The organism is Mitsuokella jalaludinii DSM 13811 (assembly GCF_000702905.1).
In the GTDB taxonomy this organism is placed as follows: Bacteria; Bacillota; Negativicutes; order Selenomonadales; family Selenomonadaceae; genus Mitsuokella; species Mitsuokella jalaludinii.
In genome coordinates, this window is the sequence record NZ_JNKR01000002.1 from 57,672 (window position 1) to 115,342 (window position 57,671).

Sequence of the window (57,671 nt, forward strand, 5' to 3'; positions counted from 1 at the left end):
ATGCTCTATTTCTGCTACTTCTTCCGCAACCCGAAGCGCCACATCGAGCAGGACTCGTCTGTCGTGCTCTCGCCGGCTGACGGGACAGTCACGGACATCGTGCCGCTCGAGACGGATGAGGACGGCTTCATCAAGGAGCCGTGCAACAAGATTGTCATCTTCATGTCGGTCTTCAACGTGCACGTCAACCGCAGCCCGATCGAGGGTGAGATCAAGCTGCAGAAGTACTACTGCGGCCGCTTCCGTCCCGCCTACAAGGACACGGTCGGCTTCGAGAACGAACACCACCTGCTCGGCATCGAGAACGGCCGCCTGCGCATCACGGTCAAGCAGATCGCAGGCATCCTGGCCCGCCGTATCGTCTCTTACGTCACGCTCGACGACAAGCTCGAGCAGGGAGAGCTCTACGGCATGATCAAGTTCGGCTCGTGCCTCGAGGTCGTCATGCCGCAGGACGTCGCTGTGACGGTCAAGAAGGGGCAGAAGGTCACGGGTGGCAAAACCATTATCGGGAGGATGAAAGACTGATGGACTATCGCAGGTTAATACCGAATATGTGTACCTCATCGAACCTCGTCTTCGGCATGTGTTCGATCCTTTCCACGTACAGTGGGAACCTCGTCTGGGGTTCGATCTTTATTCTGCTCGCGCTCGTCGCGGATGGCCTTGACGGCCGCACAGCCCGCTTCTTCGGCGTGGCCAGCGAGATGGGCAAGGAGATGGACTCGCTCTGCGACCTCGGCTCCTTCGGCATCGCGCCGGCCTTCCTCGCCTGGGCCTTTGTGCTGCATAACCACGGCTTCCTCGGTGTCGTCGTCGCGATCTTCTTCGCGATCTGCGGCATGTGGCGCCTCGCGCGCTTCAACGTCAACGCCTCGGTCGTGCACGGCTACTTCATGGGCCTCGCCATCCCGGCAGGCGGCAACATCGTCGCGATGACGACGCTGCTCTTCGTCGAGCTCGGCGTCGATCCGATGGCTTTTGGCATCGCGTATCCCATCGTCATGGCCTTCGTCGGCTGGCTCATGGTCAGCCACGTCCACTATCCGAACTTCAAGGGCGATGGGGCAGAGCCCATCTACCTCATCTCGAAGATTGTCGCACTCGTCATGTTCCTCGCCATCCTCTGGCTCGGCCACGCATCGCTCTTAGCGGCTCTCGCTGTCGCTCTGTTCTCGACGTATGCGGTCCTGGGCATCGTCAATTCTCTGCTGGCAAGTTTTGCAAAGAAAGGCTGATTGTTTTTGTTCACACATCCTTTTGACATCATCATGGTGCCAATGCAGATCCTGATCTTCCTCTTCACGCTCTATTTCTTCGTCATCGGCTTCTGCGGCATGTGGCGCAAGAAAGAGGTCAAGATCAAGACGCCGCGCAAGACGTTTGCACTCGTCGTCGCGGCACACAACGAGCACGCCGTCATCGGCCAGCTCGTCGAGAACCTCAAGCAGCTCAACTATCCGAAGGACATGTATGACATCTACGTCATCGCCGACAACTGCACGGACAACACGGCAGAGATTGCCGAGGAGGCAGGGGCGCTCGTCCACGTGCGCACGCATCCGACGAAGAAGAGCAAGGGCTATGCGCTCCAGTGGATGTTCGACCGCCTGTTCAAGATGGACAAGCAGTACGATGCCGTCTGCGTCTTCGATGCCGACAACCTCGTACACCCGCAGTTCCTCATGGAGATGAACAACCGCCTCTGCAAGGGCGACAAGGTCATCCAGGGCTACATGGACGCGAAGAATCCGTACGACACGTGGGTCTCGGGCACGTTTGCCATCGCGTTCTGGGTCATCTGCTACATCTCGCACCTCGCGAAGTCGAACATCGGCCTCTCGGCCTGCCTCGGCGGCACGGGCATGTGCTTTGCTTCGGAGATCCTCAAGAAGCACGGCTGGCAGGCGACCTGCCTGACAGAGGACATGGAGTTCACGATGAAGTGCATGGCCGAGGGCATCAAGACGAGCTGGGCACACGACGCCATCATCTACGACGAGAAGCCGCTGACGTTCAAGCAGTCGTGGAACCAGCGCCGCCGCTGGGCACAGGGCCAGTTCGACGTCGGCAACCGCTTCATCCCGAAGATGCTCAAGGCCGGCTGGAAGCACAAGGACATCCGCATGTGGGATGAGTGCATCTACCTCATGCAGCCGCACTTCCTGATGATCTCGACGATCTTCATCGTCATCAGCTACATCCAGCTCGCCTTCCCGCCGTTCTACACGAATATCTACAACTTCATGCCGTCCCAGCTCATGACGGCCATCATGCTCGGCCAGTACATCCTGCCGATGATCATCCTGATCAAGATCCGCGCGAAGTGGAAGTCCTGGCTCTACATGCTGCTGTATCCGGTCTTCATCTACTCGTGGATCCCGATCATCTTCCTCGGCTTCATCCACCGCAATGAGCACGAGTGGAGCCACACGCAGCACACGCGCGCCATGAGCATGAACGACATCGTCGGCAACGTCAAGAACACGAAGTCGATTGAGAAGTCACTCAAGAAGTAAAGAATCACCTCCCTCTCTATGCAGGGAGGTTTGTTTTTAGGAGGAGTCAATCATGTACACACTCAAAGTCGAAGGTGCCTTTGAAGCGGCACACCGCGTCGTCAACTACCCGGGCAAGTGCGACCGCCTGCACGGCCACAACTGGAAGGTCGAGGCGCTCGTCAAGGGAACGGAGCTCGACGAGCTCGGCATGCTCGTCGATTTCAAGGCCATCAAGGGCGCGCTCAAGGCTGCGCTCGACCGCTTTGACCACCGCTTCCTCAACGAGCTCGAGCCGTTCTCGACGGGCGTCAACCCGACGGCAGAGAACCTCGCGCGCATCATCTTCGAGGAGCTTGAAAAGAGCCCTGTCTTCGTGCGCGACAGCCATCTCGCAGCCATCACAGTCTACGAGACGCCGACGTCGTCTGTCACCTACACGAGGGACTGACGATGAACGCAAACAACGAGAACCTCATCGAGATATTCTCCTCGATACAGGGGGAGGGCAAGTACGTCGGCTGCCGCCAGGTCTTTGTGCGCCTCGAGGGCTGCAATCTCGACTGCAGCTACTGTGACACAGAGAACAAGCCTGGCTCTCATCCCGTCTGCCAGGTCGAGACGGCTGCTGGTTCGCGTACCTTCGAGACCATCAAGAATCCGATGACCGCCTCTGAGACGGCCGCTGTCATCGCCAATCTCCTGCAGGAAGTCCCGCACGAGGCCGTGAGCTTCACCGGCGGCGAGCCGCTGCTGCACGCCGCCTTCATCCGCGCGGTCGTAGAAGCGCTGCACGCGCTCGGCCAGCGGCCGAAGGTCTTCCTCGAGACGAACGGCACGCTCTACCGCGAGCTCGCCTCCATCCTCGACATCACCGACATCATCAGCATGGACATCAAGCTGCCGAGCATCGTGACAAAGCCACAGTGGGAGGCGCATGCGCGCTTCCTCGAGCTCGCGCGCACGAAGGACCTCTACGTCAAGCTCGTCGTCTCGGCTGAGACGACCGACAAGGAGTTCAAGAAGAGCGTCGCCCTGCTCGAAAAGGAGGCTCCTGACGCGCTCTTCATCATCCAGCCCGTCACGCCGTACGGCGGCTGTGAGGCGGCGAGCCCCGAGAAGATCCTCGCCTGTCAGTCGTATGCGCTCAAGCACCTCAGGGATGTCCGCGTCATCCCGCAGACCCACAAGATGATCGGGCAGCTCTGACCATCTTGTGGGCTGAGGATTGAGATAGCCGCATTTTTCTGTTTTGTTTGCTAAGGGAGAATCAGACATGAAACTGTTGGAAGAGAGAATCAAGAAGGACGGCATCGTGCTGCCGGGCAATGTGCTCAAGGTCGACTCGTTCCTCAATCACCAGATTGACCCGGAACTCTCGCAGGCGATGGGCGAGGAGTTCGCGCGCCTCTTCAAGGATGCGGGTATCGACCGCGTCCTGACTGTCGAGGCCTCGGGCATCGCCATCGGCGTCATGACGGCGCTTACGCTCCACGTGCCGCTCGTCTTCGCGCGCAAGAAGAAGTCGGCTCTCATTAACGAGCCCATCTACACGCATCGCGTCTTCTCGTACACCAAAAAGGAGTACTCCGACATCCTCGTGCTGCAGAAGTTCCTGCCAGCCGGCGAGAATGTCCTGATCATCGATGATTTCCTCGCCAACGGCGAGGCGGCACTCGGCCTCGCGAAGCTCGTCGAGGAAGCCGGCTCGAAGGTCGCCGGCATCGGCATCGCCATCGAGAAAGCCTTCCAGCCCGGCCACCAGCGCCTGCTTGACAAGGGATACCACCTCGAAGCGCTCGCGAGCATCGCCTCGCTCGAAGGCGGCACGATTCGCTTCACGGCAGAGGACTGAGGGGGCGGCCATCGTGACTACAACTGCTACCGCCGCTGTCCATCCCGTCGACCAGAAGCTGCCGTGGGGCAGGACGCTCGTCTACGCCTTCCAGCACGTCCTCGCCATGTACGCGGGTGCTGTGGCCGTGCCGCTCGTCCTCGCGGGGGCGGTTCATCTCAGTACGGAAGAGCTCATCTACCTCATCAATGCCGACCTCTTCACCTGCGGCATCGCGACGCTCGTCCAGTCGCTGAGCATTCGTGACTATATCGGCTCCAAGCTGCCGATCGTCCAAGGCTGCACCTTCACCGCCGTTACGCCGATGATCATCATCGCCAACACGCACGGCGGCGGCGCGGCCGGCCTGCAGGTCGTCTACGGCGCGGCCATCTTCGCCGGCGTCGCCTGTTTCGTCATCAGCAACTTCTTCAGCAAGATGCTGCGCTTCTTCCCGCCAGTCGTCACGGGTTCGGTCATCACGGTCATCGGCCTCTCGCTGATGCCGGTCGCCGTCAACTGGATTGCCGGTGCAAACCCGTCTGCGCCCGACTACTGTGAGCCGACCCACATCCTCATGGCCGCCGTCGTGCTCGCCATCATTCTCGTCATCTACCGTGTCTGCCGCGGCTTTTTGCGCCAGATCAGCGTGCTTCTCGGCCTTGTCATCGGCACGCTGATTGCCGATGCGTTCGGCATGGCCGATTTCCACGCCGTAGGGGAGGCGGCAGCGCTCGGCATCACGACGCCGTTCGCCTTCGGCTATCCCGTCTTTGAACCGGTCTCGTGCCTCGCGATGACGCTCGTCATGCTCGTGACGATGGCCGAGACGACAGGTGATATCGTCGCGGTCACCGAGATTGTCGACAAGCCGATGACCGAGAGCATGCTGACGAAGGCGCTGCGTGCCGACGGCTTCTCCACGGCACTCGGCGGCATCTTCAACACCTTCCCGTACACCGCCTTTGCCCAGAACATCGGTCTCATCGGCATGACGGGCGTGCGCAGCCGCTACATCGTCGCCGTCTGCGGCGTCATGCTCATGATCCTCGGCCTCTTTCCGAAGATGGCCGCCGTCGTCGCCAGTGTGCCGACGATGGTCTTAGGAGGCGCCGGCCTCGCGATGTTCGGCATGGTCGCCGCCAGCGGCTTCCAGGCCCTCTCAAAGGCAGAGCTGCACAAGAAGGGCAACATCATGGTCGTCGCCATCAGCGTTGCCGTCGCTCTGATCCCAATCGGCGTGCCGAGCTTCTACAGCAAGTTCCCGACCTGGGTCCAGATCCTCTGCAACAGCGGCATCACGATTGGCAGCATCACGGCCATCATATTAAACCTGTTCCTGCGCGACGCGCCGGACCCGGACGAAGAAAAACCTTTGTTTTCCAAGTCCGCACAGAAATAAAAGACCTTACCTGAATTAATCAGATGGAGAATTGATGATGCGTACAAAAGAAAGAAACAGCGGCATCGCCAAAAAGTTTCGTCACATAGTTCTGCTTGTGCTGTTCTGTCTTTGCCTGTCCTGCAGCATGGGCATGGCCGAATCCCCGGAGCAGCCGGCCTATCTTCATGAGCTTGAGGACTTAGAGCAGCAGTATCAAGCCGTCGTCGGCGTGTATGCCATCGACACCGAAACGGGTAGGACCATCGCGTATCATGAAGACAAGCGCTTCTCCTACTGCTCGACGCACAAGGCTTTGCTGGCCGGAGCCATCCTGCAGCACTTTTCCCTAGCTGACCTGAACGAAGTCATCCACTACAGCGCAGATGACATCCTGTCCTATGCGCCGGTGACGAAAAATCACATCAGCGAAGGCATGACCCTCGGCAGTCTCTGCGAGGCAGCCATACGCGTCAGCGACAATACCGCGGCCAACCTGATGATGCAGAAATTAGGCGGCCCGAAAGTTTTTAAGGACTGCCTGCAGGAAATCGGGGATAAGACCACGAGACCCGTGCGCCTGGAACCGGAGCTTAATACGCGGGACGGCAAAAAGGATACGAGCACCCCGCGTCAGCTCGCCCTCGACCTGCAGGCCTACGCGCTCGGCGACGTCCTGACTGACGAGAAAAAAGCCCTGCTGCTCGATTGGATGCAGGGCAATGCGACCGGCGACAATCTCATCCGCGCCGGCGTCCCTGAGGGCTGGCAAGTCGCGGATAAAAGCGGCAGCGGGGCCTACGGCACGCGCAATGACATCGCCGTCATCTATCCGCCGGACAGAAAGCCCATCGTACTGGCGATTTTGACGACACATAAAGACCGCGATGCCAAAACAGACGATGCCCTGGTGGCGGAGGCTGCGGGCATTATCGTAAAATCGTTACGCGTAAAATAAAATATTTGTGATAGCCCCGATGACTTCCATCAAAAGCGGAATAAAGGTACCATTAAACTTCCATAAAAAGGAAATAATATTTCGAGAGCTGACAGCCGTTCAGCTCTCTTTTTTTGCGCCGCAGAGAATTTTAATTTCAAAAAGTGAATATGGTTCATAATATATTCATTGACAGAGTATATTTGGCATGCTAGAATATGCTTATCATTAATGATAATGAATATCAAATATAAAAATGAGAATCAATAGTCAATAGAATCTATAAAGGAGGATAGAACATGTCTCTGAAAAAATATCTCGAAGACCTCGAACCTGCTAAACGCGAAGTCCTGCTGGGCAGGGAGACAAAAGATGCCCTGCACGAGGCCTTTGCGGCAAAACGCGTTGTCCATGCGGGCCTGCTCGGCACGCCTGTCATGAAGGACGCACAGCAGGAAGCCTGGGCAAAAGTCATGGCGGAGCCGGCCGATGCCAGACGCCAGCATGCCGTCTACATCCACATCCCGTTCTGCCAGACAAAATGCCTTTACTGCAGTTTTTTCCAGAATGCGAGCCGTCAGTCGGTGGAGGACGAGTACATCGATGATTTGCTGACGGAGATGAAGCGCGATGCTCAGCAGAAGCAGCTGCAGACGGCCGTGATTGACAGCGTATTCATCGGCGGCGGTACGCCGACCTCGCTTTCCCCGGCCAATGCGGCGAGACTGCTGCAGGGCATCAAAGAATGCTTCCATCTGGCCGCTGACTGCGAACTGACGCTTGAGGGCCGCATCCACGACCTCGTACCCGAAAAAATCGAAACATGGCTCAAATACGGCGTCAACCGTATTTCGCTCGGCGTGCAGTCCTTTGATACGTCACTGCGGCGCCGTGTCGGCCGCATCGATGCGCGTGAAGAAGTCCTGCGTCGCCTTGAATTGCTGAAATCGTACGATGTGACGGTCATCGTCGACCTCATCTACGGACTGCCGGGTCAGACAAAAGAACTCTGGCTTGAAGATATCAAGACGCTGCTGGCGACGGATGTTGACGGCATGGATCTCTATCAGCTCAACATTTTCCCTGGCGGCGACCTCGACAAGGCCCTGCAGTCGGGGAGAATCCCAGCCTGTGCGGATATTGCCGGTCAGGCTGACCTTTACATGGCCGCACGCGACTTACTGCTCGGTGAGGGCATTGAACGCCTGAGCCTCTGTCACTGGCGCCGCCATAAGAGAGAGCACAGCCGCTACAATACCATGGCCAAGACGGGTGCTGTCGTTTATCCGTTCGGCTGCGGTGCCGGCGGCAACTGCGGCGGCCTGAGCTTCATGCAGCAGCGCGGGCTGAAGTCCTACAGTCAGGCGGTCCGCGCCGGCCAAAAGCCCATCATGATGATGGCCCATCAGGTCGAACAGAAGCTGCAGATGATCAGCGATACGGTTATCGCCAACCTCGAGAAGGGGTTCGTTGATTTCCGTCAGCTCTGCCTTGTAGATTCGCGCTTTGAAGAGCTCGAAGAAGTGCTGGAGCTATGGAAGGAACGCGGCCTGATGACAGAAGACCTTGGCATTTACCGCCTGACGAAGGTCGGTGAATTCTGGTATATCAGCCTGACGCAGAGCCTGATTGAATGCATGCAGGCCATCTGTCAGTCAGAAGATACAGCTTCGTCGCCGACAGAGGAGGGGCAGAGCGAAGATGCTCTTGATGCCTGCCTTGCGGAGATGATGCCGGACTCGACTTTTGCAGAGCGCAGTGCCATGGTCAAAAAAATCCCGATGCCCGTGCGCATGATGCTCAAGCGTTCCTCGAAGGACGCCTTGAAAACCATGCTGGCCGGCCTGCCGCCGACCATGCTCGAACGCATGCTGAGCAAGGCAAGTTCCTGAAGTCAGCAGCTTATATAGAAAATATAGAAGAGAATTGCATACAGACTCTGTTTTGCTGAAAAAGCTTTTTCGTGCCATGGGCAAAACAAGTCTGTATTTCTTTTTTGCTTTTATAAATGATAATGAGTATCATAAATGCCTAAACATTTGAAGGGAGTATAAAAATGGATCTATTCGGAACAGCGGCTCATTGGTTTGGACGCGGTGGTTTTGTCATGTACCTCTTACTTTTGGCTTCGATTGGTGCCGTCAGCATCATCATCGAGCGGGCACGTTATTACCGCCGCAAGCGCCAGCGTTTTCATTTTTTCATACAGCAGTGGCGCAAGGATGCCGCTGTCTATGATGTCTCGGAGCTTGCTGTGCGCTACGGCAAAAGTCACCGTGTCCTGAACCGCTTAGCGGCAGCCGCCTGCCATGCGGCAGAAAATGGCCGCAGCGTCGAGATTGCCATTGAAAGTGCCGCACAGCTCGAAGCGGCCAAGCTCAAACGCGGTCTGCCGCTTCTCGGATGTCTCGTTACATTGGCGCCGATTCTCGGCCTCATGGGCACGGTCATCGGCATGATTCAGTCGTTCAGTGTCTTCAACCTGCAGTCCGGCGGCGCGCCGATGGCCATCACCGGCGGCGTTGGCGAGGCCCTTGTTGCCACGGTCACGGGCCTTGGCGTGGCTACCATCGCCCTGCTCGGTCACAGCTGGTTTGGCTATCGCCTCGATATCATGGTCACGGACATGGAGCAGACCGGCGGCGTCCTGATGGATGATTTAATGATGAGTCAGGAGCATAGGGGGCAGATTCATCAGGAACGGGGGAAATGCAAACATGAAGCTGCGTAATGCAAGAATGGAGCACAGCCCGCAAATCATGATCATCCCGATGATTGACATCATCTTCTTTCTGCTGGTCTTTTTCATGATGAGCACGCTCTACATGACGAATCAGCAGAGCATTCCCGTCAATCTGCCCGTGGCGGCCAGCGCGCAGCAGGACATCGTCAAGAGCTTTCAGGTAACAGTAGCCAAAGACGGCGCGCTTTATCTGGGCACGGACCGCATGGACCTTGCCGCGCTCAAACAGCATCTGCAGGAAGAATCGCGCTCGGCGGAAGTCGCCGTCTCCCTGCGCGCCGATGAGGACGTGGACTACGGCCATTTCATCGAAGTCATGGATGAGCTCAAGACCTCCGGCATCTCGCGCATCAGTCTGGCGGCCAAGAAATGATGAATAGGATGAACAGCGTAAAAGACGTAAAGGATAGGATGAAGAAGATGTTTCTTAGGAAGACAAAGTGCAGAAATGATGAAAAAAGCGGCAGGAGGCGCAAAAAGCTCCTGCTGCGTCCGCTGCCTCTTTCCTGCCTGCTGCACCTTATCGGACTCATCCTTTTGGGACTCGTGCTTCATAATAATGCCGTGCAGTCCGAAGAACAGCCGCCCGAGGCTGAAATCGTCATGGAAACAGCAGAGGCAGAGATGCCGCCAGAAGCTGTACCAGAGGAGCAAAAACAGGATACTTCATCATCTGAGCAGCAGGAAACGCCGAAGCCTGCGTCACCTGAGCCCACGGAATCTCCTGAACCTCAGCAAAGTCCTGAGCAAAGTCAGCCGGCACCGGCCGCGCAGCCTGCAAAAAAGGCAGAATCGGCTAAGGCAGAAAATAAACCGGCCAAGAATGCAGAAGTACCGAAACCTGCTAAAGCTGCCAACACGGCCAAGCCCGCAGCATCATCACCGCTGCCCGTTGACTCGGCGCCGGCGACGGCTGCGCATGTGGAAGGCGGCGTTCCGGTGCAGACAGGGCCGGCCGCTCCTTCAGCCGCGGGCAGTACGGCTCCGTCCGCAGCGGCTGGCACTAGAGAAGGACAGGAGGCAGGTCCTTCCAGCACGGCGGACAGCAGCCGCAGTGACAATGGCTCTGCAGCTGCTGCCGGCAGTTCTTCCGATTCTCCGAATTCTTCTGCTGGCTCCGGCAGTACGGAAAGCGACGCCGACATCGCCTCGCGTTTTGCCGCCCGCGTCGAGGCCAATAAAGAATATCCGTATTCTGCCGTCCGCCTTGGCCAAACAGGCAGCGTGACCATCTGGGCAGATCTTTCCGCCGACGGTGCACTCGAGGGCTGCGGCATATCTTCGTCATCCGGCATCAGCAGCCTCGACCAGAGTGCCCTGAAGGCCGTGCGCGCCTCGTGTCCGTTTCCGCATGGAGCCGGACACAGCATTCATATTGTCGAAACCATTTATTTCAATTTGAATGAATAGATATCGAAAATCATGCATCAGATATCTTGAGAAGGAGGTTTTTATGAAAATCTTACTCGTTTATTCCAGCCGTACCGGCAATACGAAAAAAGTCGCCGAAGCCATCGGCGAGGAATTGGGGATTCCGGCCGTGCCGGTCGAAGAAAAGCCCGCAGCTGCCGACTTTGACCTCGTCATCGCGGGCTTCTGGGTCGACCGCGGCACGGCCGATGCCAAGATGAAGGCTTATCTCGAAAGCCTCAGAGAGGTTCGCGTGGCCATTTTTGCCACGCTTGGCGCCAAGGCGGATTCCGAACATGCTGCCCATTGCCTCGAAGCGGGCACTGCTCTTGTGGGCAAGGGCAGTAAAGTCGTCGGTAAGTTTATCTGTCAGGGAAAAGTCGACCAGAAAGTCGCCGAAGCCATGTTCAAGCAGTTCCCGGCCGGCCATACGCACGCGATGTCTCCTGCCTGGGCAAAACTCTTTCAGGAAGGTGCCACGCATCCCGATGAGCAGGACCTTGCCGCGGCCCGTGATTATTTCAGTAAGCTTGTTCGAGAGCTTTGAACAGCATAATAAGGTCCTTTACAAAATATAGAAATGGAGAAAGTAAGATGAAGAAAAATATTGCCATGAAAAAGAAATCCCTGCTGGCCGCTGCCGTGCTCAGCACGCTTGTCTGTCCTGCTTATATGGGCAGGGCTGCCGCGGCAGACAGCGCGGACGCAGGCACCATCAAGGCAAGGGATGTCGTCGTTACGGCTTCGCGCACGGAGCAAGAAATTCGCCAGACGCCGACGGCCGTCGAGGTCATCACGCAGAAGGACCTCGAACGCACGGGCGCCAATACCCTGACAGAGGCCCTGAAGACGGCCACGGATCTCAACATCACGCAGAGTGCCATGGGCAATAACGTCAGCCTGCGCGGCATGAACAATAACCAGACTTTGATTCTTGTCAATGGCCGCCGCGTCCGCACGGAAGATACGAATGACTCGGCCAATAAATACGAGCTCAACCGCGTCAATATGTCCGACGTCGACCATATCGAAATTGTCCGCGGTGCGGCCAGTGCCCTTTACGGCTCGGATGCCATGGGCGGTGTCATCAATATTATCACGAAAAAGAGCAAAAAACCGGAAATCACGGTCGGCGGCGACTGGACGACGCATGAAAAAGACGGATATGTCCATGCCGCTTCGGGCCAACAGGGGAAATGGGCCTTTGATATGGATGCGCGTTACAGCGATACGCGCAACTGGGGGACTCTTGGCTCGACGGCTCAGGTCATCAGCATGGGACCTGCCAGCACGTACACGATGCTGACGCAGACGACAAATCAGTACGGCAAGCGTTATTTCTTCGACCTCGACGGACGTTATGCCATCGATAAAAACAAGGAATTTGATATCTTTTTTGATTATATGAAGGAAGACCTCAAGGCCCTTTCGACTACCAATCACATTGTCAGTTCACCGACTTTCAACCGCACGGTTCTGAGCGCCGGCTACCGCAATGATTTCGACCATGAACGCTGGACGACGGGCGTGGGCTATAAGGGCAAGGACAGCCGCGGCGATTATGAGATTCGCGCTTACCATACGCAGTTCGATAAGGACCAGAAGATTTATTATACGAGCTATACGGGCAAGCTGCATAAAGCGGGGGACCTCTCGAGCTCGGATGACATGACGTTCAAGTCGACAACGATTGACGGCCGCCGCTCTTATCAGGCCGACGACAAGAACCTTCTGACCTTTGGCGGCAAATACCGCTGGGAAGATTACGATTCCACGCGCCTGACCAGCGATTCGAGCATGCGTTACGCAGCCCTCTATCTGCAGGATGAATATACGCCGCAGCGCAACTGGCTGCTGATTCCGTCCGTACGTTGGGATTATAATGATGTCTTTGGCAGCAAAGTCACGGCCAAAATCGGCACGACGTACAACTTCAGCAAAAATGCGCGCTTCAAGGCCAACTTTGGCAGTGCCTACCGCGCCCCGACGGCCAGCGAGCTCTACATGGACTGGACGCATTCGAGCTACGCCTACATCCAGGGCAACCCGAATCTGCGCCCCGAAACGGCCATCGATTATGACTTTGGCTTTGAGGCAGAGAAGGGCAGAACGTCCGGCAAGGTTTCCTACTTCCACAACCGCGTCAAGGATTTGATTGACTACGAATATCAGGGAGTCAGCCCGACGACGCATCTTTATTCCTATAAATACTACAACGTTGAACATGCCGTCATTCAGGGCATCGAGGCCGAGGCCAAACAGCGCGTAGGCGACAAGCTCACACTCGGTGCATCCTACACGTTCCTCGACGCCGTCAACAGCGAAACGGACGAACGCCTTGCCAACCGTGCCCGCCACAACGCCAAACTCATGCTGACGTACGATGATACGGCTAAGACCGGCCTCAGCGCCACACTCTGGCAGGACTGGCTCATCAACTACCGCTACGAGCTCGGCAATGACAGCGGCATCACGCATCTTTCCACGACGAACTTCGTCATCAACAAGAAATTCCACAGCGGTCTCAGCGCTTACGTCGGCGTTGACAACATCTTCGATGAGCGTAACGTCAACCTCTTTAACGACGGACGCGTCTGGAGAGGCGGCTTGAAGTATACGTTCTAAGTAAAATTAGCGTCTAAGAAGCTGACAGCAGCGAAGGCGAGAGGGGACAGTCCTGCGCTCCGCGGTGACATTCGGCTAAACGGATTTTTTGCCTTATAATTTATCCTTACCAAAGAGCTAAACGCACTTCGTTTGGACGGACGCTCTTTGGCAAGGTTTTTGGCGGGCAAAAAATCCGTTTTTTACGCCGAATGTCAAACGCTCCGCGCCGGCCTGCCCCCTCTCTTTCCCCTCGCAAAAGAGCGCAGCGAATTTTGCGCAACGAAGAAAACAAAGAAGCGTGAAGCCAGTCTGCTGGAAGTAAGGAAAGGGCTGTCACTAAGCGGAGCTTTGGCCGTCTGCGTTAAGAACTTATTTTTTGCCAGCCAGAACCCTTGCAGGGAAGCGTCGTTCAAGCGGAGCGCGTTTAGCTTCCCGCAAGGATGCGTTAAAAGGTAAAAAATAAGTTTAGCAGCCGGCCACGCGGAGCTTAGGGGCAGCCCTTTCCGCCTTCCCATCCCCGCAGCTTCTTCTTTTCTCACTGCCGCCCCCTAGACGCACGCGCAAATATTGATTATAATGATACATAGACTAATTCGTATAAAAACGGGAACTCCCGCTTTCATATTTAGGAGGAAATAGAATATGACGAAAAGCACGAAACCAATCTATGTCATTGGTCATCGCAATCCGGATACGGATTCCATCTGCTCGGCCATCGGCTATGCGCACCTGAAGCAGGCACTTGGCTTCAACGCAGTCCCGGCACGCGCCGGCAAGGTCAATGCGGAGACGAAATACGCGCTCGACTACTTCCACGTCGAGCAGCCGCTGCTGCTTTCGGATCTCTATCCGCGCGTCAAGGATGTCACGCTCGACTGCAAGATCGTCGTCCGCCAGCACGACACGCTGCGCCATCTCGGCGAAGTCATGCGCGGCCATGACCTCAAATCGGTGCCGGTCACGGACAGCAAGGGCATTCTCGTCGGCATCGTCACGGTATCGGACCTCGCGAAGCGCTATTTCCAGGAGCTCAGCATGCAGGATCTATCGGAGATGCGCGTGCGCTATCGCGACATCATCGCAGCAACGGACAGCAAGGTGCTCGTCTCGGGCAATGAGAGCGACTTCATCCACGGCAAGATCCGCATCGCTGCCGGCTCGATCAAGATGATCCAGGACACGGTCGAGAAAAACGACATCGTGCTCGTAGGCGACCGCCACGATGAGACGCTCATCGACATCGTCGATCAGGGCATCTCCTGCCTCATCATCACGGGCAATGGCCGCGTCTCGGCTGATGTCATCGAAGCCGCTGAGGCAAAGCACATCTTCGTCCTCTCGACGCCGTATGACACGTATACGGTAGCCCGCCTGATCAACCAGTGCGTGCCGATCCGCCGCATCATGCATCCGGACCCGGTCTGCTTCAAGCCGCTCGACCTGCTCTCGGACATCAAGGGCACGATGGAGGAGACGAACTACCGCAACTACCCGGTCCTCGAGAACGGCCGCCTTGTCGGCCTCGTCAGCCGCGACAACCTCATGCTGCCGGAGCGCGACCGCGTCATCCTCGTCGACCACAATGAGCGCGGCCAGGCCGTCGAGGGCATCGAGGAAGCCAAGATCCTCGAGATCATCGACCACCATCGCCTCGGCGGCATCCAGACGAGCGAGCCGATCTTCACGCATGCTGAGCCGGTCGGCTGCACGGCCACGATCGTCGCGAACATGCACTGGCAGAATGATGTCGACATCCCGGCATCCATCGCAGGCCTCCTGCTCTCGGCCATCCTCTCGGATACGGTCCTCTTCAAGAGCCCGACCTGCACGCCGTACGACAAGAAGACGGCAGAGCGCCTCGCTGAGATCGCCGGCGTCGATATCCAGGAATACGGCATGGCGATGCTCAAGGCTGGTTCCGGCATCGGCGACATGACGCCGGCTGAGATCGCCAAGAACGACCTCAAGGAGTTCCAGATCGGCGACTACCGCGTCATCGTCAGCCAGATCTCGGTCATGGACCCGAAGGAAGTCATGGATCTCGAGCCGCAGCTCATCGAAGCGATGCAGAACATCTGCGACAAGGAGGGCTTCGACCTCAGCCTCGTCATGGTCACGGACATCCTGCAGGAAGCGACGTACCTGCTCTTCACGGGTTCGCCAAAGACGCTCATCGGCGAGGCCTTCAAGAAGGACGCTAGCGGCACGCACATCTACCTGCCGGGCGTCATGAGCCGCAAGAAACAGGTCATCCCGCCTCTCTCCGAGGCCGTCAAGCGCATCGGCAAGAACTGACTGCCGCGCAGCGCGCATCATGCTTGAAACAAACAGAGCCTTCTCCCCGGTGCGTCCGCACCGGGGGGAAGGCTTTCCTATCGATAGAACAGAAGAACCGATGATACAGATTGGAGGATACTATTGGATATTTTCAGTGGCTTGAACCCCGCACAGAAGAAGGCTGTCGCGCATACGGAAGGACCGCTGCTCATCATGGCAGGTGCCGGCTCGGGCAAGACGAAAGTGCTGACCTGCCGCATCGCAAACCTCTTGGCGCAGGGTGTCGCACCGTACAGCATCCTGGCCATCACCTTCACCAATAAGGCGGCGACAGAGATGCGCGAGCGCGTCGACCGCATGATCGGCGATGCCGCCAAGGATGTCTGGCTCAGCACATTCCACTCGTTCTGCGCGCGCTTCCTGCGCCGCGAGATTGAGGCGACGGACATCTACAAGCGCAATTTCGTCATCTACGATTCGTCCGACAGCCAGACCGTCATCAAGGAATGCCTCAAGGAGATGAATCTCGACGACAAGCAGTTCACGCCCGCGAGCGTCCAGAATGCGATCTCGAACGCCAAGAACCAGCTCATGGGGCCGAAGGCCATGGAGCGCGACGCCGACAACTTCCACCAGAAGAAGATTGCCGAGATCTACCGCCTCTATGCAGCGAAGCTGCGCAACAACAACGCGCTCGACTTCGACGATTTGCTGATGATCTCCGTCGTGCTGCTCGAGGAGAATGAAGACATCCGCGCCAAGTATCAAGGACGCTTCCGCTACATCCTCGTCGATGAGTACCAGGACACGAACGGCGCCCAGTACCAGCTCACGAAGATCCTCGCTGCGCGCCACCACAACCTCTGCGTCGTTGGCGATGCCGACCAGTCCATCTACGGCTGGCGCGGCGCCGACATCCGCAACATCATGGACTTCGAGAAAGACTACCCGGAGGCGACAGTCATCAAGCTCGAGCAGAACTACCGCTCGACGAAGAACATCCTCGCGGCGGCCAATGCCGTCATCGAGCACAATATCAACCGCAAGCCCAAGGAACTCTGGACGGAGAACGCGACGGGCGAGAAGCTGACCTCGTATCAGGCGATGGACGAGCGCGACGAGGCGCAGTTCATCACGACGACCATCACGAAGCAGCGCACGATCTTCAACGCCTCGTACGGCGACATCGCCATCCTCTACCGCACGAACGCCCAGTCGCGCATCATCGAGGAGACATTCATGCGCTCGGGGATCCCGTACACGATGGTCGGCGGCCTCAAGTTCTACGACCGCAAGGAGATCAAGGACATCCTCGCATACCTGCGCGTCATCTACAACCCGCTCGATACCGTGAGCCTCATGCGCATCATCAACGTGCCGAAGCGCGGCCTCGGCGCGACGACGATGGCGAAGCTCACGGCCTTTGCCGAAGAGCAGGAGCTCTCGCTCTTTGACGTCATCTCGAATCCGGAGGTGCTCGACGCCATCCCGGGCATCACGGCGCGCGTCAAGAAGCCCTTGGAGCTCTTCACGACCTTCATCTTCAACTTCATGAACACCCACATGAACATGAAGCTCGACGATCTCATCGACAAGGTGCTCAAGGACTCGGGCTACCTCGCGGAGCTCAAAGCCGACAAGAAGACGGAGAACGAGTCGCGCATCGAGAATCTCAAGGAATTCATCGGCGTCGCGCGCGACTTCGAGAAGTCGGAGGAGAACCCGAACCTCGAGACCTTCCTCTCACAGCTCTCGCTCGTCTCCGACATCGACAACGCCGACATCGAGGACGACCGCGTGACGCTCATGACGCTGCACTCGGCCAAGGGCCTCGAGTTCCCCATTGTCTTCATGATCGGCATGGAGGAGGGCCTCTTCCCGCATTCGCGCACGCTCATGAACCCCGATGAGATCGAGGAAGAGCGCCGCACCTGCTATGTCGGCATCACGCGCGCGCAGCGCAAGCTCTACCTGACGAACGCGCGCCAGCGCACGATCTACGGCAAGACGCAGGCCTTCCCGCCCTCGCGCTTCCTCAAGGAGATCCCGGACGAGTACGTCGAGCGCCTCGTGCCGCGCGCCAATGCCTATGGCTTCGCCAACGCCAACCACTACGGCGCGCAGCAGCGCTCGGGCTTCATGAGCTTCCGACCGAGCGCCAGCCAGATGGGGACGGGCACGCACTTCGCGGGCAAGCCGCAGTCGGCCCTCGAGGCGATGGAGGCCCTGCGCGAGCGCCAGAGCAGTGCGCGCCCCGCAGCCGCCGGCGTCATCCGCCCCGACACGAGCATCAAGTGGAAGGTCGGCGATAAGGCGCGCCACGGCAAGTGGGGCGTCGGTACCGTCGTCTCCGTCAAGGGCAGCGGCGAAGAAGTCGAGCTCAAGATTGCCTTCCCGGGCCAGGGCGTCAAAGGCCTCATGCAGAAGTACGCCCCAATCACCAAGGCATGAGACAGAACGACAGGAAACCAGGGGGAAGGAGTGATCATGATGGCAGATATACCGGAGTCCATCCAGGCGGTCAAGAAGGAGCTCACCGAGCTCCGCAAGGTCATCCGCTACCACAATAACCGCTATTACAATGAGGACAATCCCGAGATCTCGGATTACGAGTACGACCAGCTCATGCTGCGCCTCAAGGCCATCGAGGCGAAATACCCGGAGCTCATCACCAAGAACTCGCCGACGCAGGTCGTCGGCGGCCAGGCGCGCCGCACGGCCGGCGTGCTCGTCCGTCACGATGTGCCGATGCTCTCACTGCAGGATGTCTTCAGCAAAGAAGAGATCTTCGCCTTTGTCGAGAGCCTGCAGCAGGAACTCGACAATCCGGAATTCGTCGTCGAGGAGAAGATCGACGGCCTCTCGATGGCGCTGCGCTACGAGGACGGCGTGCTCGTGCGCGCCATCACACGCGGCGACGGCATCGTGCAGGGCGAGGACGTCACAGAGAACGCCAAGGTCATCCGCGATGTCAAGAAGAAGCTCAAGGATAAATTGCCGTACTTCGAGATCCGCGGCGAAGTCTACATGGAGAAGGCGGCCTTTGCGGCGGTCAACGCACGCCAGGAGCTCCTGGGGCTGAAGCCCTTTGCCAATCCGCGCAACTGTGCCGCGGGAACGCTGCGTCAGCTCGACAGCCGCATCACGAAAGAGCGCCATCTCTCACTCTTCATCTTCAACCTGCAGACGGCCCGCGGCCGTCAGTTCACGACGCACACCGAGGCGTATGCGTTCATGAAGAAGCAGGGCATCAAGGTCATCCACGGCTACAAGGTCTGCCGCACGGCTGAAGAAGTATGGCAGGCCATCACGGCCATCGGCGAGAACCGCGGCAATCTGCCCTACGACATCGACGGTGCCGTCGTCAAGCTCAACAACCTCGCCGACCGCGAGAAGCTCGGTGCGACGGCCAAGGTACCGCGCTGGGCGATTGCCTACAAGTACCCGCCGGAGGAGAAGGAGACGGTCATCCGCAAGATCGAGCTCTCCGTCGGCCGCACGGGGCGCATCACGCCGACGGCCGTCTTCGACCCGATCCGGCTCTGCGGCACGACAGTCGAGCGCGCGACGCTGCACAACCAGGACTTCATCGACAACCTCGATGTGCGCATCGGTGACACGGTGCGCGTCTACAAGTCGGGCGAAATCATCCCGAAGGTCAAGGAAGTCGTCAAGGAGAAGCGTCCAGCTGGCGCAGAGCCCTTTGTCATCGGCACGACTTGCCCCGTCTGCGGCGCGCCCGCCGTGCGCGAGCCGGACACCTCTGACATCAAGTGCCAGAATCCGAGCTGCCCGGCCCAGCTCGAGAGCCACATCCTCAATTTCGTCGGCCGCACGGCCATGGACATCAAAGGCCTCGGCGAGGCGGCCATCCACAGCTTGATCGAAGAAGGCTGCATCACGACGATTGCCGACCTCTATCACCTGGCAGACAGGCGCGAAGAACTCATCGAGAAGGGCATCATCGGCAAGGAGAAGAACACCGACAAGGTCCTCACGGCCATCGAGGCGAGCAAAAAGAATGAGCCGCAGCGCCTGCTGACGGGACTCGGCATCCCGGGCATCGGCCGCACGGCCGCCCGCGAGCTCATGCTGCACTTTGGCTCCATCGATGCGCTGGCCAAGGCCTCCGAAGAGGAGATCCTCGCGGTCCGCGACATGGGCGAGATCAGCGCGAGGGCCATCGTGCAGTATTTCCGCGATCCAGCCAGCCAGAAGATTCTCGAATCCTTCCGCGCCTCGGGCGTCAATTTCACGCTCGAGAACACGGGCCTCGTCGACGAGAAGCTCGCCGGCAAGACCTTCGTCATCACGGGCACGCTGCCGAGCCTGAGTCGCAAAGATGCTGCCGCGCTCATCGAGAGCCACGGCGGGCGCATCGCAGGCTCTGTCTCCAAGAAGACAGACTATCTCGTCGCCGGCGAGGCGGCCGGCAGCAAACTGCAGAAGGCGACCGCCCTCGGCATCGCCATCCTCGATGAAGCAGGCCTTATGGCACTCGTCGGGCAGTCGGACATTTGATTCGCGATTGTTTACAACTGTATTCTTTCGATTCTATCCATATTGCTCTTGATTTTCTGAGCAATCTCTGTTATAGTAAAGACTGTAAGGATTACCGCAATCCTTACAGTCTCCTTTCTTGTTGGGCCTAGATAAGAGGTGGGTCCTAAGGGCGAACGGACCTATCTATGAGAGCGGCAGTGGGAAGCAGTCGGCTGGCACGGAAACATGAGCCGACTGGCGCCGTTCTCTCAACAAAAAGCTCCGCAGCGATACGCATGCTGCGGAGCTTTTTATTGCTTGTTCCTATGAAGATCATGAAGATACAGGACTCAGCCAAAGACCTTGACGCGGGCCTTGATGTCTTCCTTGTCCTTTGCCTGCGGCTCAGCGGCGATGCCACCGAACGGCATCTGGGCGATGAGCTTCCAGGAATCCGGCACCGAGAACATCTTCTTGACCGTCTCGTCGATGACGGGGTTGTAGTGCTGGAGGTTGGCGCCGATGTTGAGCTCGCGCAGTGCCGTCCAGATACTGATCTGCAGCATGCCGTTGGCCTGCTGTGCCCAGATCGGGAAGTTTGCCGCATAGAGCGGGAACTGCTCCTGGAGGCCCTTGACGACGTCCTCGTCGTAGAAGTAGAGCAGCGTGCCGTAGCCCGCCTTGAAGCTATCAATCTTCTCGCGGGCGACCTTGCCGCCGAAAGCCTCGTAGATGGCGTCCCAGAGTTCATCCTGCTTTGCTTTCGTCACGACAATCACGCGGGCACTCTTCATGTTGAACGCATCCGGCACGAGCTCCGTCGTGTTCTCGACGAGCGCGACGACTTCTTCCTCTGCGACCGGCAGTTCCTTGTTGATGTTGTAGTACGTGCGGCGCTTGGCCAGCGATTCCTGGATACCCATGGTGTTTCTCCTCTTTTCTCTTGATTCTTCTTGTGCTGTGATATCGTAGCATTCATACAGACGATATCCTTGATTTATGATTAGTATAGTATAATCATTCTCACTTGTCAATATAAAACTTACAACATGGCGCGAAAGCCTTGCCGCAGTTGAAACGAGCGCAGAGGACTGTTATAATAAAGTATTGCTGATAAGGCCGAAACAGTATCTTGGGAAACGAGAGGGGTGTGCAGATGAAAGAAGAGACAATCGAGAAGGTGCGACAGGAGCTCGACGGCTGGGAATACCTGGAGAAGCTGCCGGACAGCTGGCATGGCTTCGCGCTGCGCCGCATCGAGGAGCCGCTCGGCGACTGCTACGACATCTTCACGTATGAGAGCGAATCGCTGCACAAGAGCGCGACGGCGTATTTCCACGAGGAGACGCACGAGTACAAGCTGCGCATCAAGATCGGGCTCATCGAGCTCTGCCGCATCGAGTTCATCACGGCGGACTTTGCCGTCTTTGAAGCATTGCTCAAAGCGCAGCTCGAGTCCCTGCTCGCGGAACTCGAGACGTTTGACCCGGCCAGCATCTCGAGCATCGTGCGCGCCAAGGAGATCCTCACGTGGAAGACGGGCAATGAACTGCCAGAGACGCTCGAGGGCTTCTCGCTCTTCATCCGGCCCGCCTATCCCGTCAAGATCAACAACGGCTCGTACATCATCATCGACTACGTCGACTTCGCGCTCGAGAGTAGCGTGACGGTCTACTTCAACATCTACCGCGATGAGTTCTTCAGCGAGGCCCGCATCTGGAATATCCCGGACGTCAACTACGACTTCGACTCGAATACCCTGCCGGAGCTCGAGGAGCGCCTGCAGACCTACCTCGTGCCGCGCCTGCAGGAAGTCCGACGCCGCGCCGAGGCAGAAGATGCTGCGAAAAAGGCAAAGGCATCCGCTGAAGGACCGTGCACAGGGGAGGAACAATCATGATTATCATCGAGAAGGCCATCCTTCACATCCTCGACTTCCATTCTGGTGTGACGGTCTATTCGGATGCGGAGCTTCCTGTCAAGGACAGCGTCGAGACGTGGCTCTTGAAGCACGTCGAGCGCGCCTGGGGCAGCCAGGACGCCAAGCCAGGCACTTTCTGCGAGGACAGCGCCTTCCTCAAAGAGCTGCAGGATTACGAGTCGGGAACGCTCGACTTCGTCGCCCTAAGCAAGGCGATTGCCAAGACACTCGACGACGCCCTGACACACGCCGAGGAGATGCCCGCATCCGATGTCATCGTCGCACAGGCGAGCATCGACGAGGTGCCGTACCTCGTCATCCTGCGCAGCAACAGCCACATCGGCTTCACGCACCAGGTCAACCAGACGGAGGACGGCATCCAGAACGAGATCATCAACCACTATTCCATCATGCCGAACCTCTCGCAGAAGATCGACGAGTTCGCCTTCATCAACGGCCGGACGAAGGCCATCAAGACGGCAGCCAAGAAGTACACGCTCGACGGCGACGCCGTCTTCGTGCTGCCGGAAGTCCTGCTCGAGTGCAGTCTGACGCCCTCGCCGAAGGAAGCGATGAAGAACCTCAGCAAGGCGGCCGCCCAGGTCGCCGAGTCGTTCGGCCAGGACAAGGTCATGGCCGAAGCCGCCGTCAAGAGCTACGTGGCCGAGACGATGCAGAAGGGCGCGGAGCTCGACCTGCAGGAGGCGGGCAAGGAGATCTTCCAGGACAATCCCGCCATGCAGCAGGAGCTCGACACGGCCATCCGCGATGCGGGCATCACAGAGCCCGTCCAGATGGACCCGGAGGCGACGCTCAAGAAGGTCAGCCGCCACAAGCTCAAGACCGACACGGGCATCGAGCTGACCATCCCGACGGACTACTTCGACAATACAGAGTTCGTCGAGTTCAACAACAATGAGGACGGCACGCTTTCTATCACGCTCAAGCACATATCGAATATCGTCAACCGCGGTTGACCCATGAGGTGTCCTATGCAGATCAATGGAGAGATCCAGAACATCAAACAGTATATCGTCAAGCGTCTCGAGGCGCTCTACGAGCTGACTGTGCCGATTGGCCAGCTCTCGACGCACGAACTCAATGCAGAGATGCTCGAGGTCACGGAGCTGCTCGGCCGCGAGGTCGCCGTCTACCTGAACCGCCGGGGCAAGGTCCTGCAGGTGTCGGTCGGCGACACCGACACGGTCGACTTGCCGGAGTTCAAGTCGCGCCGCGCCGAGGGCAAGCTCACGGGCATCCGCTGTATCCACACGCATCCGAGCGGCGACACGCGCCTCAGTGAGCCCGACTTCTCGTCGCTGCGCCGCCTGCGCTTCGACTGCATGGCAGCCATCGGCTTTCGCGCAGACAAGGCGGGGGAGATTGTCGGCTCGCTCGGCTTCTTCACCGGCGACTGCGCTGAGGACGGCACGGAGCAGCTCAGCAGCGTCGGCCCGCTGCCGGAGCGCGCCCTGCACACAATCAACCTGACGTATCTCATCACGACGATCAACAAGAAGCTCAGCGCGCGCAGCACGAAGTCGACCGAAGATGAGGAAGAGCGCGCCCTGCTCGCCGGACTCGACTGCGGCAGGACGCTCTGGCCCGTCGACGAGTCGATGGCCGAGCTCGCGCGCCTCGCCGACACGGCGGGCGCCACCATCGTCGGCACCTTCATCCAGCGCCGCGAGAAGCCCGACGCCGCCTTCTTCCTCGGGCGCGGCAAGGTCGCCGAGATCGCCATGGAAGTCCAGAACCGCGACGCGACACTCCTGATCCTCGACGACGAGCTCACTCCGTCACAACAGCACAACCTCGAGCAGATGCTCGGCATCAAGGTCATCGACCGCACGGCGCTGATCCTCGACATCTTCGCGCAGCGCGCCCGCACGAAAGAGGGCAAGCTGCAGGTCGAGCTCGCACAGCTCCAGTACAACCTGCCGCGCCTCGGCGGCCAGGGCCTCGTGCTCTCGCGCCTCGGAGGCGGCATCGGCACGCGCGGCCCCGGCGAGACGAAGCTCGAAGTCGACCGACGCCGCATCTACGCGCGCATCCACGACCTCGAGTCCCAGATCGATGCCGTGCAGAAGAACCGCCACCTGCACCGTCGCCGCCGCAAGCTCTCGCGCATCCCGCTCGTCGCCCTCGTCGGCTACACTAACGCGGGCAAGTCGACACTCTTGAACCGACTCACGGGCTCGGAAGTCTTTGCCGAGGACAAGCTCTTCGCGACACTCGACCCGACGACGCGCCACCTCATCCTGCCCGAGAAGCAGGAAATCCTCCTGACCGACACCGTCGGCTTCATCCAGAAGCTGCCGCACACGCTCGTCAAGGCCTTCCGCGCGACACTCGAGGAGGTGCAGGAAGCCGACCTCCTGCTGCACGTCGTCGACTGCAGCAACGAGAACTACGAGCAGCAGATCGAGTCAGTCGTCGAGGTTCTCAAGGAGCTCGATGCCGTCTCAAAGCCGACGCTCTACGTCTTCAACAAGGCCGACCGCCTCAAAGCGTCCGGCACCGAGACGGACGAGCGGGCAGGGGAGGGACTGACGCCAGCGCAGGAGGCCATGATGCTGCACGGCCGCGAGGGCATCTGCGTCTCCGCTCAGACGGGCGCCAACCTCGACGAGCTCCAGCGGCTCATCGAACGATTCTTCTCTGAGCAGCAAGTCCGGATGGAACTCCTGATTCCCTTTGCCAAAGGACGGCTGCTGACGGAGCTGCACGATCTCCACGCCGTCCGCGAGACAGACTACACGGAAGCGGGCACACTCGTCAAGGTCAGCCTGCCCGCCTCGAAGCGGGCGCGCTTCGAGCCCTATGAAGTCCACCCCGACAATGAATAACTGTAATAGACTGTGAGGTAAGTATTTCCATGTCATTTTCCAAGAAAATCACGGATCTCAAGCGCGAGGTCCTCAAGGAATCCGAACCGCTCTTTGCGCACATCGAGGATGTGGCCGAGGCCAACACGCTGAAGGTACTCGATGCCATGCGCGAGTGCCGCGTCTCCGACGCCCACTTCAACACGACGACGGGCTATGCCTACGACGACATCGGCCGCGGCAAGCTCGAAGAGCTCTACGCGAAGATCTTCGGCGCAGAGCGCGCGCTCGTGCGCACGCAGTTCGTCTCGGGCACGCACGCGCTAGCGACGGTGCTCTTCGGCATCCTGCGCCCCGGCGACGAGCTCGTCTCGCTGACGGGCAAGCCGTACGACACGATGCAGACGGTCATCGGCTACGACAACCCGAGCCCCGGCTCCCTCAAGGAATTCGGTGTGCTCTACAACGAGCTGCCGATGGTCGCGGGCAAAGTCGACATGGCGCACATCAAGGACGTCATCACCGACAAGACGAAGATGGTCGAGATCCAGCGCTCGCGCGGCTACAGCATGCGCAGCCCGCTCTCCATCGAGGACATCCGCGCCATCACAACGGAAGTCCACCGCATCAAGCCCGACTGCATCTGCTTCGTCGACAACTGCTACGGCGAGTTCGTCGACTACGAAGAGCCGACGCAGGCAGGGGCCGACATCATGGCGGGCTCCCTCATCAAGAATCCAGGAGGCGGCATCGCGCCGACCGGCGGCTACATCGTCGGCCGCGACGACCTCGTCGAGCTCGCCTCGTACCGCCTGACGGCACCGGGCATGGGCGACGAGCTCGGCGCGAGCCTCTCGAACAACCGCCTGCTGTTCCAGGGCCTCTTCCTCGCGCCGCACGTCGTCTCACAGGCCATCAAGGGCGCGATCTTCGCAGCGGGCATGTTCGCCAAGCTCGGCTACAAGACGCTGCCGCTGCCGACGGACGTGCGCGGCGACATCATCCAGGCCATCGAGCTCGGCAGCGCCGACAAGCTCATCGCCTTCTGCGGCGGCATCCAGAAGTACTCGCCGGTCGACTCCTTCGCCGCCCCGGAGCCGTGGGACATGCCGGGCTACGCCGACAAGATCATCATGGCGGCAGGCACCTTCGTGCAGGGCGCTTCCATCGAGTTCAGTGCCGACGGCCCGCTGCGCGCACCCTACAACGTCTACCTGCAGGGTGGCCTGACCTTCGAGCACGCCATCATCGGCATCATGGGCGCCGCACAGGCCGTCCTTGACCTCGACGAAACGGATTGACACAGAGATACGATACGGCAATATCAAACGGCGTCTGCCCGAGAACATACACGCTCGGACAGACGCCGTTTTTTGTTGTCATGTTGTTATATTGTTATCGTTATTTTTGTCTGCCTGTTCGTCCCGCACTGCAGAGCAATCCTGATTCAGATCTTATGGTAGACACTGATCACGCGGGCGAGGACCGTGACCACGCTTGGGCACGGCTCTGCCTCTTCCTCGCGGCTCTTCAGGAGGTAGGTCCCTTTCTGGTCCTGGCGGAAGTAGCGCACGGTTGAGCGCCTGTCCACTTCTGCGACGACAAGGTCGAAGTCATTGGCAAATTCCTGCGGCGTGATGAAGAGAAAGTCACCCTCTGCGATGCCCGCTTCCCGCAGGCCATCATCCGGCATGCGCACGAGGTACGTCTTCTTGTGGGTAGCGAGCAGTTCCTGCGGGAAGGAGTAGACGTCGCTGAAATTCTTCTCGTCAAAGAGTGCCGCACCCTTGTGGATGCCGATGAGCATCGGCACCGGCACATTCTGGCGCCACGGGCGCTCGTCGAGGATATCGATAGCGCGCGGCTTCGTCGGGTCGCGCTTGATCATGCCATTGGCCTCGAGGCGCGACAAGTAACTGTGGACCGTTGAGCTCGACTTGAGCCCGACAGCCTCGCCGATTTCCCTTACGGAAGGCGGATAGCCCTTCTCGAGCAGGAAAGCCTTGATGAACTGGAAAATCTCTTTCTGGCGGTCACTTGATTTGCTCGTCTTGCGCATAATACATCCCCCTTATCTATCCGATTGCGTCATCAGTCCATTTGTTTCGTTCTGTTCTCTATTATAGCATATGTATGTTCGAAAAAAAAGAGTTTTATGAATATTAGCGGAAATCGAGGAGCCAGCCGCATGGGTGAGTCATCCTGAGAGCCATGAATGCGAAGGGGTCGGAAAGTCTTCAAAATGTCTTCAAAGGGATTGGGAAAAATTTGACGATGCCAGACGATGAAGCTATAATGCAGGAAGAGTCCCTGGCGGCATCTTGCCTGGAATTGCCGAAAGAGGGGGACGGATTGGAGCATGAACATCTTGAAATCTTGTAAACGAATCTATACCGCACTGCTGAGCCTCGTGCTGCTGCTCGTCTGGTCGGCCGTTGCCATGGCCGCGGCGCCGGACATCACGGCAGACGCCGCCATCGTCATCGACGAGGCGACGGGGCAGGTGCTCTATGAGAAGAACGCTGACAAGCGCGAATACCCGGCCAGCATGACGAAGATGATGACCTGCATCCTCGCGCTTGAGACGAGCAGTCCCGACCAGCTCGTCACCGTCAGCCGCTATGCAGCCGATGTCGAGTGCACGCGCCTCTATCCGGGCTACACCCTGCGCATGGCCGACATCCTGCAGCAGATGATGATGATCTCTGACAACGGCGCAGCGACGGCCGTCGGGGAGGCAGTCGGCGGAGATGAAGCCACCTTCGCCGCGATGATGAATGAGAAGGCGCAGGCAATCGGTGCCGTCAACACGCATTTCGTCAACATGAACGGCATGCCGGACGCCAACCACTACTCGACAGCGCGCGACATGGCCAAGATTGCCGCCTACGCCATGCACAACGACGCCTTCCGCCAGATTGTCGGCACGAAGGCAAAGAACATCTACTACATCGCGCCGCAGGGCCACAAGACATATTGTCGCAACACGAATGAGCTGCTCGAATCGTATCCGGGCTGCACGGGCATCAAGACGGGCTGGACAAGCGCCGCACGCGGCTGCCTGAGCGCCGCGGCCAAGCGCGGTGACAAAGAGCTCATCGCCGTCGTCATGCATTCCGACGACGACGAGACGCGCTTCAGTGAAGCCGCCGCTCTGCTCGACTACGGCTTCGAGCAGGAAGAAGAGGCCGCAAAAGCAGTAGCTGACAGCGAGACAACAGCTGACCCTGCGCTTTCGCAGGCCACTGCCGCAGTTCACTGATGCAACGGATATACCATGAAATCGAGCCGACTGTAAAGCCGGAGAGAGGAACACCCATGACAGAAGAAACTTTTGCCAAGAAGCGCGATGAAGTTCTGCAGGCGATGATCACCTTTGACGCCGGTGATGCCAAGCGCATCCAGCACTTCCTCAAAGTCTACACCTATGCCGCCCTGCTCGGCCGCCAGGAAGGACTGCGCGCAGAGGTCCAGCAGACGCTCGAGCTCGCCGCCATCCTGCACGACATCGGCATCCATGCCGCTGAGGCGAAGTACAGGAGCGCTGCAGGCATCTACCAGGAAAAAGAGGGGCCAGCACCTGCGCGCAAGCTGCTCGAAGAAGTCTCTGGCATTCCGGACGCCATGATCGAGCGCATCTGCTACCTCATCGGCCATCATCACACCTATAAAGATGTCGATGGGGCAGACTACCAACTGCTGCTCGAAGCCGACTTCCTCGTCAACGCCTACGAGGATGAACTTTCCGCCAAAGCATGCAAAACCTTCCGCGAGAAAGTCTTCCGCACGACGAGCGGTACGGCCATGCTCAATGCAGTCTACGGCCTTGACTGAGCGCCATCTGCTGAAGCGGGCAACAAACAACAGAAAGGAGAGTCTCCCATGATCTTGCAGGCAACTGTCACGAAGTACATCCCGACCAACGCCTACATCTACGCCGACAATGAGACGAAGCACGGCTTCCTCATAGACCCCGGCGCACAGGCGGGTAAACTGCTCGAGCTCATCCGCGAGAAGGACCTGACCATTGAGGCCATCCTGCTGACGCATGGCCATTTCGACCACATCGGCGCCGTCAACGAACTGCAGGCGGTACTCCAGATCCCCGTGTATATGGGCGAGAAGGGGATGCTCTACGCCGAGAACCCCGTCTGGAACCTCTCTTCTCAGACCGAGGACCCCATCGTGCTCAAGGATGTCACGTATCTCGCAGACCATGCTGTCATCGCGCTCAAAGAGAAGCCGTCCTTCCAGCTGGAGCTTCTCGACCTGCCAGGCCACACAGCAGACGGCGTCATCTATTACACGAAAGAGGATGGGGCCGCCTTTGTCGGCGATTCCATCTTCCAGGGCAGCTACGGCCGCACCGACATGTACGGCGGCGATGAAGAGGCACTGCTGCGCGGCATCCGCGAGCGCATCCTGACACTGCCCGACGACACCTTGCTGCTCTCGGGCCACTCAGCGCCGACGACACCGGCAGAAGAGCGCGGGCGCAGCTGGTATCTGGTATAACGTCAGCCCTGACACACATTTTACGCGAGGGACTCGGGCATCCGCATGCGTCATGTACGCGCACCGGACAACGCAGAGCCTCAGGATAGGGCACAGAGCTACAGTGTCACAGAAAGGAATCCCCATGATCCAGGATATTGCACCAAAGAAACTCGACAACCAGTACAAGCCGTCGGCTGAGCCGATGGATGACAGCGTCGTATTCGTCTTCGACGCGCGCACGGTACTTGTGCGCCAGGATGAAGGAAAGCTCTTCCCGACGTTTGCCCAGCTCGGCCGCCCTGACGGCTGCGTCTACCTCTTCACGATCGGCAAGAAGGCATTCTTCCTGCTGCTCAGCGAAAAAAGACCAGTCATCCCGGCAGATTTTGCCTTCGAGCCCATCAAGAACATCCGTCAGAACAAGGAGGCAAAGCTGCCGAGCTTCTACGCCTTCTACACGGCCCTGCACCTCTACGGCTGGTACCACACGAACCGCTTCTGCGGCGTCTGCGGCCAGCCGACCGTCCTCGACACAAAAGAGCGCGCCCTGCGCTGCTCCAAGTGCAACCATGTCATCTATCCGCGCATCAACCCGGCCATCATCGTCGGCGTCCTGCACAATGGAAAGATCCTTTTGACGCGCTACGCTGCAAGCCACAGCGACACAACCGTCTACGCGCTCATAGCAGGCTTCACCGAGATCGGCGAGACATTCGAAGAGACGGTCGAGCGTGAAGTCGCCGAAGAAGTCGGCCTCAAGGTCAAGAACATCCGCTATTACAAATCCCAGCCGTGGGGCAGCGCCGCCGACATCCTCGCCGGATTCTACTGCGACCTCGACGGCGACGACACCATCCAGATGGACCGCGAAGAGCTCAGCCGCGCCTTCTGGGCAAAGCCAGAAGACGTCATCCTGCAGCCAGACGACTGGAGCCTCACAAACGAGATGATGGCCCGCTTCAAAGCAGGAGAACCGTGCTGATAAAAGCACGATTCCTGCAGCAAGTGAGAAGATGGCACTGCCGATGCAATCGCATACGATAACATGCTATAAACAGATAGCATTATCGTCATTACATCAAGAGCAGGCCGCCAGGCCGCCAGACAGCTGCCGCACAAAAGAAACTCCGGATTATCCGGACAACAGTCCTAAATCAAACCCCGCATGACCGAATACCATCGATCCTGCGGGGCTTTCTTGTATCGAAAACCGCCTACGAGAAAGCACCGAGCAATCATATTCGCTCAAGCGGCAGGGGAAATCATTTTTTTAATACTTAAGTATTGCCATACATACCTAAGTATTACAAAGTATTTATGGTAATATATATGGTATTACTTAAGGTGATGCGGATAGATTTCCGCCGGTTTTTCCCAGGATTTTAGGTTAAAATAAAACTTCCGATAATTTATACTTATCGGAAGTAATGTGTAAGTAATCTCGTGTATGGCTGAACATTCGATGATAATCCTTACGGTTATTTTGTGTGACTAACGTGATTTTATGTTGCCGACTTCCTTGCAGGCTATCATGATTCCATCCGTCACTTGAAACGATAAAACAAAAAGGAAGTTGCTACAGAAGCAACTTCCTTTTTATTAAGTTCATTTTAGTGTAGTTGAGGCAGATCGCATTGCCAGATAAACCAGTTGTCGTTATAATGTGTGTTACCTTTCCTGTGCAGCCGACATGGAAGAAGCCTTTCGAAATGCAAAAATAAATGAAATTCCTGCCGAAGTATCCTCGACGTTTTACCCTTGATCGTCTTTACTGCTTTGTGGATACCGAACTGCGGGTCAACCTCCAGCAGCAGGTGTACATTCACTGCGTTTTAGTCCATCGTGGTTTTCCAGTCCGGCGTACGATGTGCGGCAAAGCAGCGGTGAATCTGGTCGAGGCTGTTTTTCTCGAGGGCGATGTTTTGCGGCAGTTCCTGCTCGGAAAAATACGCCGCTTCGGTGGTCTCGATATTGGGATGGAACGAGCCGCCTAGGACCTTGCAGAGGGAGAAAATCTTGATAATCCCGTAGGGATTGTTGCATCGGTTGTGTCTGCGCCAGTCGTCGATGGCAATGACGCGGGTGATGGCGACATCGAGGCCAGCCTCTTCCTTGACTTCTTTGATGGTATTATCCGCGACCGACTGATCGACATCACACCAGCCGCCTGGCAGAGACCATTTTCCCGTGCTTTCATGAACGAGCAAGATCTTGTCCTCCTGGAAAATGGCCGCGCGCGTATCGATCTTGGGCGTCTGATAGCCCGTCTCATTGCAGAAGAGATCTTTGACTTTTGCGAGCGGCAGATCTGCCTGCGCTGCCATCATTGCGGCGGCAATATCGCGCAGTTCCTGATAGCGCTCAAGGTCAAACCGGTCCCGCCCATAGTGCAGGCCGGCTTGTGCAAGGCTCTGGATTTTCACGGTCCAGTCAAGCCACCGCTGCTTTGAAGATGGTTCCTGCCCTGCCGCCTCCCCAGACACAGGCTTGTCTGCTGCCGTCTGGATGACATCGAGCTTCCCGGTGCGGGGATGGATCATCAGGCCGTGTACCTTAATGTTCTTCGGGATATACGGGTTGCCGGCTATCTTGGCCACAGCATCCTTGACATTCTCGACAGGATCGCGGAACGCGTTGGCCCACGTCTCGAGTTCGCCATGAATCTTGGCAATAGCGCCCTCACTCACGCCATGCGCGCGCATCGCAGCGGCGAGGCTGTCTGCCGTTGTCTTGGCCATGCCGCACTCGTAATGCCCGACGACAAAGATCTCCTCGACGCCGAGTTCATAGATAGCCACCATCAGGCTGCGGATGACCGCATCAAATTCGCCGGTGAGGTAGTTGCCGACCGTGCGGATGATTTTGGCATCGCCGCGCTGGATGCCCATGGCCGGCTCAAGGATCTCCGTCAGCCTCGTGTCCATGCAGGTGAAAATCGCCATTTTCTTCTTCGGCAGCTTGCTCGCGGCAATATCCTCTTCTGTATAGTCATGCTTGCCATTGGCCACAAATGCCTTGTTGGCAGCCAGGATTTCTTCTAAACGGTCCATTTCTCTTCCTCCTTGTGTCACGATGAACGGCTCTCCTTGTCATTATAGCAAAAATTCCCTCGCAACGGCCAGACAGTAAATGCCTTTTGTTGCGAGGGAATTTTATGGATATGAGATGTCTCTCGACGCGCTCACATCTTCTGATGGGCGCGGCGGGAGATGACGTCGAGCTGCTGCTGACGGGTTAGGTCGATAAACTTGACGGCGTAGCCCGAAACGCGGATGGTGAAGTTCGCGTATTCCGGCTTTTCGGGGTGCTCCATGCAGTCGATAAGCTTGTCAACGCCGAAGACGTTGACGTTCAGGTGATGGGCGCCCTGTTTGAAATAGCCGTCCATCACGCGTACGAGCGTGTCCACGCGATCTGATTCGGTATGGCCAAGCGTTTCCGGCGCGATGGTCTGCGTGTTCGAGATGCCGTCGAGTGCGTACTCGTACGGGAGCTTCGCAACGGAGTTCAGGGAGGCCAGCAGGCCGTTCTGCTCCGCACCGTACGACGGATTTGCGCCCGGCGCGAACGGCGCGCCGGCCTTGCGTCCGTCCGGCAGTGCGCCCGTGGCGCTGCCGTACACGACGTTGGACGTGATGGTCAGGATGGACGTCGTGGCTTCAGAGTTGCGGTACGTGTGATGCTTGCGCAGTTTCGTCATGAAGGTCTTGAGGAGCCAGACGGCAATCTCGTCGGCGCGCGGATCGTCGTTGCCGTATTTCGGGAAGTCGCCTTCGACCTTGTAGTCGACGACCAGGCCGGATTCGTCGCGAATCGTGGAGACCTTGGCGTACTTGATCGCACAGAGGGAATCGACGACATGGGAGAACCCGGCAATGCCCGTGGCGAAGGTCCGGCGCACGTCCGTGTCGATCAGGGCCATCTCGGCTGCCTCATAGTAGTATTTGTCGTGCATGTACTGGATGAGGTTCAGGATATTCACGTAGAGTCCGGCCAGCCAGTCCATCATCTGATCGAAGCGATGCAGAACCTCATCGTAGTCAAGCACGTCTGACGTGATGGGCATGTACTCCGGCCCCACCTGCATGTGTTTGCCGTCCTTTGTCAGGAATTTTTCGTCCTTGCCGCCATTGATGGCGTAGAGCAGGCATTTGGCAAGGTTAGCGCGCGCTCCGAAGAACTGCATCTCCTTGCCCGTCTGCGTGGCCGAAACGCAGCAGCAGATGCTGTAGTCGTCGCCCCAGACCGGCTTCATGACATCGTCGTTCTCGTACTGGATTGAGGATGTCTCAATGGAGATGCGGGCGGCATACTTCTTGAAGGCTGCGGGCAGGGCAGGCGAATAGAGCACCGTCAGATTCGGCTCCGGGGACGGGCCCATGTTCTCGAGCGTGTGCAGGAAGCGATAGTCCGTGCGCGTGACCATGTGACGGCCATCCATGCCGACGCCGGCCATCTCAAGCGTCGCCCAGACCGGGTCGCCGGAGAACAGCTGGTTGTACGACGGGATGCGGGCAAACTTCACCATGCGGAATTTCAGCGTCAGGTGATCGATGAGCTCCTGTGCCTGCGTCTCTGTCAGCGTTCCCTCCGCGAGGTCGCGGCTGATGTAGATGTCGAGGAACGTGGAGATGCGGCCGACACTCATGGCGGCGCCATTCTGCGTCTTGATGGCTGCCAGGTAGCCGAAGTAGAGCCACTGGACGGCCTCTTTGGCATTCTTGGCCGGATTCGAGATGTCGTAGCCGTAGGCCTTGGCCATCTCCTTCATCTGCTTCAAGGCCCGGATCTGTTCGGCGAGCTCCTCGCGCTGGCGGATGATGTCGTCCGTCATGACACCGCAGCCGCAGTTTGCGAGGTCCTCACTCTTCTTCTCGATGAGGAAATCGATGCCGTAGAGCGCCACGCGGCGGTAATCGCCGACGATGCGGCCGCGTCCGTACGTATCCGGCAGGCCCGTGACGATATGGCTGTGGCGCGCCCTGCGCATCTCCGGCGTGTAGGCATCGAAGACCGCCTGGTTGTGGGTCTTGTGGTACTCCGTAAAGATCTTGTGGAATTTGGGATTGACCTCGTAGCCGTACGTCTTGGCGGCTTCTTCCGCCATCCGGATGCCGCCGAATGGCATGAACGCGCGCTTCAGGGGCTTGTCCGTCTGCAGGCCGACGACCTGCTCGAGATTCTTCAGCGATTCATCGATATAGCCCGGGCCGTACGCCGTGATCCCCGAGACGACTTCCGTCTCGCAGTCCAGGACACCGCCCCGTTTCCGCTCTTCCTTCTGCAGCTCCTGCACTTTGCCCCAGAGCTTGTCCGTCGCCTCCGTAGGGCCAACGAGGAAGTTCTCGTCACCGTCATAAGGCGTGTAGTTATTCTGGATGAAATCTCGTACATTGACATCATCTGTCCACTTTACACCCTTGAAGCTTCTCCATGCAGCATCTCGATTCATGCCGTTCATCGCATTTCCTCCTTCTTCCAGACCTCTATGCACGTGTGCGTCTATGCATATTTTTGTTTCTCGCTGATTTATATCATACCGTTTTTTGCGCGGCCCGTCCTTGATTCCAATCAAAGAATCATGCCAAGCATCACATTTTCTCCAGAACTTCTACTTCAGACAGCACCGAGGATGGCCCGCGCCTGCTGCACGTCCTCCTCCGAAGGCGGCTGCACATCGCGGAGCTGATTGGGAATGCCGAGCTCGTCCCATTTATAGAGGCCCATGTTGTGATACGGCAGCACCTCGATGCGCTCCACATTCGTCAGCGTATCGAGGAACGACCGCGTGCGCCGGAGTGAATCGGGCGCATCCGTCCATCCCGGCACCAGCACCTGACGGACCCAGATGGGCTTGTGGATGGCGGACAGATAGCTAAACATGTCCCGGATATTGTCGTTGGGACAGCCAGTGAGTTTCTGGTGCGCATCCGCATCGATGTGCTTAATATCCACGAGCAGGAGGTCGGTCACCTCCATGAGCGCCTGGAACTTGCCGAAAAAAGGCTCCCGGCGCGTAAAGGGCTGCCCGGCCGTATCGATGCAGGTGTGCATGCCGCGCGCCTTTGCCTTTCGGAAGAGATCCAGCAGGAAATCCATCTGCAGCAGGGGCTCGCCGCCGCTCACTGTGATGCCCCCCTCGTCTCCCCAATAAGGCCGATAGCGCTCCGCCTGGTCCAGCAGCTCATCTGCTGTCCGCAGTTCACCGCCCCGCTGCCCGTTCCACGTATCCACGTTATGGCAGTACAGGCAGCGCATCGCACAGCCCTGCAGGAAGATGATGAAGCGCGTCCCCGGTCCATCCACTGAGCCAAACGTTTCGATGGAATGAATGCGTCCCTGAATCATGATATCTCCTCACAAAAAAGACCCAGCAAGGAATCTGTATCCTCAAGGTCATCATACAAGGTATTGCTGAAAATTTCCTTGACTGACATCAAAGACATGCCAAAATCAGATTGGCCGGGGCTCAATCGCTCACCCGCTCCATGAGTCAGCAGTCCCACTGGCAGGAACGGGCACACGGAGCGTCATGCCTCTTCTCCCGAGGATCCCGGACGAGCCAGCAAGCCCTCGAGCCGGTGGTAGTGCAGGAAATCCCCGCGCTCCCCCAGCGCACCGATCTCCTGCGGGCTGGCCAGGCGAAACGCCTCGACTTCATCGTCCTGGATCCGGACATCCGCCTGCGTAAAATCGCCCCAGAATTCATAGATGTCCACGAAATAATTGTTCTGCTCGGCCGGGCTGTCGCTGCGGTACGTGTGGATGCAGCGGCCCTGCTCCATCGTGAAGTGAAGACCTGTTTCCTCGGCCACCTCCCGGAGCACCGCCTCCTCCGAACGCTCCCCGGCCCGGACGCCGCCGGGAATCTCCCATTTCAGCGGAGCCCATTCCTTATCCGCCTTGCGCTGCGTGATGAGGATGCGCCCTGCCCGATCGCGGATCAGCGCCAGAACCGTCAGATGATAGTCCCCCGGCTTCATGTGCCAGTCATTGCGGATCATCCTGCGCCCCGTCACGTGCTTCTCCCTGTCATAAATATCCCAGTATTCCATGCCTGCACCTCTCTTGTGATTTATTATGATTATTATACCACCAGAAATATCGTATTACCAGTTATGCCTCAGAAAAAAACGCGCGCGGAGCGCGCAAAAAAACAAGCTCTTTACAACAGAGCTTGTTCCCTTTATCATGCATTCAGTTTTTGATGACTTCCAGCACTTTGTCGGCAGAGATGTCGTGTTCGCTCATGTAATCGAGGAGTTCCTTGTAATCGGCCTGAGCCTTCTTTGCTCTGACCTCCTCGAGCTCAGCTTTGAGCTTTTTGATCTCGTCTTTTTTCTTCTGGATCTTCGCCTCGATGGTTTCGATCTTCGCTTCGTAATTTACCGTTCTAGCCATTCTTTTACACCTGTCCTTTATCCAGCAGTTTACAGCTTTTGAGACATAATAAAATCACGTAGCCCCTGCTGGTGTATAATAGATTCACCACAAACCAAACACGAGAGGTGCTACGTGGTGTCTCAATTATACACCAGTCAGTCAACAGTTGACAAACTCTTGACGATTTTTTCTTCCTTGTTTCTCGCTGCAACGAGACCGACGCGCCATTTGCTGGCGTGGCTTCTCATTGCTCAGCTGGCTCTGGAGTCGGCTTCGTCGGTGCGCTGCCTGTTCCGGCAGTTCCTGTCGAAGCAGACGGACACATCGCTCAACAGCTATTACCGTGCCCTTGGCAACGGCCTCGTCACGGATGCATCCATTCGCCAGGCCTTGGCGCTGCGGGCGCTTGCCATAGTGCCAGAGGCACTGCGGCAGGAGCCTATCCTGCTCAGCGTGGACGACACGTCCATTGCCAAGTGGGGCAAGCACTTCGACGGTGTGGGCATTCTGTACGACCATGCCAAGCACGATGGCAAGTCCTATTTCAATGGCCATGCATTTGTCAGCTTGACGATGAGCGTGCCGGTCCTCCATGAGAACGCAGGCAAGCAGCAGATCCGTTATATCGCGGTGCCGATTGGCTACGTCATGAGCAACGGCGAAGCCTCGAAGCTGACGCTTGCCTGCCAGCTTCTCGATGAAGTCATGCCAATCCTTGAAAAGCGCCAGGTCATCCTGCTCTTCGACAGCTGGTATGCCAAGCGTGAGCTGCTCGCGCATGCACTCCGCTACCCGAATCTCAGCGTGATCTGCAATGCACGTCATGATACGGCGATGTTCGAACTGCCGGGTCCGACGGCAGGCCGCCGAGGTCGTCCGCCGAAGTACGGCAAGCGACTGATGCTGGATGAGATTGCCGATGATCTCAAAAATTATCTTTGTCGGATGGACGACTATTTTGTCGCCCACCGTCTGGTGAAGACACGCATCTTCGGTGACCGCACCGTTCATGCCTATGTGACGCTGAGCAAGAGCGGCTCGTACCGTCTCTTTTTCAGCACCGTAGATCCGATGGCCCTGCACATGAGCATTGCCTGGCAGGAGAACAAGACGCTCCGCAACACCAGCTCCAAGCATATGGCGATTTACCCGCTTAAGCTCTACAAACTCCGCTGGGGCATTGAGACGAACTACTACGAGCAGAAGATGTTCTGGGAGCTCGGCAGCTACAAAGTTCGCACGAAGACTGCGATTGAGCACCTGCTAAACCTGACGAATGCCGGGCACGCTCTCATGAAGATCCTGCCATACGAGGACGAGAAGCTGAGCGCCTACCGGGACAAGAGCCCGCAGGAGCTGCGGCACGCGCTGAGTCAGCAGATCCACAAGGAAGCATTTTTCGCCACTTTGGTGTCCAAAGCCCAAAGTAGCATAAATTCAAGCGCTCTGCTCAAAGCCTTGCAAGCCTTGGCTTGGGGCGATGGGCAAGCGGCTTAAAAGCTGTAAACTGCTGCTTTATCGTATAATAAATAATTGAAATTTTCCCTATTATAACACTATCCCGGCCCAGAAAAAAGTCTTTTATTCCATTTTTTTGTCAAAAATTTCGCATGAGCAACGCGATTTCCCCGCACAAGAATAACTCCTTTTTTCACAGTATACATCTTAGCAGACTGCACAGGACGCTGCGGATTGGCATAGAAAAAGAGACGCTGGAATGCGTCTCTTTTGATTCGATATGCCGTATGGATCAGGCTTCGTGTTCTTCGTGGAGATGGCGGTTCTGCGTCTCTTTCATGAGCAGGGCAACGATGAAGAGGCAGGCCTCGAAGGCGACGACGATGATGTCGAGGGCGGCGACGTGGCCGAGCGTCGTGGTCAGGAAGCCCATGAGCGGGCCTGAGAAGAACGAGAGGAAGTAACTCGAAGCGCCGACGATGCCGGTGGCCAGACCGATCTGGCTCGTGCTGACGCCATCCTGGGCAATCGTGTAGCCGAGCACGTAGATGGCGTGGAGGCCGATGCCCATGAGGCCGCCGACGATGTAGAGCACCGCGGAACTCTGCGGGATGACGTGGAAGATCAGGAACGCGCAGAGTGCGTTGAGTCCGGACAGGCAGATGATGGTCGGCTTGCGGCCGAAGCGGTCGGCGAAAAAGCCGAGCACGACGCCGCTGAGGCCGCCGATACCGTAGATGGCTCCGAAGAAGGAGCCGGCCTCTGTCGGGCTGAATCCCTTATACGTCATGAAGAGATACGGGCCCATCGAAGCAAAGCCCCAGTACGGGATGATGTTGAGGATCTGGATCAGGACGCCGAGCCAGACGACTTTGTTGAAGCCGACCGTGCGGATTGCCTCAATCAGATGAATGCGCTTGATGTCCGTCGAGGTATCCGTGTATTTTCTCTTGAAGCCGAAGATCAGCAGCAGGCCGAAGATGACGGTGGCGATACCCATGTGCGTCAGGCCGACGCTCCAGTCCCCCGTGCGCTCCAGGCTCCAGCCGTAATACGTCGGGCCGACATACGCGCCGATGGAGTAGAACGTACATTTTGCGAGATATGGCGAATGAGTGCGATAAAATAGGGATAAAAACACGCGAAGAAGCGCGAAATGTGCACAGACATGAAAAAGGCTCTCTGCCTCCGGCACAGCCGGCAGACAGAAAGCCTCTCGTTCTGGAATGGGAATGGATATGGGTATGGACTCAGGCCCGGCTCGCTTCCATCAGGTCGAGCAGCTGCGCAGCCGTCTTCTTGCCGAAGTGAGGGCCGTCCTCATTGATGAGGAAACACGGCACGCTCATGACCTGATACGCTTCGCGCAGCGCGGGATAGAGGTTGAGGTCGTAGACATCCGTCGTAATCCTGGGATTCAGGGTCGCGAGGCGCTGGGCTGCTGTGACGAGCTCCGGGCAGAGCGTGCAGGACAGGCTGACGAAGATGCGCAGATGACAGGGCGTATCCCAGTCGAGCAGACGCTGACGCAGCGATTCGTCCAGGGCCTGTCCCGGCCCTGCTGCATTGTAAAGTCCCAGCACAAAGGAAGTGAATTCATGGCCGCCCGGCACGCCGTGAAACGCGATGCCGGCAGGCTCGCCGCCGCAAAAGACGCGGACGCAGGGGCGCTCGCCTTCGGCAGCCGCCTCCTCCGCCGGCACGCGCACGACCTGGAGCTTATCCGTCAGGCGCGCGAGCTCGTCCACATACGATGCGAGCTCGCCGCTCTTGGCCGAATCATCCAGGTAAAGGCGCAGTTCCAGGCTGCGGTCCATGCGGGCAAAGACCGTCTGCAGCTGCTTGACGATCTCCGGCTGGAAGATCTGGCTGGAAGCGGCTTCTGCCGCAGGTTCCTCCGGCACGGCAGCAGCAGGGCGCAGCGGGCGGATGCCCGTCTTCTTCTGCATCTGCAGTGCGTAGCGCTCAAGCTCTGTCGCAGCCAGCGCTCCGTCGCCGGCCGCCGTGATGCACTGGCGCAGCGGCTTGATGCGGATGTCGCCAGCCGCGTAGAGGCCATCACAAGATGTCTTCATCGACGCGTCCGTGATCACATATCCCTTCGGATCGAGGTCTGCAATGCCCCGGACCAGTTCGGTCGCCGGTTCATAGCCGGCAAAGACGAAGACGCCAAATGTGTCCTTCCCCGCATCATACGTCTTGACCTCCCCTGTCTCAGTATCCCGGCAGGTCAGACGGCGCAGCAGGCCATCTCCCTCGACAGACTCCACGACGGTGTGCGTCCGCACGGTGATGTCCGGATGATTGCGCGCTTCATCGGCCGTAGCCTTGGCACAACTGAAATCATCGCCGCGCACCAGGCAGGTGACATGTGACGCGTACTTCGTCAGGAACACGCTCTCCTCAGCCGCCGCATAGCCGCCGCCGATGACAAAGACCTGTTTGCCGCGAAAGAATTCGCCGTCACACGTCGCACAGTAGGCGACACCGCGGCCGCGGAAGGTTTCCTCCCCGGCAAAACCTGCAGAGCGCGGGCGCGCTCCGGCAGCGAGCAGGACGCCGAAGCAGGAGAGCAGGCCCTGTGTGGTGTGCACGGTCTTGATCTCGCCGCTCATGTCGAGAGCAGTGACCTCGGCCAGCTTGAATTCTGCGCCAAAAGCTTCGGCTTGCTGGCGCATGTTCTCCGTCAGGGCCGCTCCGCTGATGGAAGCAATGCCCGGATAGTTGACGACGCGGTCGGTGATGGTGATCTGGCCACCGAAGTGTTCCTTTTCAATCACCAGGACGCGGTAGCAGGCCCGCGCCAGATAGATGGCTGCCGTAAGGCCTGCCGGACCGCCGCCAATCACGATGACGTCGTAAAGCTCCCGTGCAGGAGCTTTGACGGATGCTTCCGCCATCAGAGCGCTCCCACGAGGTCAAGGCTCGGCTTCAGCGTCTCTGCACCCGGCTGCCATTTTGCCGGGCAGACCTCATCCCCATGCTCGTGAACGAACTGGCATGCCTGCACCTTGCGCAGCAGCTCATCGGCATTGCGGCCGACATTGCCCGCATTGACCTCATAAGCGACAATCTTCCCCTCCGGATTGATGATGAAGGTTCCGCGCTCTGCAAGACCGGCCGACTCGATGAGCACCTCGAAGTCGCGCGCCAGGGCGTGCGTCGGATCGGCTACCATCGGATACGTGATCTTGGCGATGCGCTCCGAATGATCGTGCCATGCCTTGTGGACGAACTCCGTGTCGCACGAGACGGAATAGATCTCACAGCCGAGTTTCTGGAAGGCATCGTAGTGATTCTCCAGATCCTCAAGCTCCGTCGGACAGACGAACGTAAAATCGGCAGGATAGAAGAAGAATACACTCCACTGGCCAAGAAGATTGTCCTTCGTAATGGTGCGGAATTCATGATTCTGGTACGCTTTCACCGAGAACTCGCTGACTTCTTTGTTGATCAATGACATAAGATACTCCTCCTTTTGATGCCCGTAACGGGCCATTAATTTACTGTTTTTAGCTTTAACTAATGATAATTAATATCGTTTACAGGGATATCATACCATGTGACCACAAAAAAAGCAAGCATATTTTTGAAAATATGCTTGCTCCATATGGCTGCTCACACTCGACCGTTTGTCATTCCTCTTCCGGATAACGCATGCCCCAGTCCTGGCGGGCTTTCGTCATCAGGGCCATGACGTCGACGGTGTAGTCGAGATGCATGAAATCCCGCTGCCCCGCGACGGTGCGCTCCATATCCTCGATCTCGTAGCAGAGCGCATTGGCTGTCTCCCCTGCGACGATCTCCTCCTTGCGGCCGTCCTCCGTCCAGGTGATCACCGCCTTGTCGCCGCGCGGGTACTCCATGAGCTCGACATACGCCTTGTCGAAGGAGAGCATGCCGCGCTTCGGCTGCTTGGCGTGCAGCGACAGCATGACGGTCGCCATCTCCCCCTGCTCGTTCTTCAAGAGCATGCTGGCCTGCTCGTCGACACCGGTCGGCGCATAGAGAACCTGGGTGGCGATTTCCTGCGGGCAGGAGCTCATGAACCAGCGCGCGAAGGACAGCGCATAGACGCCGATGTCGAGCATGGCGCCGCCCGCGAGGCTGCGGTTGAAGAAGCGGTTTTTCATGTCATACGGCTTGTAACTGCCGAAATTCAGCGTCATGAGGCGCAGCGGGCCAAAGTCGCCGCGGTCGATGCGCTCGCGCAACACGCGGTAGATCGGCATGTGGTAGATGGTCTGAGCCTCAGCGAGCACGAGGTGATGCTCCATCGCGAGCTTGACCGCCTCTTCGAGCTCGTAGTAGTTGAGCGTGATGGACTTCTCGCAGAGCACGTGCTTGCCGGCAGCGAGTGCCTGGCGCAGGTACTTGATATGCGTGTTGTGCGGCGTCGAGATGTAGATGATGTCGACGTCCGGATCCTGGAACATGTCTTCGATCTTGTCGTAAACCTTGCCGATGCCGTACTGCTCGGCAAACTGAACGGCCTTCGCGTGCGTGCGGTTGCCGACGGCGTAGAGATTGCCGCCGAGCCTCTGCATCGCCTCAGCGAGCTGATGACCGATGACGCCGCAGCCGAGCGTAGCCCATCTGTACTGTACTGCCATGATACCCCTCCACTCTTTCTTGACAAAACAATACTGCAGATTCAGCAGATTCACTTGTAGGATAGCAGGGATGCGCGCCAAAAGCAAGATGCTGCACGGATTTGCCTTTGTGCCCACTATCCGCTACAATAAAGAGAACAAACAAATTGAAACGAACTCCGATGATACCGGTCGAAAGGATGAACAGACATGACAAAGGATGAGATGATGCAGCAGAAAAAGATCACGACGGCGGGCAATCCAGCAAAGCCGACAGGGGAAGCCGGCGAAAAGATGCTCGCACGCATGAACGAGAGCCACGCCGAGCTCACGGCCTGGGGCCTCTCCTTCTTCCACTGGCAGGGCAACGAAGATGTCCTCGACATCGGCTGCGGCGGCGGGGCCAACCTGCACCGCATGAGCGGCCACATCGAGAGCGGCCATCTGACGGGCGTCGACTACGCCAGGACGTCGGTCGAGACATCACGCCAGACGAATGCTGACGACATCGCCGCCGGCAAGATGACGGTCTGCGAGGGCTCGGTCGAAGCACTGCCGTTTGCTGACGATGCGTTCGACAAGATCACGACGGTCGAGAGCTTCTACTTCTGGCCCGATCCGCCCGAAAACCTCAAGGAAGTCCGCCGCGTCCTCAAGAAGGGCGGCACCTTCCTGCTCATCTCCGAGATCTACGACCATCCGGGCCTCAGCGCCGAAGTCCAGGAGAACATCAAGAACTATCACCTCTACAATCCGACGCCAGAGACCTTCAAGGCCATCTTCCGCGCCGCAGGCTTCCGCTCCGTCGCCGTCCACATCGAAGAAGAGCATGGATGGATCTGCATCGAGGGAACAAAGTAAAGCGCCTTTTCCATGCAAATGATAGAAGAGGCGCCAGCACCGATGTCAACAGAAAGCAGCATAATCCTGCCAGAATGATGGAGACAGCAGGGAATGGCTGGGCGCAACGTTGCCCGGCCATTCCCTGCTGTCCTGCACGACCAAAAAGTAATGCCTGCCTCATCGCCACATCCCTGCGCTCCGCTAAAGCCGACGGCTACGCGAGGAAAAACACATCGCGTACAATATCGCGTATCATGGTCAACTACCCCCACCTAACGCCTTCGGCGTTTGAGGTGGGAGCTTGTAAGTCGGAACTGCATAGGTACTAACGAAATCGAAAAGATGTCTTCCTAAATCCGCCTACATCATCGGGTGGCTGACAACACCCGCTTTGCTAAGGAGTTTACTCCGAAGCAGTTGTTATCCTTTCGTAACGAGGATGGTTATCTCCGGAAATCCACATAGTTCCGAGGAGCTGAATATTCATAGCTCCGATACGGTCATCATTAGATCTGTAACCACACTGGCAACGATATAAGTGTTTGTGATGGTCACGATTTTCTTTGTGGATAGTGCCGCATTTGGGACAACGTTGAGAGGTATACTTAGCAGATACCTTCAGAACTTCGGAACGATTTTCATGAGCCTTATAGGTCAGGAATTGCTCCAACTGATAGAACGCCCAGCTGCGCAGGTCGTAATTTTGTTTCGCAGTTTTGGAAAGATTGGACGCTTCGAAGCTAACACCGGTCAGATCTTCAAGCACAAACAGCGTATCTTTGCCGTATTTTTCAACGAGTGTCTTAGAAATCTGATGGTTTACATCAGACATCCAACGGTTCTCTCGTCCCAGCAAAATGTTCGCCCTCAAAAGTGCATTTGGTTCTTTTTCCGAGTGTGTTGATCGATAGGATTTGACCATCATCAACGAAACTGTAATCTCGGTTACGAACCAAATCAGCTTGCGGACGAGTAAAGAATATCGGCTTCCAAAGCCATTCCAATGTCTTGGCGATGCGTTGCCAGTTGCCATTCTCATCCTTATATCTGTAGGGATTTTGGAAGAGCTGTTGTTTTACCGTCTTATATCTGGCAATCGTCGTCTTGATAGAAGACTGGGCCAGCTGCGATTTCAGACCGAACTGGCTGCGCAGGTCACTGTACAGTTCTCTGTTGAGACTTTGGTAGACCATGTTAAATCGGTTGTCGAAGATGTACTGCGACACGAAGTTACAAGCCTGACGGTATTGTTCAGTCATCTGACGGAACAGAGTCTCTTGTTCGGGAGTAACATGTATACGAAGTTTTATCGTTTTAGTTAGGTTAGACATTTTTTCACCTGCCTTTCTAAAATCTATATTACTTCATCGAAAATTATTATATCATATTTTTGCTGAAAGTCTATTATTTATTATTGAAGGGAGGAAGCGGGCATTCTTCACCAACCTAAGAGGTCGGGGTCTCCTGCCCACGATATGATGAAATCCCCTTCCTCTTCTTCGCCTGCTCAATCAGAGCAGCGGCCTCCTCAAACGCGTGCGGCAGGTAGTCCTCCTCCCACTCGCGCCCCTTCTTCTCCTGCGCCTTGATCTCCTTCCAGCCCGTCAGCGGCTTGCCCGCATCGTCGAGCATCGGCTCGTGGAAGACATGCGGATGGCGGCGCACCATCTTGTCCGCCGCGGCCTGCGCGACATCCTCCAGCGAGAAAAGGCCTTCCTCCTGCGCCAGCTGCGCATGGAAGACCACCTGCAACAGAAGGTCGCCGAGCTCTTCCTTGAGATTCTCCGCCCGGCCCGTCTCCCGCAGGATATCGATCCCGCCGAGCACTTCCGCCGCCTCCTCGATGCAGGCAGGCTTCAGGCTCTCATGCGTCTGCGCCCCATCCCAAGGACATCCCCCCGGCCCCCTGAGCCGCGCCACAATATCACAAAGCCGCCCGACCGACGCCAATCGATTCTTTTCCTCATCCATAAAAGTCTTTCCTTTCATTTTACCTTTTTAACGACACGAAAACGTACCGAGGCAAGGCTCACATCTCACCGTCTCATTTTGCCATTCAAAAGCATCTTCCAATACACAAGCCCAAGGACAGGAAGTCCCCATGCCTATAAGCGAAGCTTCAGCCTGCTGCGCGTAGCGTTAGGCATGGGGACTTTCTGTCCGCCTCGATTTACAGCAACACGAAAGCTCCTTCTAGCACACGAGCCCAAGGTCAGGCTATAAGCGAAGCTTCAGCCCGCTGCGCGCAGCGTTAGACAGGCTGACTCCTGACCGCCTCGCTTTGCCAGACTCATCTCCCCCGCAAACTCTCCGCCACCGTAAACAGCACGATTGCCGCCCAGACGAAACCGAGCGCGCTGATCTGCGCCATCCCGAACGACTCGTGGAAGAAGAAAATTCCGAGCAGCAATCCAATCGTCGGACTGATGTACTGGAAGAAACCGAGCACATTGAGCGGCAGGAGATTGGCCCCGTACGAGAACAGCACGAGCGGCACAGCCGTCACGACACCGGTTCCCATCAGGAGCAGTGCGAGATTCGGCGTCGCCAGCGTGAAGTGGCTCTCAGGAGACGCCATGAGCATGCCGATGTACGGCACGGCAAACGGCATCATCAGCAGCGTCTCGAGCGTGATGCTCGAGAATGGGTTGAGGTGCAGCTCTTTCTTGAGCGCACCGTAGATCGAGAACGACACGGCCAGCACGACAGCCACCCAGGGCAGTTTGCCGAGCTGGTACGTCATGAGCACGATGCCGATGGCCGCAAGCAGGAGACTGATCTTCTTGAGCCCCGAGATGCGCTCGCGAAAGAACACGATGCCGAACAGCACGCTCATGAGCGGATTGATGTAGTAGCCGATGCTCGTATCGATGACATGGTCGTGATTGACTGCCCAGATATACGTCAGCCAGTTCAGGCTGATGATGAAAGCCGCCAGCAGGAGGATCAGGCTGCGCTTCTTGTCCTGCCAGAGCGCGCGGCAGTCCTCTTTAAAACTCTGCCAGCGCCTCGTCACGACGAGCACGATGACCATGAAGAAGAACGACCAGACAATGCGGTGCGCCAAGATCTCGTTGGCCCCCGCCCGCGCGAGCAGGTTCCAGTAGAGCGGCAAGATACCCCATATGATATACGTTGACAGAGCCGCTATCATACCCGTGCGGCGCGCGTGATCCATATGTATTCCTCCATTCGGACTGTTCAGTAGTCGATAATCCAAAACACATACCTATCAGTATAGCACAAAAGTCAGCCCGCGGCGCGGAGAACCGCACCGGGCTGACTTTCTACTGCTATTTCGATGGATTTCGATATGGAGGCGACGGGATCACTTGACTGCGCGCTTGGCCATCGCGTAGAGGAAGATGCAGAGCACGAAGTAAGCGACGATACCCGCAAACGTCGCGGCAGGCGAAGCGGCCCAGGCCTTGGCAAACCAGTCGATGCCCGCGATGTGCAGGACCGCGCTGATGAGGCTGCCGATGGCGCCGCCCGCGACGAAGCCCGAGGCGACCGTGTTGCCCTCGCTGAGGCGCTTGGCGTTGACCTTTGCGTCATCGCTGCTGTGCGAGACAAAGTACGAGATCAGGCCGCCGACGAGGACCGGCGTATTGATGCCCATCGGCAGGTACGAGCCGAGCGCAAAGGCGAGCGGCGGAATCTTCATCATCCAGAGCAGGACCGCGAAGAATGCGCCTGCCATGTAGAGCGGCCACGGCGCGTCGCCGCCGTCCATCATCGGCTTGACGATGGCTGCCATCGCATTGGCCTGCGGCGCCGCCAGCGCCCCCTCGCCCGTGAAGCCGTAGGCGTGGTGCATGAGGAAGACGACGCCGACCGAGACAACGCCCGCGAGCACGATGGAGACGAGCTGCCACTGCTGCATCTTCTTCGGCGTCGCGCCCGTGATGTAGGCGACCTTGAGCTCCGACATGAAGTTGCCCGAGACGGCGAGCGTCGCGCAGAGGAAGGCCGCCATCATGAGGATTGCGATGATGCCCGTCTTGCCCGCCATGCCCGCGCCGCCCATGACGACAGCCGAGACGATGATCATGAAGATCGTCATGCCGGAGACCGGCTCATTGCCCGTGAAGGCAATCGAGCTGATGCCGACAACCGAGAGCATCAGCGCAAAGAGCATGACGAGCACAAACGCGATGGCGGTCTGCGTCAGGCTCTCGGCGCACATCACATGGAAGAAGACGGCAAACAGGATGGTCATGAGCAGGCTGCCGAAGACGATCTGCGTCATCGGCAGATCCTGCTGCGTGCGCAGCAGCATGCCCGAGGAAGAAGCGCCCTTCGAGAAGAGGTCTGCGACAGCGCGCTTGACGACGCGGACGACGACGCCCGACATCGAGAGCAGTCCGATGATGCCCGACATCGCGAGCATGCCGATGCCGATGTGGCGGACGTACTGCGAGAAGACCGCGTCGACCGGTGCATTGGCGAGCAGCATCGTCTCACCGCCGACGACCATCGTGTGGTCGCCGCCGAGATAATAGGCGACCGGGATGCAGACGAGCCACGAGAAGAACGAGCCAGCCGCGATGATGGCCGCATAGCGCAGGCCCGTGAAGTAGCCGATACCGAGCAGCGCCGCGTCGTTGTCGAGGCTGAAGACGAGCTTGTACTTGTCCGCGAGCACCTGGCCCCAGTGGAACGTCGTCGTCGTCAGGAGTTCCTGCCACCAGCCGAGTGAGTTGAGCACGAAGTCATAGACGAGCGCGACCGCACCGCTCACGAGCATGATGTGCGCCTTCGAACCCTCATCCGACTCGAGCACCTCCGCCGCCGCACTGCCCGACGGGAACGGGTAGACACCGTCCATCTCCTCGCAGAAGTAGCGGCGGAAGACCGTCGCCAAAAAGACGCCGAGCACACCGCCGAGCACGATCGGGATGGCCATCTCGAGGAACGAGACATCTTCGATGTTCAGGATGTAGAGCGCCGGCAGGATGAACATCGCGCCGCCGATGATATTCGTACCGGCACTCGCGATGGCCTGGATGTGGACCGTCTCCGGGAAGGCGTTCCTGCGGTGAAAGAGTACCGCCATGCCCATGGCCAGCACCGACACCGGTGCAAAGGCATCGACCGTCTGCCCGATCTTCAGGCAGAGATAGCCGACCGCCAGAGCAAAGAGCACCGAGAAAAATAATCCCCAGAACACGACGTACGAGTTGATTTCCTCGTACGTCTGATGGGGCGACATCCGTGGTGCATACGGACGCCGCGTCTTGTTTTCATCTGACATACAAATCCCCCTAATCAGCACTGTCCACTCGTCATGGATAACAGCACTACTACAGTTTACGTCAGGGCGGGATGTCTGTCAAGAATGTAAAACGCCGGATTCGCATGTATACAAGGTGATACAGCCTATATCACCGGTAAAATAGTTGCAACTGTCTTTTTTATGTGTACAGATATTGTCTCTTACAAATGGACAATATCGATCTCAAAACGAGACATAGCAGGAAAACGCACGCCCCTGTCGAATAAAAAATCAAAAAGAACGCAAAATAAGTGGACAGAAAATAGAAAGAAGATGTACCTATGTTCCATTCCAAGATTACAAGGCGCCTCGTCACTTCATTTTTACTCATCGTGCTCGTCTCCCTCTCACTGCTCGGCATCCTGCTGCTCAACTACTTCCGCGACTACACGATGCAGCAGGAGAAGAACGCCCTGATCCTCAACGCAAAGATCATCGAGACATCACTGGAGGACCAGCTCTACAGCAGGGACGTATCTGGGCTCCACACGACGCTGCAGGAGCTCCACGAGAAGACCGACCTGCGCGTGACCGTCATCGACGCCGATGGCGCCGTCCTCAGCGACACGGCCGACCCAAACCAGGCCATGAACAACCACCTCGACCGCGAGGAAGTCCAGCAGGCCATGACGGAGCCCTATGGGTTCGCCATCCGGCAGAGCGAGACACTGAAAGAGAACCTCATGTACGTCGCGGTCCCGGTCTACCGGGGCGGCCAGCTCATCGGCATCATCCGCACCTCCTCCTCACTCGTCTCGATGGAACAGTCGTACCACACGGGCCTGCGCGTCATCCTCTCCGCCCTCTTCTTCGCGCTGCTCGCCGCGCTCATCATCGCCATCTGGCTCGCGCACCGGCAGGTCCAGCCCATCCGCTGCCTGAGCCTCGACGCCATGGAGATCGCCAGCGGCAACCTCCACAAGCGCCTGCAGTGGCAGAGCGGCGATGAGTTCGACACACTCGTGCAGACCATCAACCAGCTGACGCGCAACCTCTCCGCCAAGATACAGGAGTCACAGGCCGAGGCCGAGAAGATGAGCCTGATCCTCAACCACACCGACAACGCCATCATGCTCATCGACGAACGCGGCCTCATCGTCGACACGAACCGGCAGGCTGAAGAGGACTTCCAGCTGCAGGGAAATGCCCTGCACCGCCACAGCATCCACGTCATCGGCAGCGCAGAGCTCTCCGAGACCGCGCAGGAAGTCTGCCGCCAGGGCAAAGCGCAGACCATCACGCTGACCATCCGCAGCAAGACATACCAGGTCTTCCTCGCGCCCTTCTACGACGGCCCCGACGAACTCGTGCTCGCCGTCTTCCACGACATCTCTCTGCTGAGGGAAATCCACCAGCGCCAATCCGAGTTCGTCAGCAACGCCGCCCACGAGCTCGCCACCCCGCTGACCTCCATCTCCGGCTTCGCCGAGACCCTTTTAGACGACGATTTCAAAGACCCCGAGGCCAGCCGCCACTTCATCGGCATCATCTACCGCGAGGCCCAGCGCATGAACAGTCTGATGAAAGGCCTACTCGAGCTCGCCCGCCTCGACAGCACCCACGGCAAGACCAAGATCAAGCGCATCCCCGTCGAGGTCAACACCATCCTGCACCAGACCGCTGAGCAGCTGCAGGCCAAGGCAAAGAGCAAGGGGCAGACCCTCATCGAAGAGCCCGCCCCCATCCCCCTCTACGTCCTCGCCGCCCCCGAGCTCTTCGGGCAGATCCTCTACAACCTGACTGAGAACGCCATCAAGTACACCCCAGAGGGCGGCACCATCCACCTGAAGAGTCGGCAGGTCGCCGACCATCTCGAGCTCACCGTCGCCGACAACGGCATCGGCATCGGCCCCGCCGACCTCCCCCGCATCTTTGACCGCTTCTACCGCGTCGACAAAGCCCGAGCCCGCAAATCCGGCGGCAACGGCATCGGCCTCTCCCTCGTCAAATTCCTCGTCGAACTATTTGGCGGCACCATCGACGTCAAGAGCCAGATTGGCCAAGGCACCACCTTCACCCTGACCTTCCCCCTCACGACAAAATCCTAACAGGCACACAAAAAGGCTTCCATCGAATCACCTACGATGGAAGCCTTTTCCATTCTCACTAGAAACGTATAACGCTGCTCGGTTGCAAAAGCAAGGCGACCGCCCAAAGGGCCAGTCGCCGCGCGTCCCACTAAGACCGGAGAACACTTTGCGATAACGTACCTCAGGGCGAGGGGATATCTGTCGCCTGCAGGAGCGCAGTGACCGCCCGCAGGGCTGGTCCCCAAGCAGGCCGTGTCAAGGCTCTGCGATGTCAAAGCGCCGCGGCAGGCGGCGAACCGCCAATGCCCCGCGCACTCACATGGGGACCATTCAACGGAGCGACGAAGCCGACAGATATCCCCTCGCCCCGTCGTAGCCCCACTCATTTCCTGCAGACAAATCCTGCAAACGATCCCGTCCGCGTGACCATGACCTCCCGGTACATGCTGCGCAGCCGCTCCTCGAGACTCTCCGCCGTATCAAAAGGCGGCGTGAAGAACCCCATCGGCACGCAGAACGCCCGGACAAAGAGATCCGTGACCCGGTTCTGCCCCTTGATGTAGCAGCATCCCGTGAACGTGCCGCCCTTCTTCAGCACGCGATGCGTCTCACAAAAGGCAGCCATCTTGTTCGGGAACGCGTGCAGCCCATTGAGCGAGAGCACGCAGTCAAATGAGCTGTCGAGATACGGCAGATTGCCGACATCACCGCGCGCAAACTCCACCTGATGCAGGCCGCGCGCCGCAGGCGACGCCATCGCCTGCGCGAGCATCTGCTCCGAGTAGTCGAGGCAGACGATTCGCGCCGACTTCATCCTGCGGTAATGCGGCAGCGAGAGCACGCCCGTGCCGACTGGCACCTCGAGCAGCGTGCCCGAAAAGTCCTCCGGCAGCCCCTGGAACGCCTGCCGGACGAACGACTCGTAGCGCGGCCCGCGAAGCTGCCAGAAAAAGCGGTTGGCAAGCCTGCCGAGCAGGCTCTCATTCTTCATCATGCCGTCGTATCCCTTGCTGAGCTGTCCGACGACTGCATACGCATTGTGCACGATCTCTCTGCGCTCCATCTCATCCCTCACCTTTCCGCTGCCTGTATCGCTTCTCATATTACCTACTATACTATCACGCAGGCGGGCGGCTGGATATGGGATTTGTCACAGATGGGATGGAAATGGTATTGGATTGTCCTGTTTTCGAGCGTCTTATTTCCGCAACGTCTCGCGGTCGATCTCCGTGCCGTCCGGCAGGAAGCAGGCAATCTCCACGCTCGCATCCTTGACGCAGAGCGTCAGGTAATTGTCCGTCTCCGGCTGCGGCGCGATGACCTTGTCGAGCGCATGGTCGACCCAGAGCCCCGGATAGCGCACATTGCCCGCGACGCCCGTCAAGACGTAGAGCGGGCCGCTTGCATCACGCTGGAAGTCCTTGATATGGCCGCGGTTGCGGTACGTGTGCAGGTGCGCCGAGAAGACGACATCGATGCCCGCCTCATCGAAGAGCGGCATCCAGGCACGGCCCTCGTCCGAGAAACCCTCCTTGCGGTCTGGCCGGTTCGTGATGCGGTACTGCAGCGGGTCCTTGTGCATCAGCACGATCTTCCACGTCTTGTCGGTCTTCTTGACATCCTCGCGGAACCACGCCTGCTGCGCTTCAAGCAGGCCCTGATGGAAATCCGCTGCCTCCTCCGTCTGCGTGTCGAGCACGATGAAGTGCGCCGGGCCGTAGTCGAACGAGTAGTAGCGTCCCGCAAACTCCTCGCTGCCGTTTGCAGGCAGTGCGAATTCGTGCAGGTACGCCACAGGCTCGCGGACCTTCCAGTCCTCGTTGTAGGTCTCGTGATTGCCCATCAAGGGGGCCACGGGGATACGGTCGATGATGCCCGCGACCGCGTCGAACCACGCCTCCCATTGGCGGTGGTCCTCGCCGTTGTCGACGAGATCTCCCATATTGATGAAGAAGTCTGCTCCTTCATTGCGCTCTGCCGCCCCCTGCGCGAGATGCTTCCAGTCCGTGTAGTCATTCGACTGCGAGTCCGGGAACATCAGCGCCGAGAATGCGCCGCCGTCATCCGTCTGCAGCGCGTGCCAGTCATCACACTGGCCGTCCGCCTTGATGCGGTACTCATACGGCTGACCCGCCTCCAGTCCGCAGAGCCTTGCCGTGTAGAGCTCGACCGTCACGCCGTCGTCCGTGAACGACTCGCGCGCAGCCGGGCTCGATTCGATGGCCTTCTCGCCCTTCAGGCGGTACTCGACGACCGCATCTGTCCATTTCACATCCGCCTGCCACATGATCGTGCGCGCATGGGCATTGTCCGATGCGATGACCTGGCGCAGATCGCGCAGGACGGGCTTGCCCTGCGCTGCACCGAGCGCATGCTTGGCCAGCCGTCCCGCCAGCTCCGTGCGCGAGAGCGCCCAGCCGCCGCCTGCCAGCACCACAGCACCCGCGCAGATGGCCAGGAACCTGCGCCGCGACATCGTCCTGCCCTGCGCCTCATTCTCCTGGCGGCCATGATCTTGTCTATCGTGATCGTTATCCATGATAATTCCCTTCCTGATTCAAAACGAGCAAGCTAACTCACTGTATTTATTCTAGCAAGTCTTTGTAAAATTCACCTGAAAATCCTGCCTGCCTCTATCATACAAAAAAACTGCCGCTTTGCGAAATGCTTATCGCGAAGCAGCAGTCATAGAGCCGAGGCATGGCTCAGGGGGACAGCGACAGGGGGATGTGCTGCAATCAGACGTAGCGGCAGACGTGATCGACTGCGATGTCTGAGAAGCCGAATGCCTCAGCCTTCGTCAGGCGGCCATTGGCAATGGATGCAATCTCCTTGACGAGCGCGCGGCCCATCTCCGGGACGGACTTCTCACCGCGCACGATGGGGCTGAGGTCAGCATCCATATTGTCCTCCATGCAGCGGTACGTCCGCTCATTGGCCGTGACTTTGCAGACCGGCACGATGGCATTGCCCGTCGGCGTGCCGCGGCCCGTCGTGAAGATGATGACCTGGCAGCCCGCCGCGGCCATCGAGGTCACCGACGAGATGTCGTAGCCCGCCGTATCCATGACGAGCGCACCGCGCTTCGTCGGGCGCTCCGCCTGCTCGAGGACCTCGACGATCGGACGCGTGCCGCCCTTGCGGATGCAGCCGAGGCTCTTTTCGTCGAGCGTCGAGAGGCCGCCCGCCTTGTTGCCAGGCGTCGGCTGGCCGGCGCGGCAATCCTGGCCTGCCGCACCGAGATGCGCCTCATACGCCTCGCAGACGCGGATGATCTGGCGCTGGATCTCAGGCGTCGCCGCACGCTTGGCGAGGATGTGCTCGCCGCCGATCCATTCGATGGACTCGCTCATCATAGCAGAAGCGCCCATGTCGACGAGGATGTCGCTGAGCTCGCCGACAGCCGGATTGCAGGCGATGCCCGACGTCGCATCCGAACCGCCGCACTCGATGCCGAGCAGGAGCTCCGACGCAGGGAACAGCTCCTTCTGCTGCATGCCGGCCTGCTGCGCCATGTCGCGCGCGGCGCGCACGGCCTTCTCAATTGTCTTGAGCGTGCCGCCCTCCTCCTGGATGCCGAACGAAGCGACAGGCTTGCTCGTCATCTTCTGGATCTTCTCGCGCAGCGCCGCATGCGGAACCGTCTCACAGCCGAGACCGATGATGACGACGCCGTAGACATTCGGGTTGCAGGCAAAGCCCGTCAGCACCTTCTGGCTCATGGCCGTATTGGCCGCCACATCCGAGCAGCCCGTGTTGAAGACGATGTTGACCGCGCCGCGCACCTGGCTCGCGACGATGCGGCAGCACTCACTGCCACAGGCGCACGTCGGCAGGATCAGGATGTGATTGCGCACGCCCGGACGTCCCTCCGCGCGGCGGTAGCCCCAGAACGAGAACGGCGCGAGGTCCGGCGCGCCGGCTGACTGCTTGGCCTGCATCACGAAGTCATCGCCTGCAAGCTCGCTCTCATAGTCGCGCGGCACGCTCTTTAAGTTCTGGTCGTTGACCCAATGGCCCTTCTTAACCGGATCGACGAGTTTGCCGAGGCTCTCGCCGTACTTGAAGATCTCCGCCCCCTCTGCGAGATCTTCAAGCGCAATCTTGTGGCAGTACGGGATATCCTCCTCCGCCACGAGCGTCCGGAGCTCTGCGCCGTCCTGATAGGCGACGCTCTGTCCGCGCTTCACTTCCTTGACACACGTCACGACATTATCGTGTTCGTCCATCAGCAATGCATTGATGCTCTGTTCCATGTTCATTCCTCCGCTCTTCTCGATTCCGTGAATCCAAAGTCTTCGTCTTTCGTCATTACCCAAAGCATACCGCATTTTCCCTATTTATTCCAATTTATAGATTTTACATCCGGATAAATACAGGATTATAATAGAGACAGATTCCCTGCAGCGCTACGACAGCAGAAAGAAGGAATGCATATGCAGCAGGACATGCGCTACGTCTATGAAGTCTACAAGCAGAAGAGCTTTTCCAAGGCCGCGCAGGCGCTCTTCATCACCCAGCCGGCCCTGAGCATCGCGATTGGCAAGCTCGAAGACAAGATCGGCATGCCCATCTTCGACCGCAGCACGCGCCCCATCAGCCTGACCACCGCCGGGCGCGTCTACCTCCGGGCCATCGAGCAGACGCGGGCGCTCGAACAGGACCTTCGCCATCAACTCGATGACATCCGCGAGCTAAAGCGCGGCGAGATCACGATCGGCAGTAGCCATTTCATCAACGCCTACATCCTGCCCCGCATCCTCACCGCGTTCAACCAGGCCTTCCCGCAGATCCGCCTGAACCTGCTCGAAGGCAGTTCCCACGCGATGGCCCACATGCTGGAGCAGGGCGAGATCGACCTGACCTTCAGCTGTGACGACTGCGTCATAAAGAACTTCGCGAGCACGCCCGCCTTCACCGACACCATCCTGCTGGCCATCCCCGGGGACGGTCCCCGCCACGCGCAGCGCGAGCGCCTGACGGCAGCAGACATCCTCGCCGGGCGGCACCTCGACCCCGGCTGCCCGAGCGTCGACCTCACGGACTTTGCCGCAGAGCCCTTCATCCTGCTGCGCAGCGGCAACAACCTGCACGACCGCGCCATGCGCTTCTTCCACCGGGCAGGCATCGAGCCCGCGGTCAAGATGGAGCTCTCTCAGATGGCCACCGCCTACCGCCTCGCCGAAGCAGGCTTCGCCGCCACCTTCCTGAGCGACCGCCTCATCGTCCACAAGAACAGCCGTCTCTCATTCTACCGCCTCGCCGCCCCCGAGAGCCGGCGCAGCTTCTACGCCCTGACGAATCCCAAGCGCTACACGTCAGAAGCCGTCCAGCAGTTCATCGGCCTCATGCCGCAGGCCAGCGCAATCTGACACAAAAAATCGCATCGCCTCCGGATAGTACATCCAGATGGCGATGCGATTGTGTCCGGCACATCATTGACATAGACCCGTTTGAGCGCGCCGGGCGACGTGCCCTGCGTCAGATCCTGCTCGCGAAGCGTCATGCCGTAGTCCTCAATGGCAAACGTGCTCGCATCGACCGCCGCAGCCGGTATCGGCCGATCATACGAGAGCACGATGGCCTTGAGCTTCGAGCCATCCGTATCGACAACCCCCACCGTCCGGACATCCCGGATGGCCTGGTCGGCCGTCGTGACAAAGTCCGGCTCCTGCTGCTGCACTTGCGGCGCAGACGGCACCTCTGCCGCCCAGACAGGAGCCGCCGTGCCCAAAGAAAGCATCACCGCCAACGATAGGATTGCCCTGGTTTTCCGATTCATACACAAACCCTCAATTCCAACAAAACACGAAACCCTGTCCGCATTTTACACCTTTCCGGCCAGACAAAAAAGAGGATATCCATTAGAATCCGTACGGCACTCAACAGGATAAGCAAAGGGTGCGCTCAAGAAAGTAACTTTCTTGAGCGCACCCTTGCATTATATTGCAATCACGTAGACTTTCTTGTCGCAAAAGGCTATCCCATACCTCCATACATTCTGTATGCCTCGCTTTTGGAATTCTGTCTCATGTGGTTGAGGATTTCTGTCGCATAGATGTCGCGGATTTCTTTATTGGGGATGCGCAGGGCATAGCGGTTGCGGCGGGTGGCGACTGATGTGGTGGTGGTCAGATAGCCGGTCAGCAGGAGAATCGTATACAGGGCACTCTTGTCGCGCCCGATATCTTCATAGATGACGCGCTCGTTCAGCGTAACCTGTATCGTGTCGCCATCCAGGAGCGTCTGCAGTGCCTCGATCCGCTGCGCATCCGCCTTTTCGAGCAGTGCGCGCAGGATGCCATTGCCAGAGGTATTGACCCAGTAATCGCCAAAGCGGTCATTGCGGAAGAAATTGATGACTGACCACGGGTTGTAAATCTCCACTTCACCAAAATGGTAGCCGTCGTACCATCTTCGGATTTCAGGCAGGCGGTCCTCGCGTCCCAGATCATGCGCCATCTCGGTGACTTCCTCCGACGTGAAGCCGATGACGTCGTCATAGCGCGTGCTCAAGACAGAGCAGACATCGAGGTTGTTGAGGTCGCTGAAAATGCTTTCCTTAGCCACACGCAGGACGCCAGTCAGCACAGCAAATGCCAGATTGTCATTGCTCTTGAGCGCACTGCCGAGCAACTGCTTCAGGAAGGCAATGCATTCCCGATAAAAACC

50 protein-coding genes and 1 pseudogene (2 of these 51 cut by a window edge) are annotated in these 57,671 nt (G+C 58.2%); 29 read left to right on the top strand and 22 right to left on the bottom strand.

Translation table 11 applies throughout. The features are described 5' to 3' along the window. The 17 genes from T518_RS02450 to ligA all read left to right on the top strand — a co-directional run. Positions 1 to 528 carry the 3' portion of a phosphatidylserine decarboxylase family protein gene (locus T518_RS02450; protein WP_036374671.1) on the top strand. It extends 111 nt beyond the left edge of the window, so 528 of the gene's 639 nt are visible here — the last part of the coding sequence; its start codon lies off the left edge, out of view; it ends in the stop codon at positions 526 to 528. Continuing rightward, on the top strand, positions 528 to 1,238 hold the full coding sequence (gene pssA, locus T518_RS02455) for a CDP-diacylglycerol--serine O-phosphatidyltransferase (RefSeq protein WP_036374673.1): 711 nt from the start codon (positions 528 to 530) through the stop codon (positions 1,236 to 1,238). The genes T518_RS02450 and pssA overlap by 1 nt, the downstream gene beginning before the upstream one ends. A 33-nt stretch (positions 1,239 to 1,271) precedes the next feature. Further along, positions 1,272 to 2,519: a glycosyltransferase family 2 protein gene (locus T518_RS02460; protein ID WP_051652173.1), complete on the top strand. Its 1,248-nt coding sequence runs from the start codon at positions 1,272 to 1,274 to the stop codon at positions 2,517 to 2,519. A 52-nt stretch (positions 2,520 to 2,571) separates the two neighbouring features. Further along, positions 2,572 to 2,949, top strand: a complete 378-nt coding sequence (queD, locus tag T518_RS02465; protein ID WP_036374679.1) for a 6-carboxytetrahydropterin synthase QueD — start codon at positions 2,572 to 2,574, stop codon at positions 2,947 to 2,949. 2 nt (positions 2,950 to 2,951) lie between these two features. Then, complete coding sequence (locus tag T518_RS02470; protein WP_036374683.1) at positions 2,952 to 3,707, top strand: 7-carboxy-7-deazaguanine synthase QueE; 756 nt, start codon at positions 2,952 to 2,954, stop codon at positions 3,705 to 3,707. A 67-nt stretch (positions 3,708 to 3,774) separates the two neighbouring features. Further along, on the top strand, positions 3,775 to 4,353 hold the full coding sequence (locus T518_RS02475; RefSeq protein ID WP_036374685.1) for a xanthine phosphoribosyltransferase: 579 nt from the start codon (positions 3,775 to 3,777) through the stop codon (positions 4,351 to 4,353). A gap of 13 nt (positions 4,354 to 4,366) precedes the next feature. Further along, positions 4,367 to 5,734 carry a nucleobase:cation symporter-2 family protein gene (locus T518_RS02480; protein ID WP_036374688.1) on the top strand — a complete coding sequence of 456 codons (1,368 nt, stop codon included), beginning with the start codon at positions 4,367 to 4,369 and terminating at the stop codon, positions 5,732 to 5,734. 37 nt (positions 5,735 to 5,771) lie between these two features. Continuing rightward, positions 5,772 to 6,671: a class A beta-lactamase gene (bla, locus tag T518_RS02485; protein ID WP_051652152.1), complete on the top strand. Its 900-nt coding sequence runs from the start codon at positions 5,772 to 5,774 to the stop codon at positions 6,669 to 6,671. Positions 6,672 to 6,949: 278 nt separating this feature from the next. Beyond that, complete coding sequence (gene hutW / locus T518_RS02490) at positions 6,950 to 8,542, top strand: heme anaerobic degradation radical SAM methyltransferase ChuW/HutW (protein ID WP_051652153.1); 1,593 nt, start codon at positions 6,950 to 6,952, stop codon at positions 8,540 to 8,542. Positions 8,543 to 8,706: 164 nt separating this feature from the next. Next, a complete protein-coding gene (locus T518_RS02495; protein WP_036374691.1) occupies positions 8,707 to 9,381 on the top strand; it encodes a MotA/TolQ/ExbB proton channel family protein in 675 nt (224 codons plus the stop codon). Between the two features lie 7 nt (positions 9,382 to 9,388). Continuing rightward, positions 9,389 to 9,766: an ExbD/TolR family protein gene (locus T518_RS02500; protein WP_248617138.1), complete on the top strand. Its 378-nt coding sequence runs from the start codon at positions 9,389 to 9,391 to the stop codon at positions 9,764 to 9,766. A gap of 8 nt (positions 9,767 to 9,774) precedes the next feature. After that, positions 9,775 to 10,803, top strand: coding sequence for a TonB family protein (locus tag T518_RS11330; RefSeq protein ID WP_162177187.1), 1,029 nt, complete (start codon positions 9,775 to 9,777; stop codon positions 10,801 to 10,803). Positions 10,804 to 10,846: 43 nt separating this feature from the next. After that, entirely contained in the window at positions 10,847 to 11,350 is a 504-nt protein-coding gene (locus T518_RS02510; RefSeq protein ID WP_036374696.1) for a flavodoxin family protein, read from the top strand. A 47-nt stretch (positions 11,351 to 11,397) separates the two neighbouring features. Next, the gene (locus T518_RS02515) at positions 11,398 to 13,428 is read left to right on the top strand and encodes a TonB-dependent receptor plug domain-containing protein (protein WP_036374700.1); all 2,031 of its coding nucleotides are present in this window, start codon (positions 11,398 to 11,400) and stop codon (positions 13,426 to 13,428) included. A 624-nt stretch (positions 13,429 to 14,052) separates the two neighbouring features. Then, on the top strand, positions 14,053 to 15,705 hold the full coding sequence (locus T518_RS02525) for a putative manganese-dependent inorganic diphosphatase (protein ID WP_036374708.1): 1,653 nt from the start codon (positions 14,053 to 14,055) through the stop codon (positions 15,703 to 15,705). Positions 15,706 to 15,828: 123 nt separating this feature from the next. After that, a complete protein-coding gene (gene pcrA, locus T518_RS02530) occupies positions 15,829 to 18,138 on the top strand; it encodes a DNA helicase PcrA (RefSeq protein ID WP_036374710.1) in 2,310 nt (769 codons plus the stop codon). A gap of 36 nt (positions 18,139 to 18,174) precedes the next feature. Next, positions 18,175 to 20,208 carry an NAD-dependent DNA ligase LigA gene (gene ligA / locus T518_RS02535; protein ID WP_415949893.1) on the top strand — a complete coding sequence of 678 codons (2,034 nt, stop codon included), beginning with the start codon at positions 18,175 to 18,177 and terminating at the stop codon, positions 20,206 to 20,208. Positions 20,209 to 20,519: 311 nt separating this feature from the next. On the opposite strand, the gene T518_RS02540 is transcribed toward ligA, so the two are convergent. Continuing rightward, the gene (locus tag T518_RS02540) at positions 20,520 to 21,092 is read right to left on the bottom strand and encodes a nitroreductase family protein (RefSeq protein ID WP_036374720.1); all 573 of its coding nucleotides are present in this window, start codon (positions 21,090 to 21,092) and stop codon (positions 20,520 to 20,522) included. Between the two features lie 233 nt (positions 21,093 to 21,325). On the opposite strand from T518_RS02540, the gene T518_RS02545 reads away from it, so the two are divergent. Genes T518_RS02545 through T518_RS02560 form a run of 4 tightly spaced genes read left to right on the top strand, consistent with a single transcriptional unit; the run spans position 21,326 to position 26,219 of the window. Next, complete coding sequence (locus T518_RS02545) at positions 21,326 to 22,069, top strand: hypothetical protein (protein ID WP_036374722.1); 744 nt, start codon at positions 21,326 to 21,328, stop codon at positions 22,067 to 22,069. Continuing rightward, positions 22,066 to 23,067, top strand: coding sequence for a nucleoid-associated protein (locus T518_RS02550; protein WP_036374724.1), 1,002 nt, complete (start codon positions 22,066 to 22,068; stop codon positions 23,065 to 23,067). The genes T518_RS02545 and T518_RS02550 overlap by 4 nt, the downstream gene beginning before the upstream one ends. 15 nt (positions 23,068 to 23,082) lie before the next feature. Further along, positions 23,083 to 24,939 (top strand): GTPase HflX, encoded by a 1,857-nt coding sequence (gene hflX, locus T518_RS02555; protein ID WP_036374726.1) that lies wholly within the window; start codon positions 23,083 to 23,085, stop codon positions 24,937 to 24,939. Positions 24,940 to 24,968: 29 nt separating this feature from the next. Continuing rightward, positions 24,969 to 26,219 carry a methionine gamma-lyase family protein gene (locus tag T518_RS02560; RefSeq protein WP_036374729.1) on the top strand — a complete coding sequence of 417 codons (1,251 nt, stop codon included), beginning with the start codon at positions 24,969 to 24,971 and terminating at the stop codon, positions 26,217 to 26,219. Between the two features lie 146 nt (positions 26,220 to 26,365). Here the strand turns inward: T518_RS02560 and lexA are convergent, their stop codons facing one another. Beyond that, positions 26,366 to 26,977, bottom strand: a complete 612-nt coding sequence (lexA, locus tag T518_RS02565) for a transcriptional repressor LexA (RefSeq protein WP_036374730.1) — start codon at positions 26,975 to 26,977, stop codon at positions 26,366 to 26,368. Between the two features lie 300 nt (positions 26,978 to 27,277). Here lexA and T518_RS02570 point away from each other — a divergent pair, with 300 nt between their 5' ends. From T518_RS02570 to nudC, 4 genes are all read left to right on the top strand, one after another. Next, positions 27,278 to 28,180 (top strand): D-alanyl-D-alanine carboxypeptidase family protein, encoded by a 903-nt coding sequence (locus T518_RS02570; RefSeq protein WP_244881936.1) that lies wholly within the window; start codon positions 27,278 to 27,280, stop codon positions 28,178 to 28,180. Positions 28,181 to 28,236: 56 nt separating this feature from the next. Beyond that, the gene (locus T518_RS02575) at positions 28,237 to 28,752 is read left to right on the top strand and encodes an HD domain-containing protein (RefSeq protein WP_036374733.1); all 516 of its coding nucleotides are present in this window, start codon (positions 28,237 to 28,239) and stop codon (positions 28,750 to 28,752) included. Between the two features lie 48 nt (positions 28,753 to 28,800). After that, a complete protein-coding gene (locus tag T518_RS02580) occupies positions 28,801 to 29,433 on the top strand; it encodes an MBL fold metallo-hydrolase (protein ID WP_036374736.1) in 633 nt (210 codons plus the stop codon). A gap of 124 nt (positions 29,434 to 29,557) precedes the next feature. Further along, positions 29,558 to 30,397, top strand: coding sequence for an NAD(+) diphosphatase (gene nudC, locus T518_RS02585; protein ID WP_036374745.1), 840 nt, complete (start codon positions 29,558 to 29,560; stop codon positions 30,395 to 30,397). A 709-nt stretch (positions 30,398 to 31,106) separates the two neighbouring features. Here nudC and T518_RS11525 read toward each other — a convergent pair. From T518_RS11525 to T518_RS02615, 6 genes and pseudogenes are all read right to left on the bottom strand, one after another. Next, positions 31,107 to 31,238, bottom strand: a pseudogene (locus T518_RS11525) (transposase); the annotation flags it as partial. Between the two features lie 9 nt (positions 31,239 to 31,247). Next, on the bottom strand, positions 31,248 to 32,465 hold the full coding sequence (locus T518_RS12405; protein ID WP_345938739.1) for an NUDIX hydrolase N-terminal domain-containing protein: 1,218 nt from the start codon (positions 32,463 to 32,465) through the stop codon (positions 31,248 to 31,250). 131 nt (positions 32,466 to 32,596) lie between these two features. Continuing rightward, positions 32,597 to 34,867 carry a formate C-acetyltransferase gene (gene pflB, locus T518_RS02600; RefSeq protein ID WP_036375065.1) on the bottom strand — a complete coding sequence of 757 codons (2,271 nt, stop codon included), beginning with the start codon at positions 34,865 to 34,867 and terminating at the stop codon, positions 32,597 to 32,599. A 164-nt stretch (positions 34,868 to 35,031) separates the two neighbouring features. Next, entirely contained in the window at positions 35,032 to 35,763 is a 732-nt protein-coding gene (gene pflA, locus T518_RS02605) for a pyruvate formate-lyase-activating protein (RefSeq protein ID WP_036374751.1), read from the bottom strand. Between the two features lie 182 nt (positions 35,764 to 35,945). Next, complete coding sequence (locus tag T518_RS02610; protein WP_036374754.1) at positions 35,946 to 36,470, bottom strand: NUDIX hydrolase; 525 nt, start codon at positions 36,468 to 36,470, stop codon at positions 35,946 to 35,948. Between the two features lie 142 nt (positions 36,471 to 36,612). Then, positions 36,613 to 36,816, bottom strand: coding sequence for a hypothetical protein (locus T518_RS02615; protein ID WP_036374757.1), 204 nt, complete (start codon positions 36,814 to 36,816; stop codon positions 36,613 to 36,615). Between the two features lie 117 nt (positions 36,817 to 36,933). Between T518_RS02615 and T518_RS02620 the strand changes: the two genes are divergently transcribed. Continuing rightward, positions 36,934 to 38,295 (top strand): IS701 family transposase, encoded by a 1,362-nt coding sequence (locus tag T518_RS02620; protein ID WP_036374759.1) that lies wholly within the window; start codon positions 36,934 to 36,936, stop codon positions 38,293 to 38,295. Between the two features lie 253 nt (positions 38,296 to 38,548). Here the strand turns inward: T518_RS02620 and T518_RS02625 are convergent, their stop codons facing one another. The 4 genes from T518_RS02625 to T518_RS02640 form a co-directional block, all read right to left on the bottom strand. Further along, the gene (locus tag T518_RS02625) at positions 38,549 to 39,397 is read right to left on the bottom strand and encodes an MFS transporter (RefSeq protein WP_248617140.1); all 849 of its coding nucleotides are present in this window, start codon (positions 39,395 to 39,397) and stop codon (positions 38,549 to 38,551) included. A 109-nt stretch (positions 39,398 to 39,506) separates the two neighbouring features. Continuing rightward, positions 39,507 to 41,156: an FAD-dependent oxidoreductase gene (locus T518_RS02630; RefSeq protein ID WP_036374762.1), complete on the bottom strand. Its 1,650-nt coding sequence runs from the start codon at positions 41,154 to 41,156 to the stop codon at positions 39,507 to 39,509. Beyond that, positions 41,156 to 41,719 (bottom strand): alkyl hydroperoxide reductase subunit C, encoded by a 564-nt coding sequence (gene ahpC, locus T518_RS02635; RefSeq protein ID WP_036374764.1) that lies wholly within the window; start codon positions 41,717 to 41,719, stop codon positions 41,156 to 41,158. The genes T518_RS02630 and ahpC overlap by 1 nt, the downstream gene beginning before the upstream one ends. A gap of 172 nt (positions 41,720 to 41,891) precedes the next feature. Beyond that, a complete protein-coding gene (locus T518_RS02640) occupies positions 41,892 to 42,869 on the bottom strand; it encodes a Gfo/Idh/MocA family protein (RefSeq protein ID WP_036374766.1) in 978 nt (325 codons plus the stop codon). A gap of 189 nt (positions 42,870 to 43,058) precedes the next feature. Between T518_RS02640 and T518_RS02645 the strand changes: the two genes are divergently transcribed. Continuing rightward, positions 43,059 to 43,709 (top strand): class I SAM-dependent methyltransferase, encoded by a 651-nt coding sequence (locus T518_RS02645; RefSeq protein WP_036374770.1) that lies wholly within the window; start codon positions 43,059 to 43,061, stop codon positions 43,707 to 43,709. 385 nt (positions 43,710 to 44,094) lie between these two features. Here T518_RS02645 and T518_RS12185 read toward each other — a convergent pair whose 3' ends face one another. The 5 genes from T518_RS12185 to T518_RS02665 form a co-directional block, all read right to left on the bottom strand. Next, positions 44,095 to 44,523 carry an RNA-guided endonuclease TnpB family protein gene (locus T518_RS12185; protein WP_211248168.1) on the bottom strand — a complete coding sequence of 143 codons (429 nt, stop codon included), beginning with the start codon at positions 44,521 to 44,523 and terminating at the stop codon, positions 44,095 to 44,097. Next, the gene (locus T518_RS12190; protein ID WP_211248169.1) at positions 44,516 to 45,022 is read right to left on the bottom strand and encodes a hypothetical protein; all 507 of its coding nucleotides are present in this window, start codon (positions 45,020 to 45,022) and stop codon (positions 44,516 to 44,518) included. Before T518_RS12190 ends, T518_RS12185 begins: the two co-directional genes overlap by 8 nt. Before the next feature lie 115 nt (positions 45,023 to 45,137). Then, positions 45,138 to 45,662: a MazG nucleotide pyrophosphohydrolase domain-containing protein gene (locus tag T518_RS02655; RefSeq protein ID WP_036374773.1), complete on the bottom strand. Its 525-nt coding sequence runs from the start codon at positions 45,660 to 45,662 to the stop codon at positions 45,138 to 45,140. A 319-nt stretch (positions 45,663 to 45,981) separates the two neighbouring features. Continuing rightward, positions 45,982 to 46,869 (bottom strand): EamA family transporter RarD, encoded by an 888-nt coding sequence (rarD, locus tag T518_RS02660; protein WP_036374776.1) that lies wholly within the window; start codon positions 46,867 to 46,869, stop codon positions 45,982 to 45,984. Positions 46,870 to 47,019: 150 nt separating this feature from the next. Then, entirely contained in the window at positions 47,020 to 48,948 is a 1,929-nt protein-coding gene (locus T518_RS02665; protein WP_036374779.1) for an OPT family oligopeptide transporter, read from the bottom strand. A gap of 302 nt (positions 48,949 to 49,250) precedes the next feature. On the opposite strand from T518_RS02665, the gene T518_RS02670 reads away from it, so the two are divergent. Continuing rightward, positions 49,251 to 51,017, top strand: a complete 1,767-nt coding sequence (locus T518_RS02670) for an ATP-binding protein (RefSeq protein WP_036374781.1) — start codon at positions 49,251 to 49,253, stop codon at positions 51,015 to 51,017. A 364-nt stretch (positions 51,018 to 51,381) separates the two neighbouring features. Here T518_RS02670 and T518_RS02675 read toward each other — a convergent pair whose 3' ends face one another. The 3 genes from T518_RS02675 to T518_RS02685 all read right to left on the bottom strand — a co-directional run bounded on the left by T518_RS02675 (position 51,382) and on the right by T518_RS02685 (position 55,255). Further along, complete coding sequence (locus T518_RS02675) at positions 51,382 to 52,062, bottom strand: class I SAM-dependent methyltransferase (RefSeq protein WP_036374783.1); 681 nt, start codon at positions 52,060 to 52,062, stop codon at positions 51,382 to 51,384. A 135-nt stretch (positions 52,063 to 52,197) separates the two neighbouring features. Then, positions 52,198 to 53,538 carry a purple acid phosphatase family protein gene (locus T518_RS02680; protein WP_081828390.1) on the bottom strand — a complete coding sequence of 447 codons (1,341 nt, stop codon included), beginning with the start codon at positions 53,536 to 53,538 and terminating at the stop codon, positions 52,198 to 52,200. Between the two features lie 199 nt (positions 53,539 to 53,737). Then, on the bottom strand, positions 53,738 to 55,255 hold the full coding sequence (locus T518_RS02685) for a UxaA family hydrolase (protein ID WP_155948039.1): 1,518 nt from the start codon (positions 55,253 to 55,255) through the stop codon (positions 53,738 to 53,740). Positions 55,256 to 55,435: 180 nt separating this feature from the next. On the opposite strand from T518_RS02685, the gene T518_RS02690 reads away from it, so the two are divergent. Continuing rightward, the gene (locus T518_RS02690) at positions 55,436 to 56,371 is read left to right on the top strand and encodes a LysR family transcriptional regulator (RefSeq protein ID WP_051652157.1); all 936 of its coding nucleotides are present in this window, start codon (positions 55,436 to 55,438) and stop codon (positions 56,369 to 56,371) included. On the opposite strand, the gene T518_RS02695 is transcribed toward T518_RS02690, so the two are convergent. Both T518_RS02695 and T518_RS02700 read right to left on the bottom strand, forming a co-directional pair. Then, positions 56,311 to 56,742, bottom strand: a complete 432-nt coding sequence (locus T518_RS02695) for a hypothetical protein (protein ID WP_162177189.1) — start codon at positions 56,740 to 56,742, stop codon at positions 56,311 to 56,313. The two genes, T518_RS02690 and T518_RS02695, sit on opposite strands and share 61 nt — an antisense overlap. Positions 56,743 to 56,978: 236 nt before the next feature. Further along, positions 56,979 to 57,671, bottom strand: partial view of an AAA family ATPase gene (locus T518_RS02700; RefSeq protein ID WP_036374787.1) — the 3' portion only. 570 nt of this gene lie beyond the right edge of the window; only the last 693 of its 1,263 coding nucleotides appear in the window; the start codon falls outside the window, past its right edge; its stop codon occupies positions 56,979 to 56,981.

What these genes read in the sequence shown, in the direction of transcription:
- T518_RS02495 (WP_036374691.1), top strand. Translation starts at nt 8,707, where the DNA reads ATGGATCTATTCGGAACAGCGGCTCATTGGTTTGGACGCGGTGGTTTT.
- T518_RS02475 (WP_036374685.1), top strand. Translation starts at nt 3,775, where the DNA reads ATGAAACTGTTGGAAGAGAGAATCAAGAAGGACGGCATCGTGCTGCCG.
- T518_RS02460 (WP_051652173.1), top strand. Translation starts at nt 1,272, where the DNA reads ATGGTGCCAATGCAGATCCTGATCTTCCTCTTCACGCTCTATTTCTTC.
- T518_RS02675 (WP_036374783.1), bottom strand. Translation starts at nt 52,062, where the DNA reads ATGGAGCGCAGAGAGATCGTGCACAATGCGTATGCAGTCGTCGGACAG.
- T518_RS02560 (WP_036374729.1), top strand. Translation starts at nt 24,969, where the DNA reads ATGTCATTTTCCAAGAAAATCACGGATCTCAAGCGCGAGGTCCTCAAG.
- T518_RS02540 (WP_036374720.1), bottom strand. Translation starts at nt 21,092, where the DNA reads ATGGGTATCCAGGAATCGCTGGCCAAGCGCCGCACGTACTACAACATC.
- T518_RS11330 (WP_162177187.1), top strand. Translation starts at nt 9,775, where the DNA reads ATGAACAGCGTAAAAGACGTAAAGGATAGGATGAAGAAGATGTTTCTT.
- T518_RS12190 (WP_211248169.1), bottom strand. Translation starts at nt 45,022, where the DNA reads ATGTCTAACCTAACTAAAACGATAAAACTTCGTATACATGTTACTCCC.
- T518_RS02580 (WP_036374736.1), top strand. Translation starts at nt 28,801, where the DNA reads ATGATCTTGCAGGCAACTGTCACGAAGTACATCCCGACCAACGCCTAC.
- T518_RS12185 (WP_211248168.1), bottom strand. Translation starts at nt 44,523, where the DNA reads ATGTCTGATGTAAACCATCAGATTTCTAAGACACTCGTTGAAAAATAC.
- T518_RS02510 (WP_036374696.1), top strand. Translation starts at nt 10,847, where the DNA reads ATGAAAATCTTACTCGTTTATTCCAGCCGTACCGGCAATACGAAAAAA.
- T518_RS02695 (WP_162177189.1), bottom strand. Translation starts at nt 56,742, where the DNA reads ATGCTTTCTTTGGGCACGGCGGCTCCTGTCTGGGCGGCAGAGGTGCCG.
- T518_RS02575 (WP_036374733.1), top strand. Translation starts at nt 28,237, where the DNA reads ATGACAGAAGAAACTTTTGCCAAGAAGCGCGATGAAGTTCTGCAGGCG.
- T518_RS02545 (WP_036374722.1), top strand. Translation starts at nt 21,326, where the DNA reads ATGAAAGAAGAGACAATCGAGAAGGTGCGACAGGAGCTCGACGGCTGG.
- T518_RS02550 (WP_036374724.1), top strand. Translation starts at nt 22,066, where the DNA reads ATGATTATCATCGAGAAGGCCATCCTTCACATCCTCGACTTCCATTCT.
- pssA (WP_036374673.1), top strand. Translation starts at nt 528, where the DNA reads ATGGACTATCGCAGGTTAATACCGAATATGTGTACCTCATCGAACCTC.
- T518_RS02525 (WP_036374708.1), top strand. Translation starts at nt 14,053, where the DNA reads ATGACGAAAAGCACGAAACCAATCTATGTCATTGGTCATCGCAATCCG.
- pflA (WP_036374751.1), bottom strand. Translation starts at nt 35,763, where the DNA reads ATGATTCAGGGACGCATTCATTCCATCGAAACGTTTGGCTCAGTGGAT.
- T518_RS02500 (WP_248617138.1), top strand. Translation starts at nt 9,389, where the DNA reads ATGGAGCACAGCCCGCAAATCATGATCATCCCGATGATTGACATCATC.
- T518_RS02670 (WP_036374781.1), top strand. Translation starts at nt 49,251, where the DNA reads ATGTTCCATTCCAAGATTACAAGGCGCCTCGTCACTTCATTTTTACTC.
- T518_RS02680 (WP_081828390.1), bottom strand. Translation starts at nt 53,538, where the DNA reads ATGGATAACGATCACGATAGACAAGATCATGGCCGCCAGGAGAATGAG.
- T518_RS02570 (WP_244881936.1), top strand. Translation starts at nt 27,278, where the DNA reads ATGAACATCTTGAAATCTTGTAAACGAATCTATACCGCACTGCTGAGC.
- T518_RS02685 (WP_155948039.1), bottom strand. Translation starts at nt 55,255, where the DNA reads ATGGAACAGAGCATCAATGCATTGCTGATGGACGAACACGATAATGTC.
- T518_RS02690 (WP_051652157.1), top strand. Translation starts at nt 55,436, where the DNA reads ATGCAGCAGGACATGCGCTACGTCTATGAAGTCTACAAGCAGAAGAGC.
- T518_RS02515 (WP_036374700.1), top strand. Translation starts at nt 11,398, where the DNA reads ATGAAGAAAAATATTGCCATGAAAAAGAAATCCCTGCTGGCCGCTGCC.
- queD (WP_036374679.1), top strand. Translation starts at nt 2,572, where the DNA reads ATGTACACACTCAAAGTCGAAGGTGCCTTTGAAGCGGCACACCGCGTC.
- ahpC (WP_036374764.1), bottom strand. Translation starts at nt 41,719, where the DNA reads ATGTCATTGATCAACAAAGAAGTCAGCGAGTTCTCGGTGAAAGCGTAC.
- hflX (WP_036374726.1), top strand. Translation starts at nt 23,083, where the DNA reads ATGCAGATCAATGGAGAGATCCAGAACATCAAACAGTATATCGTCAAG.
- T518_RS02655 (WP_036374773.1), bottom strand. Translation starts at nt 45,662, where the DNA reads ATGGATGAGGAAAAGAATCGATTGGCGTCGGTCGGGCGGCTTTGTGAT.
- nudC (WP_036374745.1), top strand. Translation starts at nt 29,558, where the DNA reads ATGATCCAGGATATTGCACCAAAGAAACTCGACAACCAGTACAAGCCG.
- T518_RS02470 (WP_036374683.1), top strand. Translation starts at nt 2,952, where the DNA reads ATGAACGCAAACAACGAGAACCTCATCGAGATATTCTCCTCGATACAG.
- T518_RS02615 (WP_036374757.1), bottom strand. Translation starts at nt 36,816, where the DNA reads ATGGCTAGAACGGTAAATTACGAAGCGAAGATCGAAACCATCGAGGCG.
- hutW (WP_051652153.1), top strand. Translation starts at nt 6,950, where the DNA reads ATGTCTCTGAAAAAATATCTCGAAGACCTCGAACCTGCTAAACGCGAA.
- lexA (WP_036374730.1), bottom strand. Translation starts at nt 26,977, where the DNA reads ATGCGCAAGACGAGCAAATCAAGTGACCGCCAGAAAGAGATTTTCCAG.
- T518_RS02645 (WP_036374770.1), top strand. Translation starts at nt 43,059, where the DNA reads ATGACAAAGGATGAGATGATGCAGCAGAAAAAGATCACGACGGCGGGC.
- T518_RS12405 (WP_345938739.1), bottom strand. Translation starts at nt 32,465, where the DNA reads ATGGACCGTTTAGAAGAAATCCTGGCTGCCAACAAGGCATTTGTGGCC.
- T518_RS02610 (WP_036374754.1), bottom strand. Translation starts at nt 36,470, where the DNA reads ATGGAATACTGGGATATTTATGACAGGGAGAAGCACGTGACGGGGCGC.
- rarD (WP_036374776.1), bottom strand. Translation starts at nt 46,869, where the DNA reads ATGGATCACGCGCGCCGCACGGGTATGATAGCGGCTCTGTCAACGTAT.
- T518_RS02665 (WP_036374779.1), bottom strand. Translation starts at nt 48,948, where the DNA reads ATGTCAGATGAAAACAAGACGCGGCGTCCGTATGCACCACGGATGTCG.
- bla (WP_051652152.1), top strand. Translation starts at nt 5,772, where the DNA reads ATGCGTACAAAAGAAAGAAACAGCGGCATCGCCAAAAAGTTTCGTCAC.
- pflB (WP_036375065.1), bottom strand. Translation starts at nt 34,867, where the DNA reads ATGAATCGAGATGCTGCATGGAGAAGCTTCAAGGGTGTAAAGTGGACA.
- T518_RS02640 (WP_036374766.1), bottom strand. Translation starts at nt 42,869, where the DNA reads ATGGCAGTACAGTACAGATGGGCTACGCTCGGCTGCGGCGTCATCGGT.
- ligA (WP_415949893.1), top strand. Translation starts at nt 18,175, where the DNA reads ATGATGGCAGATATACCGGAGTCCATCCAGGCGGTCAAGAAGGAGCTC.
- T518_RS02630 (WP_036374762.1), bottom strand. Translation starts at nt 41,156, where the DNA reads ATGGCGGAAGCATCCGTCAAAGCTCCTGCACGGGAGCTTTACGACGTC.